Source organism: Paenibacillus sp. P4_A9 (assembly GCF_056402415.1).
Genome location: NZ_JBFUHL010000038.1, coordinates 1 through 57,671 on the forward strand (window position 1 = coordinate 1; position 57,671 = coordinate 57,671).

Annotated in this window: 39 protein-coding genes and 3 pseudogenes (1 of these 42 running past the window's edge); 38 read left to right on the forward strand and 4 right to left on the reverse strand. The window is 45.0% G+C overall.

Annotation, left to right across the window (positions count from 1 at the left end):
* From AC1DVJ_RS21135 to AC1DVJ_RS21265, 27 genes and pseudogenes are all read left to right on the forward strand, one after another.
* On the forward strand, window positions 1–1,267 hold a 1,267-nt coding region (locus AC1DVJ_RS21135; RefSeq protein ID WP_477593151.1), incomplete at its 5' end, for an ABC transporter substrate-binding protein.
* A gap of 208 nt (window positions 1,268–1,475) precedes the next feature.
* Window positions 1,476–7,274, forward strand: coding sequence for an immunoglobulin-like domain-containing protein (locus AC1DVJ_RS21140; protein ID WP_477593152.1), 5,799 nt, complete (start codon window positions 1,476–1,478; stop codon window positions 7,272–7,274).
* A 177-nt stretch (window positions 7,275–7,451) separates the two neighbouring features.
* Window positions 7,452–9,311: a heparinase II/III family protein gene (locus AC1DVJ_RS21145; RefSeq protein WP_477593153.1), complete on the forward strand. Its 1,860-nt coding sequence runs from the start codon at window positions 7,452–7,454 to the stop codon at window positions 9,309–9,311.
* A 202-nt stretch (window positions 9,312–9,513) separates the two neighbouring features.
* A complete protein-coding gene (locus tag AC1DVJ_RS21150) occupies window positions 9,514–12,372 on the forward strand; it encodes a right-handed parallel beta-helix repeat-containing protein (RefSeq protein WP_477593154.1) in 2,859 nt (952 codons plus the stop codon).
* 174 nt (window positions 12,373–12,546) lie between these two features.
* The gene (locus tag AC1DVJ_RS21155; protein WP_477593155.1) at window positions 12,547–14,016 is read left to right on the forward strand and encodes a hypothetical protein; all 1,470 of its coding nucleotides are present in this window, start codon (window positions 12,547–12,549) and stop codon (window positions 14,014–14,016) included.
* Window positions 14,017–14,088: 72 nt separating this feature from the next.
* On the forward strand, window positions 14,089–16,158 hold the full coding sequence (locus AC1DVJ_RS21160; RefSeq protein WP_477593156.1) for a hypothetical protein: 2,070 nt from the start codon (window positions 14,089–14,091) through the stop codon (window positions 16,156–16,158).
* Between the two features lie 169 nt (window positions 16,159–16,327).
* Window positions 16,328–18,082, forward strand: coding sequence for a sensor histidine kinase (locus tag AC1DVJ_RS21165; protein WP_477593157.1), 1,755 nt, complete (start codon window positions 16,328–16,330; stop codon window positions 18,080–18,082).
* A 70-nt stretch (window positions 18,083–18,152) separates the two neighbouring features.
* Window positions 18,153–18,362, forward strand: coding sequence for a small, acid-soluble spore protein, alpha/beta type (locus AC1DVJ_RS21170; RefSeq protein ID WP_477593158.1), 210 nt, complete (start codon window positions 18,153–18,155; stop codon window positions 18,360–18,362).
* Between the two features lie 195 nt (window positions 18,363–18,557).
* Window positions 18,558–19,004: a chemotaxis protein CheX gene (locus AC1DVJ_RS21175; RefSeq protein WP_477593159.1), complete on the forward strand. Its 447-nt coding sequence runs from the start codon at window positions 18,558–18,560 to the stop codon at window positions 19,002–19,004.
* 18 nt (window positions 19,005–19,022) lie between these two features.
* Window positions 19,023–19,234, forward strand: a pseudogene (locus tag AC1DVJ_RS21180) (response regulator).
* A 146-nt stretch (window positions 19,235–19,380) separates the two neighbouring features.
* A complete protein-coding gene (locus tag AC1DVJ_RS21185; RefSeq protein ID WP_477593160.1) occupies window positions 19,381–19,578 on the forward strand; it encodes a hypothetical protein in 198 nt (65 codons plus the stop codon).
* A 158-nt stretch (window positions 19,579–19,736) separates the two neighbouring features.
* Complete coding sequence (locus AC1DVJ_RS21190; RefSeq protein WP_477593161.1) at window positions 19,737–20,987, forward strand: CapA family protein; 1,251 nt, start codon at window positions 19,737–19,739, stop codon at window positions 20,985–20,987.
* A gap of 27 nt (window positions 20,988–21,014) precedes the next feature.
* Window positions 21,015–21,611, forward strand: coding sequence for a GNAT family N-acetyltransferase (locus AC1DVJ_RS21195; RefSeq protein ID WP_477593162.1), 597 nt, complete (start codon window positions 21,015–21,017; stop codon window positions 21,609–21,611).
* Entirely contained in the window at window positions 21,608–22,489 is an 882-nt protein-coding gene (locus AC1DVJ_RS21200) for a glycoside hydrolase family 43 protein (protein WP_477593163.1), read from the forward strand. Before AC1DVJ_RS21195 ends, AC1DVJ_RS21200 begins: the two co-directional genes overlap by 4 nt.
* A gap of 236 nt (window positions 22,490–22,725) precedes the next feature.
* The gene (locus AC1DVJ_RS21205; protein ID WP_477593164.1) at window positions 22,726–22,974 is read left to right on the forward strand and encodes a hypothetical protein; all 249 of its coding nucleotides are present in this window, start codon (window positions 22,726–22,728) and stop codon (window positions 22,972–22,974) included.
* Between the two features lie 354 nt (window positions 22,975–23,328).
* Window positions 23,329–23,856 (forward strand): annotated as a pseudogene (locus tag AC1DVJ_RS21210) (3-keto-alpha-glucoside-1,2-lyase-like domain-containing protein); the annotation flags it as partial.
* Between the two features lie 105 nt (window positions 23,857–23,961).
* Window positions 23,962–25,170: pseudogene (locus AC1DVJ_RS21215) on the forward strand (right-handed parallel beta-helix repeat-containing protein); the annotation flags it as partial.
* Window positions 25,171–25,390: 220 nt separating this feature from the next.
* A complete protein-coding gene (locus AC1DVJ_RS21220) occupies window positions 25,391–27,817 on the forward strand; it encodes a MerR family transcriptional regulator (RefSeq protein ID WP_477593165.1) in 2,427 nt (808 codons plus the stop codon).
* Between the two features lie 159 nt (window positions 27,818–27,976).
* Entirely contained in the window at window positions 27,977–28,732 is a 756-nt protein-coding gene (locus AC1DVJ_RS21225) for an IclR family transcriptional regulator (protein ID WP_477593166.1), read from the forward strand.
* 186 nt (window positions 28,733–28,918) lie between these two features.
* The gene (locus AC1DVJ_RS21230; RefSeq protein WP_477593167.1) at window positions 28,919–29,692 is read left to right on the forward strand and encodes an SDR family NAD(P)-dependent oxidoreductase; all 774 of its coding nucleotides are present in this window, start codon (window positions 28,919–28,921) and stop codon (window positions 29,690–29,692) included.
* A gap of 45 nt (window positions 29,693–29,737) precedes the next feature.
* On the forward strand, window positions 29,738–30,649 hold the full coding sequence (locus AC1DVJ_RS21235; protein ID WP_477593168.1) for a fumarylacetoacetate hydrolase family protein: 912 nt from the start codon (window positions 29,738–29,740) through the stop codon (window positions 30,647–30,649).
* 136 nt (window positions 30,650–30,785) lie between these two features.
* Window positions 30,786–32,138 carry a GGDEF domain-containing protein gene (locus tag AC1DVJ_RS21240; protein ID WP_477593169.1) on the forward strand — a complete coding sequence of 451 codons (1,353 nt, stop codon included), beginning with the start codon at window positions 30,786–30,788 and terminating at the stop codon, window positions 32,136–32,138.
* A 159-nt stretch (window positions 32,139–32,297) separates the two neighbouring features.
* A complete protein-coding gene (locus tag AC1DVJ_RS21245; protein ID WP_477593170.1) occupies window positions 32,298–33,314 on the forward strand; it encodes an NAD-dependent epimerase/dehydratase family protein in 1,017 nt (338 codons plus the stop codon).
* Between the two features lie 2 nt (window positions 33,315–33,316).
* Window positions 33,317–34,384: a dihydrodipicolinate synthase family protein gene (locus AC1DVJ_RS21250; RefSeq protein ID WP_477593171.1), complete on the forward strand. Its 1,068-nt coding sequence runs from the start codon at window positions 33,317–33,319 to the stop codon at window positions 34,382–34,384.
* 269 nt (window positions 34,385–34,653) lie between these two features.
* Window positions 34,654–34,824 (forward strand): Spo0E family sporulation regulatory protein-aspartic acid phosphatase, encoded by a 171-nt coding sequence (locus tag AC1DVJ_RS21255; RefSeq protein WP_477593172.1) that lies wholly within the window; start codon window positions 34,654–34,656, stop codon window positions 34,822–34,824.
* Window positions 34,825–34,999: 175 nt separating this feature from the next.
* Complete coding sequence (locus AC1DVJ_RS21260) at window positions 35,000–35,632, forward strand: SGNH/GDSL hydrolase family protein (RefSeq protein ID WP_477593173.1); 633 nt, start codon at window positions 35,000–35,002, stop codon at window positions 35,630–35,632.
* A 166-nt stretch (window positions 35,633–35,798) separates the two neighbouring features.
* Window positions 35,799–37,643: a heparinase II/III family protein gene (locus AC1DVJ_RS21265; protein WP_477593174.1), complete on the forward strand. Its 1,845-nt coding sequence runs from the start codon at window positions 35,799–35,801 to the stop codon at window positions 37,641–37,643.
* 555 nt (window positions 37,644–38,198) lie between these two features.
* Here the strand turns inward: AC1DVJ_RS21265 and AC1DVJ_RS21270 are convergent.
* From AC1DVJ_RS21270 to AC1DVJ_RS21280, 3 genes are all read right to left on the reverse strand, one after another.
* The gene (locus tag AC1DVJ_RS21270; protein WP_477593175.1) at window positions 38,199–38,882 is read right to left on the reverse strand and encodes a DUF559 domain-containing protein; all 684 of its coding nucleotides are present in this window, start codon (window positions 38,880–38,882) and stop codon (window positions 38,199–38,201) included.
* A gap of 185 nt (window positions 38,883–39,067) precedes the next feature.
* Window positions 39,068–39,898 carry an AraC family transcriptional regulator gene (locus AC1DVJ_RS21275; protein ID WP_477593176.1) on the reverse strand — a complete coding sequence of 277 codons (831 nt, stop codon included), beginning with the start codon at window positions 39,896–39,898 and terminating at the stop codon, window positions 39,068–39,070.
* Between the two features lie 121 nt (window positions 39,899–40,019).
* Window positions 40,020–40,784 carry a phytanoyl-CoA dioxygenase family protein gene (locus AC1DVJ_RS21280; RefSeq protein WP_477593177.1) on the reverse strand — a complete coding sequence of 255 codons (765 nt, stop codon included), beginning with the start codon at window positions 40,782–40,784 and terminating at the stop codon, window positions 40,020–40,022.
* 248 nt (window positions 40,785–41,032) lie between these two features.
* Here AC1DVJ_RS21280 and AC1DVJ_RS21285 point away from each other — a divergent pair, with 248 nt between their 5' ends.
* The 6 genes from AC1DVJ_RS21285 to AC1DVJ_RS21310 all read left to right on the forward strand — a co-directional run bounded on the left by AC1DVJ_RS21285 (window position 41,033) and on the right by AC1DVJ_RS21310 (window position 47,216).
* Complete coding sequence (locus AC1DVJ_RS21285; RefSeq protein ID WP_477593178.1) at window positions 41,033–42,679, forward strand: putative bifunctional diguanylate cyclase/phosphodiesterase; 1,647 nt, start codon at window positions 41,033–41,035, stop codon at window positions 42,677–42,679.
* Between the two features lie 120 nt (window positions 42,680–42,799).
* Window positions 42,800–43,768 carry a quinone oxidoreductase family protein gene (locus tag AC1DVJ_RS21290; RefSeq protein WP_477593179.1) on the forward strand — a complete coding sequence of 323 codons (969 nt, stop codon included), beginning with the start codon at window positions 42,800–42,802 and terminating at the stop codon, window positions 43,766–43,768.
* A gap of 163 nt (window positions 43,769–43,931) precedes the next feature.
* On the forward strand, window positions 43,932–44,996 hold the full coding sequence (locus AC1DVJ_RS21295) for a Gfo/Idh/MocA family protein (RefSeq protein ID WP_477593180.1): 1,065 nt from the start codon (window positions 43,932–43,934) through the stop codon (window positions 44,994–44,996).
* 32 nt (window positions 44,997–45,028) lie between these two features.
* Window positions 45,029–45,889 carry a sugar phosphate isomerase/epimerase family protein gene (locus AC1DVJ_RS21300; RefSeq protein ID WP_477593181.1) on the forward strand — a complete coding sequence of 287 codons (861 nt, stop codon included), beginning with the start codon at window positions 45,029–45,031 and terminating at the stop codon, window positions 45,887–45,889.
* 35 nt (window positions 45,890–45,924) lie between these two features.
* Window positions 45,925–46,794: a sugar phosphate isomerase/epimerase family protein gene (locus tag AC1DVJ_RS21305; protein ID WP_477593189.1), complete on the forward strand. Its 870-nt coding sequence runs from the start codon at window positions 45,925–45,927 to the stop codon at window positions 46,792–46,794.
* A 122-nt stretch (window positions 46,795–46,916) separates the two neighbouring features.
* Window positions 46,917–47,216 carry a hypothetical protein gene (locus tag AC1DVJ_RS21310; RefSeq protein WP_477593182.1) on the forward strand — a complete coding sequence of 100 codons (300 nt, stop codon included), beginning with the start codon at window positions 46,917–46,919 and terminating at the stop codon, window positions 47,214–47,216.
* Window positions 47,217–47,348: 132 nt separating this feature from the next.
* Here the strand turns inward: AC1DVJ_RS21310 and AC1DVJ_RS21315 are convergent, their stop codons facing one another.
* Window positions 47,349–48,185 (reverse strand): AraC family transcriptional regulator, encoded by an 837-nt coding sequence (locus AC1DVJ_RS21315; RefSeq protein ID WP_477593183.1) that lies wholly within the window; start codon window positions 48,183–48,185, stop codon window positions 47,349–47,351.
* Between the two features lie 133 nt (window positions 48,186–48,318).
* On the opposite strand from AC1DVJ_RS21315, the gene lacZ reads away from it, so the two are divergent.
* The 5 genes from lacZ to AC1DVJ_RS21340 form a co-directional block, all read left to right on the forward strand.
* Window positions 48,319–51,468 carry a beta-galactosidase, LacZ type gene (gene lacZ, locus AC1DVJ_RS21320; RefSeq protein ID WP_477593184.1) on the forward strand — a complete coding sequence of 1,050 codons (3,150 nt, stop codon included), beginning with the start codon at window positions 48,319–48,321 and terminating at the stop codon, window positions 51,466–51,468.
* A 126-nt stretch (window positions 51,469–51,594) separates the two neighbouring features.
* Window positions 51,595–52,476 carry an NAD(P)-dependent oxidoreductase gene (locus AC1DVJ_RS21325; RefSeq protein WP_477593185.1) on the forward strand — a complete coding sequence of 294 codons (882 nt, stop codon included), beginning with the start codon at window positions 51,595–51,597 and terminating at the stop codon, window positions 52,474–52,476.
* Between the two features lie 34 nt (window positions 52,477–52,510).
* On the forward strand, window positions 52,511–53,653 hold the full coding sequence (locus AC1DVJ_RS21330; RefSeq protein ID WP_477593186.1) for a glycerate kinase: 1,143 nt from the start codon (window positions 52,511–52,513) through the stop codon (window positions 53,651–53,653).
* Between the two features lie 62 nt (window positions 53,654–53,715).
* A complete protein-coding gene (locus tag AC1DVJ_RS21335) occupies window positions 53,716–55,809 on the forward strand; it encodes a right-handed parallel beta-helix repeat-containing protein (protein ID WP_477593187.1) in 2,094 nt (697 codons plus the stop codon).
* 19 nt (window positions 55,810–55,828) lie between these two features.
* A protein-coding gene (locus AC1DVJ_RS21340) for an AraC family transcriptional regulator (protein ID WP_477593188.1) crosses the window boundary here: on the forward strand, window positions 55,829–57,671 show its 5' portion. It continues 494 nt past the right edge of the window; 1,843 of the gene's 2,337 nt are visible here — the first part of the coding sequence; the start codon lies at window positions 55,829–55,831; its stop codon lies beyond the right edge, outside the window.

Sequence of the window (57,671 nt, forward strand, 5' to 3'; positions counted from 1 at the left end):
GATTGACATTGCATGGACAGGATATCTATTGGATTATCCAGGTGAAGTCAACAAAGGTTCTTATATCGAATTGGATTCATTAGTTGATAAATATGCACCAGAAATTAAGAAAGAAATTCCATCTTGGGTATTGGACCGCGCTCGTGTGAATGGCAAATTATATGCGATTCCAAACTATCAACAAGCGGTWGATAACCGTCCAACGATGCGTGTACCGAAAGAGTTTATTGATAAAGGATACATCGATCCGAAGGTAGCACAAGAAACTTTCTACAAAACGGGTCCTGCATCCAAGGAATCACTCGCTGTCATCGAAAGTTACCTAGAGAAATTGAAGCAGAACAATCTATTACGTAAAGGCTTTAGCCCGAATGTACTTACAGGAATGGTGCATCACAATATCATTACACCATCTTTCAAATTAGTAGGTGATTTGAAGGATCCGAAGAGCTTAAAGGTTATCAATTTGTATGACACACCTGATGAGCARCGTTATATCAAAACAATGACGGATTGGTATGCTAAAGGTTACATCCGTAAAGATATTTTGAGCTTGCAAAATCAACGTCAAGATGAAGGCAAGCCAGACGGAAACATTGCTTGGTTCCATACGATGGTAGGCAGTATCGAAGATGTTTCRAAAGCAGATTCTACAAGATATGGTTTCCCAATTCAGCTAATTCCAATGGAAGAGAAGTATGTTATCTCCAACTTGTCTGATTCCACGAACTTAGCTATTACAAGAACATCTAAAAACCCTGAGCGCGCTATGCAGCTTATTAACTTGTTAGATACGGCTAAGGGGAAAGATCTTTATAACCTTCTCGTATGGGGTATTGAAGGCAAGCACTATAAGAAAACTGCCGACAATAAAATTGAAACAATTGGTTACTCAGGTCAAGGAACAGCAGATGCTAAATATGGCGCATTTGTCTGGGGTCTTGGTAACGTAGCTAATAGCTTCGAAACACAAGCAAATCCAGCTAATTACACGAAAATTTGGCAAGACGCGAATGCCACTGCAACCGTTTCACCATTGCTAGGTTATAAACCAAATCTTGATCCAATTAAAACAGAACTTGCACAAATCGCGGCAGTTGTTAAAGAATATGCTGGTGCAGGTGGATCAGTTATCGAAACAGGAGCAGTTGCTGACTCTGACAAGAAATATGCTGAATTCATTGAGAAAATGAAAAAAGCAGGTTCAGACAAAGTTGTAGCTGAACTTCAAAAACAAGTTGACGAGTTCTTGAAAACTAAGAAATAAGTTGAAGTAAATGGATTGAATGAAAGGAGTCATTGCTTTGTATGAAGCAATGACTCCCTTTCACTTAGAGAAAATTTGGACTACTGGATCTTTTATTTCAAATCAGCATGAGAGCGTTTACATAAATTGAAAAAATGCTGAGATCATCTTCAAATACCCGCTGAGACTAGATGCAGGCTGACTTAAATACAAAATGGAGGTATAGTTTATGCATAAGGGAATAGCCMGGAAATCGAACAAAATGATTGCCTTATTGTTAGCGATTCTTATGATTTGCGCACCCATTCTGTCCATGCCGGATACAACATTAGCGGCAGGTGCGACAAGTTATTATGTTGATGGTACAAATGGTAGTGACGCTAACGTTGGTTCTTTAGTGGCACCTTTTAAGACCATCCAAAAAGCGGCAGATGTAGCAGCTAGCGGTGACATAGTCGAGATTAAGGCTGGTGTTTACCGTGAGACGGTTACTCCTGCAAATAACAATGTGACATTTAAGAACTACAATAGTGATAAAGTTATCATGTCCGGTGGCGACTTGGTGACAGGATGGACAGAAACCGTAGATGCTGGTATTTTTGAGGCTAATGTGCCTTGGAATTTTGATAGCGGTAACGGCAACATTGCATTTTTTACGGATTCGACTGGTAACCCTGTATCCATGAGCCCAGCAAGATTCCCATATATAAAAGACAGTGAACTCTTAGTCAAGTCAAAGTATGGAAAATTTGTAAATGCTTCAAATGCAGATACTGACCCAACGGGTACTGTGAATGCAGATGGACAATTTTTAACGTATGACAACGAGTATCTACGTGGATTTACTGGCATGACAGCGAATGCTTGGACAGGTGCACTCGTGTATGCATCGTCAAACAATGGATTCTCTGCACAGACTGGTGAAGTTGTTAGCAATACGGCCAATCAAATCAACTTTAAGTGGCCGCTATCTGGATACACACCAAAATCATTTAATCCAGGAAGTGGTATGTACCTTTCTAACAGCTATCAAGCGCTTAAGCTTATTGCTGGCGCAGCTACAAAACCATCGAACGCAGCAGTGTGGTATAAAGATGTTGCTGCCGGTAAGTTGTATGCGTACTTAACAGATGCTTCTGCTACAGTTATTAACCCAAGTAGCGGTCAAGTTGAGTTCAAAAACAGAGAGAATGTGTTTAACTTAGATGGGCGTTCAAATATTACCATTCAAGGTATTAACATTCGTTCTGCGGGAGTGAACTTTAAAAACTCTCATGACAACACATTCAAAGGTGCTGTTATCGAAAAAGTAGATTCCTATAACAAACTTTTTACAATGAGTGTGCTTACAGATGGCCTTACAAAATCGTTTGAGTTAGATGGTTATAACAACACGGTACGTGATTGTGAAATCAAAGACATGTATGGTTATGGCATCAAAATGTTGGGGCATGACAACAAGGTAATCAACAACAACATTCACGATGTTGACCTTTTTGGTTATTATCAAGATGGTGTAGGTATCTTTGGCTACAATCAGCTGGTTAGCCACAACGAAATCTATAACGTGGGTCGTGCAGCTATTGGCGGTAAGTTCCAAACCTCCGTCATTCAGTACAACAAAATGCATGATACGATGAAGATTTCCTTCGATGGCGGTATCATCTACCTTGTAAACCATGACTTTGACGGTTCAGAAATTCACCACAATATTCTTTATGATGTGCCTAACTCGGCAAACGTAGAGGGTATCTATCCTGATAACGTGTCTGGAAACTTAAAAATCTATGACAACATTATTTACAACACTAAAGTTGCTATGCTTATCAATTTGCCTAACGAGCGTATGACTATTGTAAACAATACAATTCACAACTCAAAAGACAATAGTTTTGGCAATTGGGGCGACCCTAATGACCAACTTGAATCTTTTGGAACGGTACTCATGGGCAACATCTTGGGTGGCGCATTTGCCAGCCAAACGGCAGGTGGAGCAGTTGAGCAGTATAATACTACGGGTACGAATGCTGTTATTGGTGCAATTTTTGTAGACCCAGCCAATGGCGATTTCAGACTGAAAACACCAGAGCAGTATCGAAGCATAGAAATTCCAGGTGTAACAGATGGACACACGACTGGTTTTGCTGTACAAGGCGCAGTTCAGCCGGGATCAGTTTGGACTGCTGGCTATGATATTGCGAATGCTTCAAACATTAACCCAACGTTCCAGTTGAAGGATTTACCTTATCAACAGTTGCTAAAGAACGGCGGTTTTGTGGACGGATTGGATAATTGGACTACCGTAGGTTCTCCATCTATAATTACACATAACGCATGGGATTTTAGAAACGGTGGACAAAAAGCACAAGGTATGCTTATAAAAGATGGCTACAAAGGTGCAGTCCTAAAAAATAACGAACAGATTTCCCAAACAGTTACTGTAAAGCCAAACACCAAGTACACTGCCTCGCTTTGGGGTAAGGTAATGGGTGAACGTAGATACTATTCAGATGCAATTCCAATCACACCAGCAACCGCTCCTGATTCTTTTTCTTTCCGTAATTCAGAAGGCGCATTTATTGCAGGTTCATCTGTTACACTTAAATTCCCAGGTGTTGAGTTTGCAACTGGTGTAGACAAAGTAATGTTTGGTACTGCTTCTGAAAACTCTACTGGTAAGATAGAGATGTATAAGGGTGACCCAGCGGCAGGCGGCGTGTTGATGGCTTCGCAGACACTGGGTAGTAATGTGGGTTGGGGTTATAGGGCCATAAATACTCTGGCAAACGTACCTGCAGGCGGTGCATCAGTGGATATTTACTTGAAGTTTACAAACACAAACCCAGCGGCTTTGGCACGTACTTGTATGTTTATGGATTTCATCGTATTTAAACAAACGCCAGTAGCAGCCTCAGACTATCTTGAATTGGGCATTACTGGGCTTGCAACGAATCCTCCTGTAAAGCAAGCAACGGCTTCAACCTTTGGTGGCGCTGGTGCGACAGCCCGCCCTACACATAGTATTACTTTTACAACTGGACCGAATGATACCAGTTTGACTTACTATGTGAAAAAAAGTGGTACCAACACTTTAAGAGGCTACATTGACGAGTTGGGATTATCAGAGGATTCAGCTTACACCCCTGTCTATCCAGCGGGCAGCACATACTTTAATGGCTTTGAAGATTCATGGCATCCTGCTAACTGGACTTGGGGCTTGGGTACACCTCTTCTCGATTCAACGATTAAGTCAGAGGGTAACTATAGCTATAAACTAGATGGCTCTGTAGACAAAAATGCAGTCTATAGAGTATTAAGCTCATCCTATGCAAAGGTTGCAACAGTAGATTTCTATGACGACATGGCGGCAGGCAATAAGAGCCTTATCGCACATGTTGACAACAGTGGTGCAACAAACTTTGATAAGATTGCTTATATGTATGGCGCAGGTATCCACACTGCGAATTCTGCAACGAATTACTCGATTACACTTGGCACAGGTGTGTGGCAAACGTCAACCGTTCCTCGTACGCCAGGTTGGCATAAGCTTACATTTGATTATTCATCTGGTACTGGTGTGGATATGTATATTGATCAAGTTTGGGTAGGGTATTCCAACAAAGCTTTTTCTTTTAACACCATTGCGTTGGGAGACTTTTTCACAGGGGAAAACAGTACAGGTAACTTTGATAATGTGAATGTTGTGGATACAACCACTCTCAAAGGACCGTTGGACTTCACTGTACCTAAGAACTTGACAGTGGGAACAGCTACCACGACAGATACCAGTGCCGTAGTGAGCTTTGTACCTAAAATCAGAGGCGGAAATAATCCGCAAGTATCCATGACTGTGACAAATGCTCTTGGTACAAATCAGCCCTTTACAACTGGTGGTTCGCTTCCTGTTGGTTTGTCCACAATGACCGTTACGGTAACGGATGGTGCTACAGTCATCACGAAGACATTTTTTGTGAATGTTATCCAGACATACTACTTTGACAACTTCGAGAATGATCCAGTAGATATCTCTGGCGGAAAGGCTAACACAACTAACAGTGCAAATCCTACTTTGATGGGACCTTGGAAGGCGAATACTTCCGGAACTGCTGGAATTGTAGCAGCAACACCTGCTACGACTTCCGAATTTAGTTATGATGGCTTTAGTAGTTATCGCTCTGCTGGTGCTTCCACAAGTACCAATGGCGGCAACTTAAATGCTATTAATCAAACCAAAGCTGGTTGGGATTTCCGCAACAAGGTTGTTACCGCTTGGTTTTATGAGAGCGATCCTACAGCCGCTGGTATTAATCAGGTGTTTCAGATAAAAAGTAGTACTGCTCCTACGAACTCTTGGTTCCTTGGGCAGTATTTAAATGGAGCGCAAGGCTCAACATCAAATTATAGTATGCGTACACCGAATACGAAGATTGGTACTACGTTTAACCAGTTTATTCCGACTACTTCTGTAAGAAAAGCAGGATGGCATCAATACAAGTTCGACTTTACCACATCAGGTAAAGTAACACTTTATATCGATGGTAAGTCGGAACTCACAGAAACACTCACTACAGAAGTTCCCAATTACATTGCCATAGGTGATTTTTGGGAAAATGCAGTGACAAAAGTTGTAACCTCCTACTGGGATAATGTAGCGGTAACCACCTCTTTAGACACCATGGGTCCTACGATCACACCATCAACCAACACGACCACATACTATGCGGATACAAATGGTGTAGCTGTTGACAGTGGTATTACCTTTAAAGATTTGGATTCCGCCACTATACTCAATACTGCAAAAGTAATGGTAAGTATCGTGGATGGCTTCAAGAGTGCAGAAGATGTATTGCAGCTTACCAATGCTCCTAGCACGATGGGAGATATTGCAGGCAGCTACGATGCAACCGCAGGTATTCTTACACTTTCTTCTGCAAGTGGTGCAACTGCTGCTCAATGGCAGGCTGCTTTGCAAACTGTGCAGTACAGTAACAACTCAGCAACTCCAACCGTTGCACCTCGCGGCTTGAGCTTTGTAGGCTTTGATGGTATCAATCTGGGGAACTCGGTTACCAAAACCGTTGTGGTTTCATTGAATAAGCTGCCAGTAGTTGCTAACACAACGCTTACAACTACTGTAAACTCAGCCGTTTATCTTGCGGCTACAAATTTTGGCTTTAGTGATCCAGATAGTGACGCCTTGGTTAATGTCAAGATTCTGACGTTGCCAGCCCACGGTACACTGAAGTTAAGCGGTGCAAATGTAGCGGTAGATCAAGTGATTCTTGCAAATGATCTTGCCAACTTGTCCTTTACGCCTGCTACTGATTATGTAGGAGCAGATGTATTTACATGGAATGGTTTCGATGGAAACCGCTATTCGACATCAGGTGCAGAGATTCAAGTCAATGTTATAGATGCGACTGTGCCGACCATTACGGTTTCAGGTTCTAATTTTACAACAGTTTACTTGGGTTCGACATACACAGACGCTGGGGCGACAGCTACTGACAATGTGGATGGCGATGTAACGAGCTCGATTGTAACAACCGGAACAGTTGATACATCCAAAGAGGGTACTTATTCAATTACGTACAGTGTCCAAGATCATGCTGGAAACACAGCAATCGCTACGAGAACGGTTCAAGTAATAAACGTCTATAAGTTTAGTGGAATTTTAAATCCGATAAATTCGGATGGTTCAAGTGTTTTCAAAAAAGGAAGCACAGTCCCAGTGAAATTCCAACTAACGGACGCTTTAAATCAATATGTTTCCGATTTAAGTGCAACAATAAAAGTCACTTACTTGTCAGCTAATGTAGATGGAACAGATATTGAAGATGTGATTTCGACTGACGCTTCGACAGGAACGCTWTTCCGTTATGATAGTACAGCTAAKCAATATATCTTTAATTTGAGCACCAAAAATCTGGCAGCWGGGAAATATCAAGTTGAAGTTGTATTACCTTCAACSYATACMCTTGTTTCAACAACGCCTCTTAMAATTACWTTCAGTTTGAGATCTAAATAGGATGTTGTAACGAAAGGGCACTCTCTCAGGGAGTGCCCTTCGTTTGTTCATGAGATGTTTATTTTGTGCAAAAAAACAACAATTCAGTGCAAATTAGCGAAACTTTACCGAGGCTATGTAAATTAAAATTACAGTATGCACTCTATCTTTAATATGTCTTGATAGGAAGAAGGGATGATGAAATTGCTCCAGCAATTAACCTTTCGTCAACTAAAGAATGCTTTAGAGGAAACGCAACAGTTACCGTGTACACTTTATTCAGAAGCAACCGATGCTGAGAATTGGAATCGCATCCGGGAAGATGTAAACTATTCCGAATTCTGGCGTTCATTAGAGAAGCAAGCAGCAGATCTCATTCAAAGTCCCGCTCGAGCTCCACTTTTTACGGAGTTCACTTTATTTGGTGATACGGGAGATAGAGCGACCTATCAGAAAGCGTTCGAACAGCTCTACTCAGGTATCTATACTTTCAGCATGCTTGCGATGACAGAAGATAAGCCGGAATGGAAGTCCGGACTTGAAAATGCGATTTGGAACGTATGTAACGAATATACCTGGGTGTTACCTGCACATTTTGGCCTTTATGTGAACGAGTATCCGAACGGCATTTGGGATCAACTTGTACCGCCGCGTGAAACGGTAGATCTGCTAGCAGGGATGACTGCATTCACATTAGCGGAAACGGTTCATTTGCTTAAAGATCGCTTGCATCCTTGGGTTGTACATCGTGTGAAAGAGGAAATTGAAAAGCGAATATTCAACGTCTATTTCAATGACCCCACACCTCAAAACTGGGAATTGAAAACAAACAATTGGCCGGCAGTTTGCTCCTCAAGTATTGGGGCAACGGCCATTTACATGATTGAAGATAGTGAGAAGCTAGCAGGCATGCTTTGGCGTGTGATCGGGGTGCTGCGTAATTATTTCTCAGGATTTGATGAGCAGGGTGCGACTCCAGAAGGGCCCGCGTATTGGCAATACGGGTTTTCACATTTTGTTTATTTTGCAGAATTGTTAAAAGAACGGACCCATGGACGAATTTCTCTCCTTGCCGATGAGAAGGTCGCAGCGATTTCGCGGTTCCCGCAATTTTGTATGCTGACGGGAGGGAAAGTCGTCAACTTCTCCGATTCAGCCGAGGAAGTCACCTTGAACCCAGGACTGATACAGCGGTTACAGCACTATGTACCAGAACTTCAGCTTCCAACGATTGAGTATCGATTGAAACCAGTTCCAGGTAATTGGCTAGATGTAACGAGAGGGATGCTGTGGTCGCTGGATTCGGAAACTGTACACGCTACAGAAGATGGCGAGAGGCTTCAAGAACAGATTTTCACGGGTAATCAATGGGTCATCTCGAAAGTAAGGAGTTCACAAGGTGGAATTACTGCTTTCGCAGCCAAAGGTGGATTTAATGAAGAGCCGCACAATCATAATGATCTCGGGCACTTTATTTTGCATGTTAATGGACAAAATGTTCTCGCGGATTTAGGCCTGGGGCGTTATACCAAACAATATTTTCAACCTAAATTTAGGTATGAGATGATCAACGCGGGTTCTCATGGCCATTCTGTTCCGATTATAGATGGCTGTCGACAAGGATTTGGGAAATCATACAGGTCCGAGATCCTGCACCAACAAATCTCAGAAGATAGCCTCCAAGTCAGTCTTGATTTGACGAAAGCTTACGACTGCGATTCATTAGTAAGTCTCACTCGCGAGTTTGTGTGGAAGCGTTCAAGCCATGAGTTGCCCCAATTGGTCATTATGGATAGGGTCGCTTTGAATAAAGCGCCGGCAACATTTCAGGAGGTTTTCATTAGTTCCGTACTGCCTCGTGAAATAGGTTCTGGACAATTACAAATGAATTCGGTGATATTTATCTACGATCCGCACCTATGGAAACTTGAAATCGAGCACCTATTGGTAGACTCTCACTATAAATCTGGCATGCCATTCTACCGGATTGTGTTGCATCACACGCAAGTAAAACAAGAAATGACTGCTGAGTTTCGGTTTGAAATCAGTGAGGGTTAATTAAGGCGGTTCAGGTTAGCCCGTGACTATTGTCATGGGCTTCCTCTCGCATATAAATAGGATTTTAAATAGGAGGGGAGGGAATCAGGAAATCAGTGAAGTAAGGCAATCAATGAATGAAGGCAATGCAGCTCTGTGTTAGCGGGATTATATTGTGTTTGTACCATGAAACAAACCAATGATCAACGAGGAGCGTGTGCGAATGATTAGGAACAACAGTGGATGGAAGAGTCGTTTGTCGAAATTCATATTGAGCGCTTTACTAATCGCACCTTTAGCTGTAGCTGTCCCTAACACAGAAGTAAAAGCCGCAGGAACCACTTTTTATGTAGCCACTAATGGAAGCGATTCCAATAATGGAACATCGGTTAGTACACCCTTCCTAACCATTCAGAAAGCTGCGCTCACGGCGCAAGCTGGTGATACGGTTACCATAAGAGGCGGGACATATCGCGAAACTGTTACCCCATCCAATTCAGGCACCGCGGGGAACAAGATTACATATCAGAATTACACAGGTGAAACAGTTATTGTTAGTGGTAGTGATGTCGTTTCGGGGTGGACGCTGGACAGCGGTAATGTCTATAAAGCGCCAATGAATTGGACTTTAGGGGCAGGCAACCAAGTGTTTGTGAATGGTGCGATGATGGATGAAGCGCGTTGGCCAAATCAAACGGGTACATTGATACAGCCGACCCGAGCCACTATGCAGTCTGGGTCAGATTTGACGCATATTGTCGATACGAATCTTCCAGGAGCGACTGGATTTTGGAATGGGGCTACACTTTGGACCACAAGTGGAAGCAGTTGGATTGCAATGACTTCCACCATTACTGCCTACGATGCTACAACGAAGAAACTGACTTTCGGTGCTTTAAAGGTTACAGGAGCCTCGTATGTTCCAGCATCAGGCAATAAATATTATTTATCAGGGATCAAAGGCGCCTTAGATGTAGAGAAGGAGTGGTGGTATGATTCTGCCAATTCCATGCTGTACTTATGGGCACCGGGCGGCGGAAGCCCATCAAGCGTGACAGTTGAAGCCAAAAAGAGAAATACGGCCTTCGATCTATCCGGCAAAGGTTATGTGGATCTCAAAGGCATTCAAACGGTAGCGTCGACGATTCAAATGAATAGTTCGACCAATAACTGTTTGCTGCAAGGCCTCGTTAGCAAATATATTTCTCATAATAAGCTCAATACCATTGCGAATGAGCAAACGAATCTTGGCATTATTTTAGACGGAACCAATAATGTGATCAAAGACAGTGAGCTTGCCTATAGCTCAGGTAGTCTAGTTACGGTAAAGGGTACCTCAAACAACGTGATTAACAGCTATATTCATGAAGGCGGTTATGTACCGGATTGGGAAGGACTAGTGAACCTGAAAGGGTTAAATAGCCTGATTAGTCATAATACCGTTAGCGATTCAGGCAGGGTTACCATCTACTTCTACGCGGGGATGAGTGCCAATGACATTCAATATAACAATGTCTATAACGCAGGGTGGCTAACCAATGACCTTGGCATGCTCTATGGACCGAATACAGATGGTGGAAACACAGAAATTCATCACAATTGGGTGCACGATGCCAAATCTGCCAGTCTAGGTATGGGCATTTATTTGGATAACTACACCAACAATTTTATTATTCATCATAACGTGACTTGGAATAACGCTGGGTTGCAGTTGAATATCCCATCGGAATATAACCTCGTCTACAACAATACTTCATGGACGAATGCGGGTACGGTTCAAGCTTGGGGGAATATTTTTACAACGGATATGTACGGCGATCGTATCTTTAACAACATTGTGAAGGGCTATGATGCGGAAGTAACGGCCTATACAACCATTGGAAGTAATCTAACGACTACTCCTGGATTTGTAAATGAAGCAGCGCGTGACTATCAGTTGCTTTCGACATCAGCCGCCAGAGATACAGGAATCATCATACCTGGTATTACAGATGGCTATGTAGGCAGTGCGCCAGATATTGGTGCCTATGAGTATGGCGGCACGAATTGGACGGCTGGTCATAATTTCACGACTCCGCCTAGTCCGACATATGCGAGCCCAAGTACACCTACAATGAATAGGGTGATCAACGCAGGATTTGAGTTAGGGAATTTATCKGGTTGGTCCACTACGGATGCCGGCAATGCTGTTGCTTACAATGAGAACCACTGGGGGCTGGCTGCCAATGCCGGACATTCTCGTTCTCAACTCTATGGTGTCAAGCTCAGCGGCGGTGTTGACGGTGTTGCTCAAACGATTACAGGTCTGCAACCGAATACGAGCTATGTTGCTGGCGGCTGGCTAAGAACACCAGCTGGTGAAACTGCCGCGTTAGGCGTTAAAAACTACGGCGGATCCGATGTATCGACGCCATCCAGTAGCGCTACATGGACATTTGTAAAGGTCAATTTTACTACAGGGGCAGCGAATACGAGTGCCACGATTTACTTCAAGAAAACGTCTGGCACGGGAGAAGCTTACGCGGATGATGCAGGATTAGTACTAGATCCAACCACTTACCAATCCATGTATTCGTTTGATGGTTTCGAGAGCGGACTAGGGAATTGGGTTGTCGTTCCAGGTAAAGGGACGCCTTCGACGAGTACTGCAGTTAAACATTCTGGAAGTAACAGCTATATCGTCAATGAAGATATGGATGCCATACAACAAACATTTAACACTAGCTACAATAAAGTGGTAACCATGTGGTTTTATGACAATGCCAGTGCAACGAATATGCAGGTGGCTGGTTTTGTAGACGATGGCGTCACGGTTCGTGGCATTGAAGTCAATACGCCGACTTCCTCAACGAAGTATTCGATTCGCTTAGGGGGGACGCATTCTGCTACCACGGTAACACGGACGACAGGCTGGCATGAATTCAAGTGGGATTATACGTCAGGTACGAAAGTTGATATGTACATTGACGGTACACTAGTTTCATCACCGACAGGTTTGACTAGCTTTAAAAAGATACAAATTGGGGATCTATGGTCGGGTAATACGAATACATCTTATTTTGATGATATAAGTATTCAGTAAAAGATGAGGACCAGACTTGGAGCGAGTATGCTCTAAGTCCGGTTTTTTTCTATATATATGATTTGTGCAAAATATCAACAATATTGTGAGAACCAGCTAAACTTTACAGTCGTTGCGTGAAGTACAATAAAGGTATTATTAGGTTCATGGACATCCATGTCAGGGGGCATTTCAATGAAAGAACATCAAATCGAAGAGCGGCCAAATGCGGGCAAACTTGCCAATTGGCTGCTTTCTTGGGTACAACCAAGTGGAGAGATTCATGGGTTTCATAATCACTCAGTTTGGGGCTCGAATCCGTACCGTTGGTCGGATTTCACGAGCGGTCACAGCACATGGGGCAGCCCATTAATGCCAACGCTAGCGCTGCTGTTGAAGGAAAGACGGGATACTAATCTTGAAAGTCAACTACTTCAAATGATTCGCTTTCAAACGACTTCTTTTCAAGAAGATGGTCAATATGACCATATCGGTTTTCAGATTGGAGATAGTGCTAAATTTGGGCTTATTCATAACGGGATTACGAATGTTTCACTTGGTCTAACTTTGCAATATGGGGAAGACTTTTTATCTCTAGAGGTGAAAGGCCAAATTCTTGCTGCCATGGAGCGGAACTTTGAAGCGATCGATCGCATATATTCGTTTGGCATTATGAATGCCAAAGGTAGAGCAATTAGTAACCAAGAATATTCGCGAATTTGGGGTAAGCTGCTTCATCATCGTGCTATCGACTCGGATGTGGAGCGAAAAGAGGAGCTGCGACAACAACTGGACTTCATGATTGAACAGTTCCACTTCCGTGGACTGCCGGATATGGATTGCGAAGCCTCATACCGATATGGTAGTGATAAGACGAGTACCGAGCCAGGCGAATATTATGGTTTACTGATTGGACCGCTTGTGCTGGCTTATAAATTGTTCGGGGATGAGGGATATTTGGAGCATGCAGGAGCGCTTTGCCGCCACGTTGCAAGGAGCTCATGGTATGACAGCCGTAACCAAGTAAGGATGCACCGTGTCTGGTACCACTCAGGCAGTCAATGGGTGAAGCTTGACAAACCGATGTTAATTGCGGGCATGGGGATGACGCTATATGCGATGGAGGAATACTTAAAGCATGTTCCTGATGCTGAACTTAGCGTGTTTTTGGAAGGATGCGACCAGACGTATGCCGCTTATCAGAATCCGAGAGGCTACTTTGCTTCCGCAACCGACTGGAACAATGAGGCAGATGTAGCCCCTTCGACCGCATGGCATTCGCATGATCTTCTCTATCTTGTTACTCGTAATGGAACGGATGATAAATTTTGGGAAGAGTTACAAGATAAAGAGGCAGGGAAAAGGATCTCCGTCCTGCTCGGGAATGGTTGCATGTGGGTAGAAAGGGATCAGCATTGGACGATTACGGATTACTTCGCACGCGATCAGTACCAGCTTATTGGCCGCAAAGACGAAAAGCTGTTTGGAAGAGATATGAGTTGGGTAGGCGGGGATCGTACATTACCGGAACATTTCATATTTGGAACGAAGCCTATCTTCATGAAGACGAACGATGGCATCTACTTGATGTCAGGTGAGTGGGAGGAATCCGAGCTGCAGATATCCAGTGTAGCAGATGCTCCTTACCTAGGCAGTTGGCGATAAGGAACCCAACAATATTTTTGCTAGTGACTATTAAGATAAGTTAGATGTCAGACAAACTTTTGGAGGTGCATCATGTTTTCAGCAGATGAAATGGCTTATTTAGAAAGTTTAAAAGGACCAAACCCAATTCAACCTCACATTGATAGGTTTCAACAAGAAAGTAAGCACGATAATTTTGAAGTTACGGGGTTATCTCGTGACATTTATCTGGATTTCGCGGAAGCTCGGATTCGTCAATTTTTTCCTTATCAAAGTGAAAATGGAGCGATCTTGGATCCTAGCGATGGGAAAGAGCATGAGTATGCGACCGCTTCTTTTGCCAAAACTGGAGCGGTTCTGCTCGCGAATGGACGCTGCGAAGATTTGCAAGATCTGATTTTGCTCGCGATGGATTGGGCGTGCACTTGTTTAGGCGAGAATAGAGTCCCGGATGACCACGCTGATTTCACGACCTACATGCTGGTTCGGGCTTATCAACTACTGACGCCGATGGTGGAGTCGAAGAGAAGCGATGCTTGGGAAGTGAATTTGTCCAAGGTTGAGCCAGAGTCCTTCTATTGTCAAACTGTGCGTAACTTCCCTGATATTCGGACCATCCGTAACTGGGCTACCTATGCCATGCATGGTGAAATGATGAGATATAGAGAAGGGTTCACGGACTCTAGAGCTTTCATCGATAAGTATTTGACACCGCAAATGACACGATTCACGCGCGAAGGGCTCTATCGCGACCCGAATCTTCCTACGGCTTATGATTTGGCAGCGCGTCAACAGCTTAGCGGATTAATCGATGCGGGATATAACGGGGAATGGAAGGAATTCCTGGAATTACAGCTGCGCAAAGGCGCCCAAACGATGCTGTTTATGCAATCTACGACTGGTGGGACGAGCTCAGGAGGGAGGAGTAACCAAATCATTTGGAATGATTTGACCTTTGCTTATCTCTGTGAACGTGAAGCCGCGCGCTATGCGAAGGAAGGAGATCAAGCATGGGCTGGCATCTTCAAGCGCGCTGCACGCAAAGCGCTGCAATCGATTATGCGCTGGATCGAAGATCCCGTAGAATTTCGATTATTGAAGAATCGGTTCGATAGCGAGCTTCGAAATGGTTGGGAATTTTACGCTTATTATTCCACGTACAGTTTATATGCGGCTCAAATAGCAGCTTCGTGCTTTGAAAGCGCAGATGAGCGTATTCCCGAAAAGGCTGCGCCTTCGGATACGGGCGGATATGTGGTACCTATCGAGTCCTTTTATCGGATCTATGCAACAACAGGACCGCAGCAAGGCGGTTATCATGTAGTGATGGATACCGCAGCGCAGATGGGACATGATGCAACCGGTTGGGTTCGACTGCATAAAGCGGATTGTCCCGAGGAAACAGCTCTTTCGATGGGGATTCCAGGGCTGAACGGCAATGTTCATTTGAATTATTTTGTGGCGAAACAAATCATTCCACGTCCCCATACACCAGCAGCGATCGGTCTGTCCTGGAGGGATGGGGGGGGTGTCTGGCACAGGTTAGCTGGCTTTGGCCGAAGAAAGCACGAAGCGTTTGCAGCGTTGAATGAGGAAGGTGTACCCGTCAAGCCTGAGAAGCTGCATTGGCAAGCATACCTTGACGAAGTGGCTATTGGTGAAGAGGCACTTTCCTTCCAAGTGCGTTATCGCTCAACGGGGCTGCAGCTCTTAAACGATATGGATTTACGTACACCAGATGACGATCTTCATCCAGCCTATAAACGTGGCCTAGCCGATATGCTGCCAAGGCCAGGTACAGAGGGTGTTACCGGTATTACAGAAGCATATCGAATTGCTTGCGAAGGTGTCACAACCGAATGGTCCGTGGAAGCGGCAGAAGACATGCCATTATCCGCAATTGGTGTCACGGTTCCAGTACTCGTATCCAATGGAACAGATGAGAGTGTTATTCGGATGGAAGGGAATAAGCTTGTTGTCTCCTATGGTCATGCTAGTTATGTGATTCAGCCTGAAGGTGATAATAACGAGCTAAAACTGGAGCTTCTTCCTGGATTGATGCCGAATCGCAATGGCAATTATCGTCTCGCTCAATGGATAAGTAAGGATGCGAAGCGAACGATTGCTCTTCATTTCGCATTAGAGACAGGCGAGACCCGCTAAGGTAAAACCGAGCGATTGCAAAGTAAAAAGACAACACCAACAGGAGGTTGTTGGTGTTGTCTTTTGTATATTAGCCATTGTTCAATACTTTCCCATAAAAATAACATACAAAATTCGACAGAATTACCTTATAATAAAGAAATTAAATGCCTTGAGGGAGATCATAAGCATGTTTGCATCTTTAGAAAAATTCCCGCTAAAAACAATATTGATTTTTTTGATCGCCGTTTTAAGTATGAATATTACTTATTTCCAACATTCGAAGGTTCTTTTAAATAATCATCAACAAGAGAAAATAAACCTTGTGGCTGCTACGATTTCATCTGAGCTTAATAAGCTGAGTGAAGTAGAGGCAACATATGATGAAATGCTGGCTCATAGGCTAAGGACGGCATCCATTGCTATCCAAAAGTCTTTACAACCTGACTTTCATCAGGTTTCAAACGATCAGTTAGTCGAATTGGCCAAGCAACTGAATCTAGATGGTATTACGTTATTTGAGAGACGAGATGATGACTTTATTGGGGTTAGATCCTCGGATCCCAAAGAAATCAATGTAAGCTCGAAAACGTGGGGCATTGTGTATGCAGCCCAATTGCAGTTAACTGATTTGAAAAGTGTAGATGTAGGCGCGGGCGTATCCCTCGACCACTATTGGAGCGGCYCCATTGATACGGCATCAACCGATGTCGCGAACATACGGAAATGGGGGCAATATTATGATGCTACAACCAATTACATCATTAATCCTTATATGAACGTAACAAGTAGTCTTGAGCATTATCAAGAAAAAGTAGGCGTGGATATTAGCATCCAGGAGATGCTTGCAAATAACAAAGGAAATTTGATGGAAATAGGGGTCTTAAATCCGGAGAAGATATTCGATAAGGAACCTGCTCGCCTTAATAGAGACAACTATTATTCAGAGCGACTCGTTTTAAACGGTTCTTATGTGTATAGAGATAACGAAGAAGAAATTAAAATTAAGGAAGCGTTAGAAAAAAATAAAACGGTTTTTTACAATGTCGAGATAGATGGAAAAAACATTTTAAAAAGCTTTACACCTATTGAAACTTCCAATCTGAAGTACAAGCGGGATGATTTKCCGAAAGTGGTCATGGTTGCAACTGATTACAGCCAAATTGAAAACATATTAAAACAGCAGTTTCGTGAAGTGTTCATTTTCATGAGTATTGTCACGTTGTTGGCCGGAGTTGTTATCATCATTCTTTATTCCATCACGCGGAAGAAGAATGAAGGAGCTGTTAAGACCGTTCAAGATGTCTACTTAGAGAACATTAATTCCATTGTTCAGTCGATCAAAGAACAGCGTCATGATATCATCAACCATATTACGACCATCTCGTGGATGATGAAATTGCAGAAATATGAAAGCTTGCAAGAATATATCGAACCCTTAATCCAGGATGCTAAATTGATTGACAACAAAATTAAAGCAGTTGAAATTAATATTCCAGCATTAAGCGGAATTATTCAAGCGAAGCTTGCCCAATCCGAAATGCATAACATTGACATGCAGGTTGATTTTAAAAATATGGAGAACTTGCGACTGACGACGATTAAGACGACGGATTTAGTTCGCATATTGAGCAATTTAATTGATAATGCTTTTGACGCGACCAATGAACTTCCAATTTATGAGAGAAACGTGATCGTAGTTGGGAAAGTTCAAGCGAATCAACTCATTATCAAAGTATATAATTCTTGTCTTTCTATCGATCCTGAGCGTAGTACAAGAATATTTGAATCTGGGTTTTCCACAAAAGCAGGAAAGCACAATAAAGGCTTAGGACTGCATATCATCAAACAGGTAATTGAACGATATAAAGGCACGATTGATTTTTCATCGCAAAAAGATGGGGTTACGTTCTCGGTTGTCATTCCACTAAAACATGAAAATTAAAATTTGAATGTATAAGATTTCCTTACACTCCACATCCTAAGTGTACACCACGAGAAGGAGTGATTTACGAATGGCTAACAACAACACATTGCTAGTTCCACAAGCTAAGGCCGCTTTAAATCAATTGAAGTTTGAAGTTGCTCAAGAGTTAGGAATTGCACTGCAACCGAATGGTTACAATGGCAATCTCCTAACACGCGACGCGGGTTCAATCGGTGGTACGATCACTAAGAGATTGGTACAAATCGCTGAACAACAGCTGCAAGGCTTCAAGCGCTAAACCTTTGGATTTAGGCGCAAGGACCAAAAGACTACAATCACTCTTCCTACTCGGGTGAATGCAGTCTTTTTTTTGTTCTAATTTCACATACATCTTTAACATTTAGGAACGTAGATACCTAACAATTATAGACTAAAGTGAATATATGGATAAGAAGTCAAAACGGTTTCAATAGGCCGAATAGGGGCGAGAAGAATGACACAGAACTTGCAAAATTTATTAATGGACAGTGTAAGGGTTTCGATCGGCAACATGATGCCACAATCGTTAGATCAAGCAGAAGTAAGTACAAGCAATGAACCGATCAGCAAGGATGAAATTGGTGTCTCTATTAATTTTACGAACAGCGAGTATTGTATGATACTTGACGGGCAGCGGGTTGTGTTTAGCCGAATGAGCGAAGCGATTTTTGGGATGTATATGGAAGGTGAAATGCTCGATAGCTGTGTTAGTGAAATTGCCAACATTATTGCTGGCGGAACCACGACGATCTTAGGTGAGCAAGGTGTTTCTCTGGATATCACAACGCCGTCCTTGCTGCAGGATAATTTTCATTTTAATGAACAGTCAAGCAAGCTGATGTTGCCTATTTCGATTGAGACAGTTGGAGATATCCGAGTGGTCTTACTGAAAGATCATTGATTAGAGGAGAGATATATAATGGCAAAAATTTTAATCGTAGATGACGCAGCTTTCATGCGAATGATGCTGAAGGATATTTTGACAAGGATGCAAATGCCAAGATTGTGATGTGTTCCGCCATGGGTCAGCAGGGTATGGTTGTTCAAGCGATTCAGGCTGGGGCCAAAGATTTTGTTGTGAAGCCATTTCAAGGTGATCGTGTTTTGGATGCCATTCGTAGAGCCATATAATACATAAGAAAACGCTCATTACCTTGCTTCTAACGCAAGAGGATGAGCGTTTTTAATTCGAGCCTAATTGGGAGGAGGATCCATTTTATGAATTTGGTTTTTGCTGGAATGCTTATACGACTAACCTGTATAAGGAATCCTTTCAGATGACTCAAATTCAAGATGAATCATTGTACTTAATGTATGCGATCGAACTTCCTGAGAAATACAAAAATACGAATATAAATGAAGTCGTTAAGAATGTGTCCTCTTCCTATGAGCTTTCGATGTATGATTTCTCGGATAAGATTCTCATAACTTTGCGAGATTCGGTTAAAGTTGTAGCCATGAAGATCGCAGCATAATCGTACAATGAAAAGGCATGCTACTCTCACGTAGCGTGCCTTTTCATTGTGCCATTCGACACGAGGAATCGACATATATATTTTCCAATAACTGATACAATCTTCATGATTCGACTGTTTAGGTTGAATACATCACTGTAAGTTGTTGGAGGATTAAAGTGGCACACATAAAGCGCGCAATGGCGTTACTCGTTTTCTTGTTGGTTAGTGGTTTAGTTGTGGTTGGCTGTAGTGTCCATGAAGGCAACAATTTGCAGACTTCCCCAGCACAGCTACCAACCTTTCTTCTAACTGCAGACCCAACTCCAGATCCAGCCCTAACTCCAGTTCCAGATCCAACTCCAGTTCAAGTTTCAGTCCCAGTTCCAGTTCCAGATCCAACTCCGTCGCCTAAACCAGTTGTCTCGAAAGCTGGACTATCGGCAATTGGCGATATTCTGATACATAACACCGTGTATCAGGATGCGGCAGGGCCAAATGGAACTTACAATTTTAAACCCATGTTCACAAAAGTAAAGCCTATCATTCAAGGGGCGGATGTAGCGATAGCTAATCAAGAAACGGTCATCGGTGGCAGCAAGTTAGGCTTATCCTCTTATCCGTTATTTAATAGCCCGTATGAAGTCGGTGATGYGTTACTCGATACCGGCATTTCAATGGTGACGAACGCGAACAATCATGCGATGGATATGGGGGAGAAAGGGATCTTAAGCGCTTCGGAGTATTGGAACCAAATCGGCATGCTGTACACCGGTTCTTTTGTTTCACAAGCAGATAGGGACCGGATTAGGACGATAACGAAGAATAACATTACATTCTCTTTTCTAGCCTATACGTATGGTACTAACGGGATTACTGTTCCGACGAATAAGCCCTATTTAGTCAATGTATTTGAAGAAGAAATGATGAAAAAGGATATCGAGAAGGCTAAGCTGATCGCCGACGTAGTCGTCGTGTCTGCCCATTGGGGGATCGAAAATGACACCACGCCAAGTGATGACCAATTAGATCTTGCTCAAAAATTAGCAGATTGGGGAGCAGATATCATTATTGGCACACACCCCCATGTGCTACAGCCGATGAATTGGATTACGCGTAAAGACGGCAAACGCACCTTTGTGATGTACTCCTTAGGGAACTTTTTGTCAGCCCAAGATCGTATAATACAATTAATAGGCGGGATCGGACAGATTACTGTTGTGAAAACGCAATGGTTAAATAAGACTTCCATCGAACTCATTGAACCTGTCTTTATCCCGACATATAATAAGTATGAAAGTTTCCGTCATTTTGAAGTTATTCCGTTAAGCGAAGTAAGCGAACAAGAAAGGGCTCAACTTGAATCAATATGGAAACCACTCAAGCAAACGATGAAGGCCGAAATGCCCGAATTAACCATTCGGGAATAAAGTTCGAAATAAAGGAAGATGACAACGATGAATGACAGAAGAGAAAGAGTCTACCTCCGTGAGCTTGGGTTAGAAGACACTGGGACTTTACTGGATCTTATGGAACGTAACCGTCAATTATTTGAGGGTGTCTCCCCATTGCGAAATGAATCTTTTTATACAGTAGATGCGCAAGCGAAATCCATTGAAAACTCGATTCAACTGAGAGAAGAAGATAAGAGATATTCCTTCGGGATTTTTCTGAATGAAACACATGAACTGATTGGCGACGTGTCACTTTCTGATGTGAAGCGCGGGCCGCTACAGAAATGCATTCTTGGCTACTGTATGGATCAGACACACAATGGCAAGGGGCTCATGACTGAAGCGATTCATCTGATTTTGCGTTTTGCTTTTATCGAAGCAGGGCTCCAGCGGGTAGAGGCGGGCGTCATGCCGCGTAACTTGGGGTCGATGCGGGTTTTGGAAAAGGCTGGCTTCCAGCAGGAAGGAATTGCACGCAAGTTGTTGGAGATCAATGGTGTGCGTGAGGATCACGTACAGTTTGCGATTTTGGCTGAGGATTATCTGAGTGTTCAGGGTGAATGTAAACCTATGATTCCCCTGGAGGATTCCTTACGATGAGCCTATTACGATTATCAGATATTCATTTTCGCGATCCGTATATCTTAGTTGATCAGACGAATGGCAAATATTACTTGTACGGTTCTACTGGGCAAAATGTGTGGGAAGGTCCAGCACTCGGATTTGATGTCTATGTGAGTGATGATTTAGCTGGATGGGAAGGGCCTTTCCCGGCTTTCCGACCTTCGCCTGAGTTTTGGTCCAATAAGCACTACTGGGCTCCAGAGGTTTATGCGCGTGAGGGGCGCTATTATATGTTGGCCAGCTTTAAAGCTGAAAACCGTTGCAGGGCTACATGCTTGCTTATCGCCGATACACCGCTTGGGCCGTTTGAACCGGCAGGTGATACGCTCACTCCTCGGGATTGGGAATGCTTGGATGGGACGCTATACGAAGATGAATCAGGTACGCCTTGGATGATCTTCTGTCGGGAGTGGCTGGAGGTACAAGATGGTGAAATGTATGCTGTTCAGCTTCAGGCTGATCTTCTGAGAGCTGTTTCCGAGCCGATCCTCTTGTTCCGAGCTTCTGAGGCTCCATGGTCGGTTGGGTTTGGAGATGATAAGAACAACTACGTCACGGATGGCCCTTTCCTTCACCGAATGCCGAATGGTGAGCTTGTCATGCTGTGGTCTACGACGGGGGTAAATGGTTATACGATGGGCTTAGCACGTTCAGCCTCGGGTAAAGTGACAGGACCATGGATACAAGATGCGGACCCTCTGAATATTCGTGATGGCGGGCATGGCATGTTATTACATAAACTTGACGGAACGCTGCAATTGACCATTCATCAACCGAACAAGCATCCGCTAGAGCGCCCAGTGATACTGCCGGTGCTTGAAAGCAATGGTGGACTTCKAATTTTCGAGATCTGAATAATGAATCAAGGCGATACACCAAACGCTCCATCCAACTGCCRCAGATCCCTGATCTGCGGTAGTTTCCCTTTTCGGATGTCACAATCGTTGCTTGTAGATAGAGGTAAAAAAGAGGGGGATTGAGCAGTTGCTGTTTAGAAATGTAACACTTGTGGAAACGGATTAGCTTCTCTAATACTATTAGTTAGCTAAAGATTTAGACGGAGTGAAACACACGCTCTGGTATTCGGCAATTGGAAACTTTAACCCTCTATCCGGAGTGGGAGGTGCGTGATTCGAATAACGGATATCGATATCTGGATCTAGCGTATATGCCTGAAGGAGGCAAGGGTGTTGTCGAAATCCAAGGATGCTTTGTCCGAAAACAAGGGACTCATAGTAAGCACCTCTTTGCAGGTTCTGCTACTTCCAAAGGTGGTGATTTTCTAAGTGAAACCCAGCTAAATGGCACTTTCACAGCAGCCAGCCAACCCAAAACCTAATCAAATGATTATCATCTGAGATAGTGATTATGACTGGTTAAAGAGACCTATTTTTACCTCAGAAAGTTAATTTATGTAAAAATGATTATTGCCGCACCTGGTAATCACTGGATATAGTCGGGGGGTGACATATACAGGCTAGTTCCTCTTTGAAGCCGGGAGAAATAGGAGTGAGGGGGTGTCAGACTGTTAACGGCTTAGCATCACTTATCGATTTGACATGGTAGTATGGAGCAAATGTTAACGTGTTCATAGCATATGACATCACTTGAAGGAGGAAATACAATAATGAAAAAGCTTAAACCTGCGCACACCCTTACTGCGCTTATATCATCTACACTGATCGCTGGCATGATGGTTATACCTTCCGTTTTCGCAGCAAATTTATTCAGCGACAATTTCGATGATGGGGATGCAAGCGGCTGGTCGACGCAGAATGGTACATGGACGGTGGTTCAAGACAATGGCTCCTATGTGTATCGCCAAACCAGTTCAAGTGAAGGACGTGCATCAGCGGGCAATGCGTCTTGGACGAATTATGCCGTTGAGTCCAAAGTGAAAATAGATAATTGGAATGGGACGAATCGAGCATATGTGGCGGGGCGTTATCAAGATGGTAACAACTTCTATGCGGCATCTTTGTATAACAGCGGCGGGGGGAAGCTTGAAATCCGCAAAAAAGTAAGTGGTTCCACTACGACGCTGGCAACCTTGGATTACCCGCTTACGACTGGGACTTGGTATACCGTCAAGCTAGAGCTATCTGGATCGACGATCCGCATGTATGTAAATGGGGCGTTGCAGCTTACTGCAACGGATACGAGCCTAACCTCAGGTGGTATCGGTTTAGTCGGCTATAAAGCGGCTGCTAGCTTTGATGATATTCTTGTTTCCGACAGCTCGGGTTCGACTTCGACACCGGCGCCAACGCAATCTCCATCACCGTCACCATCAGCCTCACCATCGCCGTCTCCATCGGTTCCACCTAGTGCTTCACCATCACCTACACCTCCTCCAACTGCAGGTGCGGTCTATGTGGATCCGAATGGCTCCGATAGTAATCCAGGAACATTGGCGAGCCCAACGACATTGAGTTCGGCACTAACGAAGGTAGCTGCAGGCGGCGTCATTTATTTGCGAGGTGGAACATATAGCTACAACAGTCAAATTACGATTGATCGTACGAATAACGGTACGGCAAGTTCGGTCAAACAGATTATGCCATATGGATCAGAGAAGCCTGTTCTAGACTTCTCCTCACAAAGCTACAATTTGTCAGACGTATCTCTTAATGCTAGAGGTTTACAGGTGAATGGCAGCTATTGGACCATCAAGGGACTGGAAATTAAAGGAGCCGCCGATAATGGCGTATACGTAGCAGGCAATAACAATCGTTTGGAGAACTTGGATGTCCACGACAATCGAGATACAGGCGTTCAGCTTGGTCGATATGCCTCAACAGCAACTCGCAGTGAGTGGCCTGCAAACAATAACATTGTGAACGTATACTCGCATGACAATTTCGATCCCGATAACGGGGAAGACGCGGATGGATTCGCAGCTAAGCTGACCACGGGTCCTGGGAATGTGTTTGATGGTTGTATCTCGTCTTACAACACAGACGATGGTTGGGATTTGTATACCAAATCAGAAACTGGAGCGATTGATCCCATCACGATTAAGAACAGCGTAGCGCATCATAACGGTGCAACGTCATCGGGGAACTCCACAAGCAGCAGCGATGGGAATGGATATAAATTAGGTGGGGAATCCATATCAGTTAACCATATTGTGATCAACTCCGTCGCCTATCTCAATAAAAAACACGGATTTACGTTTAACAGCAATCCTGGTTCCATCAGCTTGACCAATAATACATCCTTTAGCAATGGACAAAGCAATTTCGCATTTGATTCCGGCACGCACATGTTCAAAAATAACTTGTCATACAAAGGAACTTCGAGTGATAAAACCAGCGGAACCGATGTTGCTAGCTCGAATGTTTGGTGGAAAAGCGGTCAGAGTACTAATGCAGCAGGTCTCCTAGCGAGTGATGCAGATTTCGTCAGTCTAACGCCAACGCTCACGCGGAATGCGGATGGTTCTCCGAATTTAGGCAACTTCTTGAAGCTTGCGACAGGCAGCGATTTAATCGGTGCGGGTACACCAAGCGGAACTAATATTGGCCGGAACTGACATTGGTAGAAAAGGGATCTGATTTTTGGTCACGAACGTGGCTAGGATAAATCGGCATACGTTCATAACCGTACAAACACGAGGCTGTCCTTCTTAGGGCAGCCTCTTTGCGTTGCTAACTATTTCACTCATTCATTGTCAATTGTTTATGACCMTGAATAACATGTTATAGATGCCTACGCCCTCGGGACATAAGAAGAAAGGATATGATCGCTAACCAATGAAAAAGACATATAAGGTCAGTGAAATTGCACGTGCAATTAGAAAAACACAAGGAACTGTGGTGGAATGGTCCAAACAATTTGCTGATTTTCTTCCAACCACTGCTGTGGGAGGATCATACAGATATACAGAAGAAGCTGTCGAGGTATTTCGATTGATTTCCAAAATGAAAGATGCCAATAAATCTGTTAGGATGATCAACGAGCATTTGCAGGAAGTGTACCAGAAAGGAATTCGTACTCCGAATGGTGAAGAAAACCTGATAACGCCTTCGCCCACGGATGTTTCAGAATTGAGCTTACCTCTGACAGAAAATAAATCCACCCCCCATTTAAGCAATGAAACCTTGGAATTACGTAACTTAGTACTGCTTTTCACGCAAAAAATGGAAGCCAATAAATCTTCGAGGCGAATAAACGAACAAGTGGACGATAGTCAAATGGTTAGTATATCTTCCATCTCAAGTAGTAGACAAGAAGCACCAACTAAAATTTACGTCAACGGACTGTTCGATCAGCTCACGAATGAAGTTACGGAAATTCGAAGTATTGTTCTTACATTTATGGAAAAGATGATAGAAGTCGCGAAGAATGCTAATCAAGATGACCGGATTAACACCATGGCTGAATCATTAAATCTTCAATTTAATGGTATTTCCGAAGAAGTTGCAGAGCTTCGTAATATCATCAAGATTTTTACTTGCAAGGTAGCTGAGGTGATTGAACAAGATGACAGCAGCGAAATTGCCGCCAATGTTGAAGTGCTAGATAGACAATATCAAAGTGTTTCTGATCAGGTGAAAGAACTGCAGCATGAGCTCTATACCGTTCAACCCAAGCTGACAAAAGCGCTGGAGCAAACCCTTCGAGCTGAAATGCTAGCATCGAAAACTGAAATACAAGCATCGACAAAAGAACTACAGGAGCAACAACAGGAAGGATTCACAAAGTTAGAAGCTGAGCTCGAAGAGTTTCGTACCGTTCATTCCGAGCTGACAGAGACTCTAGAGCAAACCCTTCGAAGTGAAATTCTAGCATCGACAAAAGAACTACAGGAGCAACAACAGGAAGGATTCACGAAGTTAGAAGCTGAGCTCGAAGAGTTTCATGCTGTTCAGTCTGTTCATTCCGAGCTGACAGAGACTCTAGAGCAAACCCTTAGAAGTGAAATGCTAGCATCGACAAAAGAACTACAGGAGCAACAACAGGAAGGATTCACGAAGTTAGAAGCTGAGCTCGAGGAGTTTCATGCTGTTCAGTCTGTTCAATCCGAGTTGACAGCGGTACTTGAGCAAACCCTTAGAAGTGAAATGCTAGCATCGACAAAAGAACTACAGGAGCAACAACTGGAAGGATTCACGAAGTTAGAAGCTGAGCTCGAAGAGTTTCATGCTGTTCAGTCTGTTCAATCCGAGTTGACAGAGACGCTGGAGCAAACCCTTCGAGGTGAAATGCTAACATCGATAAAGGAACTGCAGGAGCAACAACAGGAAGGATTCACGAAGTTAGAAGCTGAGCTCGAAGAGTTTCATGCTGTTCAGTCTGTTCAATCCGAGCTGACAGAGGCACTTGAGCAAACCCTTCGAAGTGAAATACTAGCATCGACAAAAGAACTACAGGAGCAACAACAGGAAGGATTCACGAAGTTAGAAGCTGAGCTCGAGGAGTTTCATGCTGTTCAGTCTGTTCAATCCGAGCTGACAGAAGCACTAGAGCAAACCCTTCGAGGTGAAATCGTAGCATCKACAAAGGAACTGCAGGAGCAACAAAATGAAAAATTCACGAAGTTGGAAGCTGTGCTCCACGAGACTCATACTGTTCAGTCTGTTCAGTCTAAGCTGACAGAAGCTCTAGTGCAAACCCTTCGAAGTGAAATACTAGCATCGACAAAAGAAATGCAGGAGCAACAACAGGAAAGTTTCACGAAGTTAGAAGCTGAACTCCACGAGACTCATACTGTTCAGTCTGTTCAGTCTAAGCTGATAGAGGCCCTGGAGCAAACCCTTCGAGGTGAGATGCTGGCGTCGACAAGTGAACTGCAGGAGCATTTCCATGAAATTGTCGGGAGGATGGAACAAGAGCTTCTTACCATTCAGCCTAAGCTGACAGAAGCTCTAGAGCAACAGATCCAAACCATTCAACCCAAGATCACTGAAGCTCTGGAGCAAAATCTCAGGGAGGAAATGCATGCAGCGACATATGAATTACGAAAGCAACATAAGGAAAGTATCAATGATTTAGAGCAAAACATGCGTGAAAATTACAATATCAACACGCAGAAGTTAAATGATCTAATAGATCAAGTAGTCACCGCTCAAGTTGTTTCAAATGAAGAATCCCTAAACAATCGATTTGACAGCATATCGATACAATTGGCATCCCAGCAACGGTTGCTTGATAAGCTTGCTAAATTTTTAGGTATTTAGAATTTGAAGGCATAAGATAACGCCACATCATCTGCGTGGCGTATTTTTCTTTTGTACATCTTAGTCGCAAGATCTAAGTGATACACTTACTTACACAAGCTCGTACTTTGTGTTATCATCTAATGAAAAAGCCTGCTCGATGGTCTGTGAGGGATAAGAATGGAACGAAAGTATTGGGTCCCAGCACTGGAGCGAGCACAAGACGTGCTTCAGTTAGTAGCAGGACAGCCCTCAAAGCTGAAATTGATGGATTTGAGCGCAGCAACGGGGATTAATAAAAGCACGATGTTTTCCCTTTTACATACAATGGAGACCCTGAATTGGGTGATCAAAGAAAAGGGTGACACGTATGCGCTTGGCTCCTTTTTCGGAGTGATGGGCAACGCTTATTTCGCTGGCATGTCACTGGTGAAACTATTTGAAGAAAAGGCTGCTCGTTCTGTGGAACGACTTGGTGAAACCATTCAACTAGCCCGATTGGAGAAAGGTGAGCTCGTGTATTTGGCCAAAAAAGAGGCAGCAACGCAAGTCCGCTTAATCTCTGAGCCTGGTATGCGTTTACCCGCTTACGCAACGGCCATGGGGAAGGTGTTGCTATCCGCGATGGCAGATAAACAGGTGCTCTCCTTGTATGAGGAGGGCAGCTACCAAGCATTTACTCCACATACAGTTCGGAACGGAGTAGAACTGCTGGAACAGCTTCGAATCACACGAGAGAATGGATATGGGGTTGATCAAGAAGAAATTGTGCTTGGCTTTTACTGCTTTGCAATGCCGATTCTTGATCGTAACGGTGATCGGATTGCGGCAGTTAGCTGCTCCATGCCTGTTCATCAATGGACGTTGAAGCAAGCACTGGTTAAGGAAGAGATTCAACTTCTGGCCCAGGCTTTGTCGGCTGTTTTACCACTTTAGCCTAAGATGTGACTACGTATTAAGTATGATAGTTATCAGTATGCTTCTCAAAACCAGTTACCATCCAAAAATTGGACCGTAACTGGTTTTTTTTTGGATTGACTCAATAAAAAGAGGATGATAAACTATATTTATACTTTTAAATATAAAACTAAGTTTATTATAATAAACCAAGAGGTGAACCAAATGAGATTGCTTAATAAGGTAATCATGATTACAGGTGCAGGATCAGGCATTGGGAAGAGCACAGCACTGCTTTTTGGTCAACATGGAGCTCATGTCATTGTTAATGATTTGGACGTGATTAAAGGAGAGGAGACCGCTTCCGAAATTCAAGCTAACGGTGGCAAAGCTCTCTTCTTACAAGCGGATGTGACAGATCCTGAGTCGGTCAAAACGATGGTGGACAAAGCAATCGAAGCTTGTGGACGTATTGATGTGCTTTTTAATAATGCGGGAATTAGCGGTGTTGGCGCCCTTCATGAACTTGAGCCTGAGCAGTGGGATCGCGTTATTCGCGTGAACATTCGCGGCGTATTTCTACCTTCCAAGTATGTTATCCCTCATATGATGGAGAAGCGCAGCGGCTCTATTATTAACATGTCCTCCTGCATTGCGGAGATTGGGCTAGCTAGACGCGCTTCCTATGCAGCTACCAAAGGAGCCGTATTGGCGCTGACGAAATCGATGCAAGTCGATTATGCACCGTATAACATTCGTGTGAATGCGCTGTTGCCGGGCACGATTCTGACACCTTTTGTTGAGAATTATTTAAAAACATCTTATGATGATCCTGAAGCTGCAATTAAATCTCTGAAAAGTAGACAGCTTAGCGATGAGCTTGGAACGCCAGAAGATGTTGCGCAAGCCGCGTTGTTCCTAGCTTCGGACGAATCCAAATTCATGATGGGCTCGCCATTGTATATCGATGGTGGCGCTGTGTTCGGTAAGAATGCGTAATAAAGGCCTAATTCAATAAACCTATTAGAGAGAGGATGTATACTTTTGAAACTAGTCACGATTGATCATTCCGGTGTAAGTCATCTTGGTGTGAAGTTGGAGAACAACGTATTTGATATTACGGAGGCTTTGAAAGCATTTCCTGAAGCGAGTATTCCGACTGACATCATGTCCGTTATTGGTAACTCAGAAACAGTTTTGCCTCAAATTGAACGCTATATGGCAAGCGTGTTAGAGGGGGCAACAGAAGGAAGTACATTCCTACTAGATGAATCCCAAGTCAAATATGGTCCATGTGTGACGCATCCAGGCAAAATCATCTGTGTTGGCTTAAACTATCGCAAACACGCTGAAGAAACAAATGCGCCAATCCCACAGTATCCGATCTTGTTCAATAAATTCAGTAATACGATTGCTGCGCAAGGGGATGATATTCCGCTTCCGAATCGGGTTACAGATMAGGTTGATTATGAAGCTGAGCTGGTTATAGTTATTGGGAAGAAGGCCAAATATGTAGCCAAGGAGCAGGCATTGAGCCATGTTTTTGGCTATTGCAATGTGAATGATTTGTCTGCACGTGATTTGCAAATGCGAACTCAACAATGGTTGCTTGGGAAATCCCTTGATAAGTTCAGTCCGCTTGGCCCTTATTTGGTCACGGCAGATGAAGTTGGCGATCCGAACCAGCTGACAATCACTTGCACGGTGAATGGCGAGAAGAGACAGAATTCAAATACGTCCGATATGATTTTCCACTGCGATGAAATCGTTAGTTATATCTCCCAGCATATGACGCTGTCGCCTGGCGATATTATTTTGACGGGAACCCCTGAGGGTGTGGTCTTAGGTAAGCCGGTGGATCAGCGCGTGTACTTGAAAAATGGGGACGTTGTGACAATCGAGATTGAGAAACTCGGTGCTTTGACGAATCGCATGGTGGATGAGCCAATCAATTAGTTAATTAAGGAGACAACCTGCGGGTTGTCTTTTTTTTACGCTACTCGACCATATTAAAGACAACAAAACGATTTGTCTTTTAGTCGAGAACAGGCGTATACTTGATCTTATTGATCAAGTAAAGGAGCCGCCATACATGGATATTCCGAATCGAATTGCCATTGGAATTTTGGGGCCGGAGGCTCTTGTGAATAAAGTATTAAGCGTCATCGCGACGTCCTTTCCATCCTTCCAGCCCATTGCTCATGCATGTTCAGCAGAAACAGCTTCTGAAATTGCCGAGCAATTGCTTGATGAGGTCGAAGTGCTTCTCATAACAGGGCCAACACTCTATCGACGAGTGAAAGAGCATGTTGTTACTCATCTGCCTGTACATATGATTCCATTAACAGACACAGGACTGTTTAGCGCCTTATATCGTTTGCGCAGCAAACCGCAGCTTCATGCCGCGGAAACGGTTTTTAGTATTGATTCCTTCACCTCCTCAGCCCTAAAACGACACGTCAAGGAAATTGGTGAAACGCCAACTAGCTTCCACATCTATGATGGCGCTCCTTACCCGCAAGTGGAGACGATTATGCAATTTCATAAGGAGTCTTTCCTCAAGGGAACTACCCAAGCGGCGATGACAACTGAAAGTGAGGTCGCCGATGCGCTTAACCAAGAGGGGATTCCCTGTGAGTGGATTGCACCAACCGATCAGAATATTACCGTAGCTTTGGAGCGAGCACTGTTGTCAACCGAAACTCGGCGCAGTAAAGAAGCGCAAATCCTAGTGGGCATGATTAATGTGGATGATTTCGGTAAAAAGCTTCAGCAACAGAGTACAGAGCATGATATTCAGCGATTCAAGCTTGAAGTGCACAGAAAATTGATCGACTATGTGGAGTCGCTCGATGGGTATTTAACGCATCTAGGTGCAGATGAGTATTTGTTTTTTACGACACGGGGGATATTCGAACGCGAGACGGTTGGCTATAAGTCAGTTCCACTCGCACGTGAAGTCTGGAAATCGCTTGGCCTGTCTCTAAGTATGGGAATTGGCTTCGGACGCAGTGCGAATGAAGCGGGTACCCATGCGCGACTTGCGCTGCGTAGATGCAAAGAAGCAGGCGGAAATACTTGCTTCATAGTTCGTGAGGACAAAACACTCATAGGCCCGCTGGAAATGGCAGACCCACTCAGTCGAGACTTGTCGGTGACAGACCCTGAGCTGCTGAAGAGCGCTGAGGATGCAGGGATGACTTCGACCTATCTGAGTCGTCTCATGGCTACTGTGGCGCGAACGAGCAAGCTAGACTACGAAGTGCATGAGTTAGCGAGTATTCTGGGGGTTACGGTTAGAAGCACACATCGTCTGCTCCTGCAATGGATGGATCATGACTTGATTTCGATTGTTGGCTATGTGAAAGTGCCAAAAGGAAGACCGAAGCAAACATTCCGACTCCGATTTCTGGAGAAGCTCGCCGCCGATCCCAGCGTAGTATAAGTGTGAGAAGAGAACCGCTCTAGCGATGGCTTCGGCCAAAGGGGCGGTTTTTTCTATGTAATTAAAAGACGATTTAAAGATTTGTCTTTTATGTTCGGGAGTCCGTATACTACAGTCAGGAAGCTTATATAACGATCATGAAGTGAGGAGATTGCGTAAATGAAAACACTAGAAGATTTGGATAAGGTCATGTCTGCCCCATCCCCGGCGTTAATAGCGTTTATGCAGGTATTAGAAGGGGATATTATGCTGCTTGGCGTTGGAGGAAAGATGGGACCGAGTCTCGCCAAGCTAGCGATGAATACAATTCGAGCAGCAGGTGTGGATAAAAAGGTGTACGGGGTCTCCCGATTCTCAGAAAGTGGTTTGCAGGAAGAGCTGCAATCCTATGGCATAGAAACGATTGCGTGTGACCTCTTGAATGATGATGCTTTGCAGGCATTGCCAGACGTTCCTAACATTATTTATATGGCAGGCACCAAGTTTGGAACAACAGGGAAAGAGCATTTCACATGGGCGATGAACGCCTACCTGCCAGGGCGTGTAGCTGAGAAATTCAGCAAGTCCCGAATCGTCGTGTTCTCAACAGGCAATGTGTATCCTTTCACACCGGTGACGTATGGTGGGGCCCACGAGGCCATGAGTCCAGCACCGATCGGTGAGTACGGTCAGTCCTGTCTGGGCCGCGAGCGGATGTTCGAGCATTACAGTTACAAGAATGGAACACCGGTGTTGATCTATCGTTTGAATTACGCCATTGACTTGCGTTACGGTGTGCTTTTGGAAATTGCCAAGTCGTTGAAGGAAGGACGCGCTATCGATCTATCCATGGGGCACTTCAACTGTATTTGGCAAGGTGATGCGAATGAAATTGCGATCCGATCGCTGTTGGCCACACAAAGTCCAGCTAATTTCCTGAACGTGACGGGACCGGAGACGGTATCCGTGAAATATGCGGCACAGCAGCTTGCGCAAAGGCTTGGCGTCGAGCCAACCTTCAAAGGTCAAGAGTCGGAGACGGCGTTACTTAGTAACGCTGCGAAGAGTATGCAGCTATTTGGTTACCCGCGGGTGTCACTGCTCCAGATGTTTGATTGGGTGGCGGAGTGGATCGAGCATGGGGGCAGTATGATCAATAAACCTACTCATTTCCAAGAGCGAGAGGGGAAATTCTAACGATGACGACACGTCGGGAATTAAGTAATGAGCAACGAGTTGCGCTGCATGATGGACTCGTCATTCCAGCTCATCCTCTCGCATTAACAGCTGATCGTTTGCTGGATGAGCAAAGTCAACGGGCATTGACACGCTATTATATGGCCGCAGGTTCGGGAGGAATTGCTGTCGGTGTGCATTCGACACAGTTTGAAATCCGTGATCCGAAGTTCAACTTGTTCGAGAAAGTGCTTCGTATGGCTTCGGAGGAAGTGGACCGCGCCGGGCTCACTAGACCGTTTATCAAGGTTGCAGGAATTTGCGGACCTACGGACCAAGCGATTCATGAAACAGATATAGCAATCTCTCTTGGCTATGATGCTGCTTTATTATCGATGGGCGGCTTGAGTGGCTGGACAGAGGCACAAATCTTGGAGCGGACCGCACGAATTGCGGAAAAAATGCCGGTGATCGGCTTTTATCTTCAGCCATCCGTTGGAGGCAAGGTCTACAGCTTCGATTTTTGGAAGCAATTTGCGAATATTCCGGGCATTGTCGCAATCAAAATGGCCCCGTTTAATCGTTATCAAACGATCGATGTGGTGCGTGCCGTCTGTTATTCAGAACGTCGAGATGAGATTGCCATCTATACGGGAAATGATGATAACATTGTGAATGATCTCCTGACGGTTTACAGATTTCAAGTCGAGGGTAAGCGCATTGAGAAAAGAATTGTTGGCGGCTTGCTTGGCCATTGGGCAGTATGGACACAGAAAGCGGTGGAACTGTTAGAAGAAGTTAAAGGGGTAAGAATGAACCCTGAGCTCGCTTCGGAATGGCTTACACGCAATATTGAAGTGACAGAAACGAACGCGGCATTCTTCGATCCCGCACACGGCTTCGCTGGTTGTATTCCAGGTATTCATGAAGTACTCCGTCGGCAAGGACTCATGAAAGGAACATGGTGCTTGAATCCGCATGAACAATTGTCTCCAGGACAATTCGAAGAAATCGACCGCATGTACAGCGACTATCCACACTTGAATGATGATGCCTTTGTGAAGGCGAATCTCTCGAATTGGTTATCCTGATTAGTAAAAAATGGTAGCCCCTCAATGAAGTTTCTTTCCACAAGGTGTTACCAAAGCTTTAACGCTAAGTTATGATGAGATGACGGGAAAGTACATGATCGCAGGCACGTGCATATCTGGTGATTTAGTAAGAATCTAGCATTTTTTTGTGAAATTTCGTAAAATAGAGTAGTTTGCTAATAGTTTCTTAACAATCATCAATTATGATGTAGGTAACAGAGCGTTGAGTTATCCACAAGAAGAATAATTTCAAAATCGGAGGGATCAATATGGAGCAACGATATGAGTTGGAAAAGAAGATTGAAGCGTTAAGAAATGAGCTGAATCTTGCTAGTCAAACATATGGCCTATTGTCTGAAACGGTATTGAAACTTTCTATTGCATTGGATGATCTGCTTAATACCTATTATGAATCACTTTTTATACGAACCATCGCATAATATAGGAAGACCGAGTTCACACTTGCGAGTGTGAATCTCGGTTTTTTTTGTTTTTTAGCCTAAATTGAGGATATTTCTTGTTCACTCATTCAACTTGACATGGTATAATTTGTTAGGAAATTTAAACGTTTAACTTAGAAGAAAGCTTGGGCTAATCAAAGGAGGGTTCGTCGCAATGACAGCATGGTTGGAGCAAGGGGATATCGTTCTATTTCAAGGGGATAGTATTACGGATGCAGGACGTATTCGTGAGAATGGCAATGATCTAGGCAGAGGCTACGCACTTATGGCGGCTGCACAGTTTTCAGCGAAATATCCAGAGAAACAGATTACCTTCCTGAACCGCGGGAATTCTGGTAATCGTGTACCTGACCTGCAAGAACGATGGCAACAAGACTGTTTGGATTTGAAGCCAAATCTAGTTTCGATTTATATTGGCATTAATGATACATGGCGAAGATTTGATCGTAATGATGGGACCTCGACGGAGAAATTTAAAGAGGGATATCGGCAATTACTTGACCAAACAGCTAGTACGGGAGCGAAGCTGCTTCTTATTGAGCCGTTTGTTTTGCCTGTGCCCGAGGATCGTAAGCTGTGGAGAGAAGATTTGGATCCGAAAATTACCGCTGTTCGTGAATTAGCGAGAGAATTTGGCGCGCGTATTCTATGTTTAGATGGTTTATTTGCACAAGCTTCAACGCTAGCTAACAGCGCATTCTGGGCGCCGGATGGTGTACATCCATCTCCTGCTGGACATGCGTTAATTGCGAATGCGTGGCTGAAGGTTGTCGGGGCTGCTGAGTAATTTAAATAGGTTGGGAAAGAAGGCTTCCGCATCTTGCGAGAAGCTTTTCTTCTATTAGTACGAAATGGTCAAAATTAGACTTGAAATAGTAAAAATAAGTACTAGTTTGCCGTTGTTACTAGAAGTTATAGTTAAGGATAAACGTGTGGTTTAGGGAGGATCAACTATGAATAGTAGATTATTATTAGAAGCTTTGCTAGAAGCTGAGTCCGATCACGGAAGCTTGATTCACGAAGCCTTACAGGTGGCTCGATCACCCATTTTACATACGGAAAGTCCCTTACTCACTTCTGTCTATAACGAGATTGCGCCGCTGGTAAAGGAATTTGAGAGCAAGCCAATCGCGGCACTGCCATTTAAAGAGTGGGATTTATATCGATCGCAGGGTTCACGAATCGAATTTGAAGCGCTTTATTTTGATCGTCGTCGGCGGTTAGCCGCTTTGGTAGTGGCGGCGTTGAAGGATGGAGTCGAGGCTTATCTTCCTGCGATAGAAGATACCATTTGGGCTATTTGCGATGAATATACGTGGTGTTTGCCTGCACATTTGATGAATCATGATCCTGCGGTTGAAGGCGAAGAATTCAAACATATTGATTTATTTGCTTCAGAAACGGCACATGCGCTAAGCGAGACTTGCCATATTTTCCGAGATCAGCTTAATGCGCTTGTGGTGAGAAGAGTGCAACGTGAGATTATGGCGCGGGTTCTGGGGCCCTATATGGCACTCAAGAGAGCCTATTGGTGGGAAACGTGCGAGATTAATTGGTCAGCCGTATGTGCGGGAAATATTGGTATGGCCGCGATTTACTTGCTGCCCGATTCGAAAGCGCTGATGCCTATTATTGTGCGGGTTCTCGGATCGATGGATTGCTTTCTAGAAGGTTTTTCAGAGGAAGGCGCCTGTTTGGAAGGCTTGGGGTACTGGTATTATGGCTTTGGCTATTACGTATATTTCAGCGAACTGCTGAAGCAGCGTACGGGTGGTAAAGTGGATATCCTCCAAACGGATGCCAAAGCGCGCAAAGTCGCGAAATTCCCACAGAACTGTTTCTTGCAAGGCAACCATATTGCCAATTTCTCCGACTGCTCTCGGACAAATGGTATTCAAATCGGGATTTTCAGCCGATTGTGCGAGCAGTTTGATGATATTCGAATTCCGACGCTGGAACATCAGCCTGTAACCGTCGATCATTGCGGCCGCTTCGCAAGCGCTGTGCGTAATGTGGTGTGGTTGAATGAAACGCTGCTTCGCGAACGTGTAGACATGCCGCTTCAAACCGAATTTCTGCCAGAAGCACAATGGATGATAAGTCGAGCTAAGGTTGAGGAGAAGCTCGTTAGTTTTGCAGCCAAAGGCGGCCATAATGATGAGCCCCATAACCATAATGACCTCGGACATTTCATCTGGATCGTAGATGGCATCAGATGGTTCGAAGATCTCGGAGCGGGACTGTATACGAAGGGATATTTTGGTGAGGAGCGGTACGACATTCTCTGTAACAGCTCATCTGGGCACAGCGTTCCAATTATTAACGGCAGCCACCAGCAAGAGGGTATCGAGCGATGTGCGCAAGTATTAACTGCTGATAGCACGGATGCTGGTGACAGGTTTAAGCTTGATTTGACTCGAGCGTATGCAGTTCCATCACTTGAGAAGCTTGAGCGAAGCTACGAGTTTGATAAGCTGCAAGGCAAGCTGACCATTTCGGATTACTTTGGATTCCATGAATCTGGCGCAGCCGTGACGGAACGCTTCGTTACGCAGCATAAGCCAGTCATCGTGCAGGCTGGTGAGATTCGGCTTGTGAAAGATGATGCGCAGACGTCTGCTGCGAAAGGCAAACGTCAGCAGTTGATGCTATATGACGCGAAACAGTTGACAGCGTCCATTCAAGTCGTGGAGCATCAGAATCACGAGGGCGGGACGGAGACTGTTTACTTGATTGATCTAGCAGCTGCAGAGGTGGGCGCACAGGTGAGTATTGTTGTTACGTTGGAGTTGGGGTGAGTCGGAAACCGAGCCTAAAGTGCTCGCCTGCGTCGAATAGTCTCGGAAACCGAGCCTAAAGTGCTCGCCGATGGCGAATAGGCTCCGAATCCGAGCCTAAAGCGCTCGCCTGCGTCGAATAGGCTCCAAAACCGAGCCTAAAGTGCTCGCCTGCGTCGAATAGTCTCGGAAACCGAGCCTAAAGTGCTCGCCGATGGCGAATAGGCTCCAAAACCGAGCCTAAAGCGATCGCCTGCGTCGAATTGGCTCCGAATTCGAGCCTAAAGCGCTCGCCGATGGCGAATAGTCTCGGAAACCGAGCCTAAAGTGCTCGCCTGCGTCGAATTGGCTCCGAATCCGAGCCTAAAGTGCTCGCCTGCGTCGAATAGGCTCCAAAACCGATCCTAAAGTGCTCGCCGATGGCGAATAGGCTCCAAACCGAGCCTAAAGCGCTCGCCGCCGGTAAATAGGCTCCAAAACCGAGCCTAAAGTGCTCGCCTGCGGCGAATAGGCTCCAAAACCGAGCCTAAAGTTATCTCCGTAGTCGAATAAGCTTTCTTTACTTCCTACTTAAACCTACGGATTACTCCCTCTTGCATTCACATTAGCATGGTTAAGTGAATAGCTACGGATGCGGGAAGTTCCATGTCCAGCTGGCACAAGAATTGCTTTTGCAAGCATTTCTTTCAAAATACGTTGTGCTTTTCCTTGCCCAAACTGGAATAGTTTTTGGACATCAATAGGTTTGATGGGTCTATTAGTTGAATTTGCGAAAAGAAGGATTTCTTTCTCGATATAAGTGAGGGAGGTATCTTGCGCGAAAGATCCGCAGAAATACTTCCCTAAGCATTGTTGCAGGATTTGCTCACACATACGTGGTCGATTTTTAATATCATCTAAGGAAAATCGAAGAACCAACCATCCGTCAAGGATGAGATGATTTTGACGAATTAACTGATCGGAGAACTGAGTTCGGCTGAGCTCCATATAATGTGGACCATATCCATCGATTTCGATAGCAAGTTTAAGCGAATGACGAATAAAAGCGAAATCTATGAATCGTATTCCATCACGAAAATCTTTGACCTCATATTCGGGGTGTAAATCATCAAAGTTACCAAAGGCCTTCCACCAAAGATAGCGGAGAAAACTGGTTTCTGCATATCCATGGCCTTCCTTTAATCTCCTCAAGCGTTGACCTTTTCTGAGTGACATATGCTTGGATATGTAGGCTTCGTGTGCGATTTGAAAATTATCCATATTACATTTACACCTCGCTTCAAAATAAATAAACCGCTCCTCAAAGTCAGGAGATGCTGACTTGAGAAAGCGGTGTGTGCTTCACAACCGATATTGAATATACTTGAAATAATAACACATTTTCACATATATTTACAATAAAAATATAAAATTGTAATCATTGTATCCCCAGCTATCCAACCCCGCTAATCATTCAACCACAACCCAAACTGCTGCCGATACTGGATCGGGGTGAGTCCGGTTTTGGATTTGAACAGCCGTGAGAAATAGTTCGCATTATCGACACCAAGCTCATAAGAAATTTGAGAGACGGGCTTCACGCTGGTAGCGAGGAGCTTTTTGGCTTGTTCGATTTTGATGCTATGCACGAAATGGAGTGGTGCCTGTCCGGTTTGTTTGATAAACATTTTGCGTAAATGGGAGTCACTCAGTTGAACAAGCTCAGCTAGTTCTCGAATTTCAGGCATCCGTTGTGGATGCGCGTGTATAAAGTGGATGATGGTATGGATCCGCTTGTCCAAGTGTGAATAACGGGAGCTTGGCTCGTTCGCGCCCCCTTTATGCAGCAGCTCATATAAGATACGGAGCAGCGAAGACTGCTGCAGCAGATGAGCATAAGGTGTCGCATCACGCTCATGAGTTAGCATCTCTTGAACAACACGCTCAACTGTGGTCGTACTATCCTCAAATAGTATCGGAATATTCAAAAGCTGCACCCAGCTTCGATTGCTGACTAAGGAGATTTCGGCATCGAAGTTAATGCTGGTTAACGACAGCTCATCGGAGATGGCGTGAAAGCTAATCAAACTATGGGCAGGCAGAATGATGATTTGGCCTTCTTTACAACGAAAGGCAGTTTGGTCGATCTCGAGCTGGAAGCTGCCCTTATGCACGAACCACATCACGCAATGTCGTAGGGTGCGACCTTTTGCCTGCCAGGAATAATCGAGCTGATACTGTGTAATATGCAGAAATCGAATCTCTAACGATTCAATCATCATCTGAAAAGAATTCAATGCGCACGCCTCCTCACCCTACGACTCGTCGGTCCTCTTATTCTACCATGTTCGTGTCAGCTAGACGAGGTAATGCAAGGAGGAGGACTGTCGGACCAGTCATTGTGTTCAAGGTTTTGATCTATGCCTGAGGCACAACGCCCTTAATATCTTCATTCCGCTTTAACGTATCTTCACCGTTCACGAGGAAGGTTCGAATGCGCGTGGTGTCGCCGCCCCACTCGTCAATCTTGAATTTGACCTCAGGCGTTGTGTATCGTACCGAGAAGGCTACGCGTGGAATGTTCGATTTATTATTTTCAGATCCATGGAAGGTAGCTTCATTAAAAAAAGCAATTTGACCAGGCGACATCTCTAAGTCGATGGCTAGGGATTCGTCGATCGACTCCGCAGGGAGGCCCTGCTCGAAAGCACTTTGATCGGTTCCCGTAGAAACATGCGTAACGATCGATTTATGTGTTCCTGGGATAACACGCAGGCAGCCATTTTCGCGAATGGACCAGCCCAAGCTCACCCATGCCGTTGCATTAATTGCGGGCTCCATTGGCCAATAATTTATATCCTGATGCCAAGGAATGAATTTATCATTATTAGGCTCTTTGTACCAGAAATGCATGGCCCACAACACCAAGTCATCACCCAGAATCTGCTTCATCGCGTTAACGATACTAGGGTGCGTAGCAAGTGTATATGCCCATTGATGATGTTGATGCCATGCGGATAGGTTCTTTTTTGTAGGACCAGGTTCAAATTTATTCTGTTCAATCACCTCGAAAAAACGGTTATAGTACATATCGGATTCTTCCAGTGACAGTCCTTGCATAGGTCCGCTATAGCCTTCATTGACGTACTGGGTGAGCGAGAATGGATTTCCCTTCGTAATCATTTGTGTAACCTCCCATGATAGATAGCCTTTTTCTTTGCATAATGTAATTGTAAACCTCGAAGCATCTAAGAATAAGGAAGTAAAACGATTATGAATAGCACAAAACGATTATTTTTAACAGCCGATGGTGGGAGGTGACGTTATAGGACATTCTTTGAAGGGGAAATATAGAGTCATGTCGAACTGATAGTACATACGGCCCAACGCGGGCGTAAAGCTTAAGTTATTCGGATAAAGGAGTCATACGAATGGCAATTCCTGCAACGACAACATTGGATTTGAATTTACTGCAAATGATGCTGGATGATATTGAAGACTCTATTTACATAATGAAGGTTACGGGTGCGGAGATCACGTATTTTTACGTAAATAACGCAGCAACGCGATTTAGTAGGATCACGATGGATCAAATGGGGAAATCTTTTTTTGAAACCAATTCGAGCGGGATGGCGGACTATTTATATGCAAAATATGCCAGAGTTGTCGACGAACGTCGGACGATTCGGTATGAGGATGGCGTAATGTTACCCAATGGGATGCTAAGTGGGGAAAGCATTTTAACGCCTATTTTGGATGAAAACGGGAATGTCAACTTTATTTTTTCAGTTACACGGGATATTACCGAGCGTAAACAGCATGAGAATACCCTGTACAGCTATGCGTATCAAGATGATCTCTCAAATCTGTTTAATCGCAGATATTTACTAGAGCATGTGTCAGAGCCTTCAACGATCTATTTATTGGATTTGGACAATTTCAAAAATATTAACGATACCTTCGGTCATCAGGCTGGAGATTCGGTGCTTGTAGAAGTGGCATGCCGCCTCATTGAGGTGTTTGGTGATAATCGTTATTCGCTTGTTCGCCTTGGCGGAGACGAATTCGTTGTTGTCGATTCCGTGCCTTCGGGACGTGTCAAGGAAATGGCGGAGCAGCTGAGTCACCTATTTCATGATCCTTTCCGTGTAGATGAACATGCTTTGAAAGTGAATGTGAGTATTGGCATCGCGGAGCGAAAGCATGATGAAACGATTCAAGATTTGCTAAAGCAAGCGGATATCGCTCTTTACACGGCCAAAGGGGCTGGTCGGAAGCGCTATCATTTGTTCGAAGCTTCTTCTCGATACGATCATGTGGAAAATTTCATCCATGAGCTAGCCCTGTCGCAAGCTATTGAAAAGGAAGAACTGCATTTGCATTATCAGCTTATTTATAATCCGGCTTCAGGAATGGCTGTTGGTGCGGAAGCTCTTCTGAGATGGCATAGCGAGAATGGCGGACACATGCAGCCGAGCGATTTCATTCCGATTGCGGAGGAAACAGGTCTCATCGTGCCCATCGGCTATTGGGTTATTCGTCAAGCCTGCAAGGATTGGCATCAACTGAAAGAAATTTACGGCCCCCTATTCAAAATATCAGTCAACATTTCGCGCATACAGCTCAATGAGGCGTGCTTTGCCAACCAGGTATTGCAAATTTTGAAAGAGGAGGGTGTGGAACCACCCGCCATGGAACTAGAAATTACAGAAAGCACGACGCTGCACTCGCTGCAGGAAGTGCAACTCATCTTAAGTAAGCTGCGCGCGGCTGGGTTTACGATTTCGTTGGATGATTTCGGAACAGGATATTCCTCGTTGAGCATGTTAACGCTTCTGCCGATTGATAAGCTGAAGATTGATCGTATTTTCATCGCGGACGGGAATGTCCCCTTGATTGCAGCTATTTTAGCTATGGCCAAAGCGTTGAATTTAGAGGTTGTCGCAGAAGGCATCGAAACAAGCGAACATTTCCACATGCTCGCAGATATGCAGATTTGGGGAATCCAAGGCTACTATATCAATAAACCGGTAGCCTATACGGAGTTACCTTTACTCCATGATCTGACGGGTGCTTAACCATAAGCTGTCACTATTTCTCGTGCTTTCATTCGCTGCATAGCGAGTGGAGGCATTTTTTTGTTTCTTCAATCGTGTATGTTAAAATGACTACGGTTAATTAAGCGCGGGAGGTTGCATATGAAAGCATTAATCTTCGACCAATTTGGTGGTCCCGAAGTTCTCACATATAAGGAAATACCAGACGCTATGGTGGACAGCGATCAATTACTAATAAGGACGAAAGCGATCGGTCTAAATTTCGCCGACGTGTATCGTCGCAAAGGTCATTATCATTTGGCAGGGAAGCCGCCGTTTATACTGGGGTACGAAGGGGCAGGGATCGTCGAGTGGGTGCCTGCTCATATCAAGCATATTCAAATTGGCGATCGGATTGCCTTTGCCGACGTTCCTTTTGCTAATGCGGAGCTGGTCGCTGTTCCAATTGATCGCGCGATTCCGATGCCTGCGGACATCTCGTACGAACATGCGGCTGGCCTTCTACTGCAAGGGATGACAGCGCATTATTTGGTGAACGACAGCTATCGTGTTCAGGCTGGAGATGAAGTTCTCATCCATGCCGCAGCAGGCGGAGTGGGTCAGCTTTTGATCCAATTGTGCAAAAGTAAAGGTGCAAGGGTGATCGGGCTCACCTCATCCGAAGCTAAAAAGCAAGTCGCGCTTGACGCTGGAGCAGACGAGGTCGTACTCTATTCGACGGACTGGGTCCAAGAAATTCGGCAATGGTCTTATGCAAAAGAAGGTGTCCAAGTTGCCTATGATTCCGTAGGCTCCACCTTAATGGACAGCTTCGCAGCGGTCCGAACGAAGGGAATTGTCGTTTTCTATGGTATGGCAGGCGGAGACCCAGCCCCCGTGGATCCCAGAATGTTGATGGATACCTCCAAAACCTTAACGGGCGGCGACCTCTGGAATCACGTGACTAGCTTGGACAATCGTATCGGGCGAGCCACCGACCTGTTCGAAGCGCTTCGCGAGGGGAGCCTGAAGATGGATACCATGACGACGTTCGCCTTGAAGGACGGCGCTGAGGCCCACCGGTTGCTCGAGAGTAGACAGAGTACAGGCAAAATTTTGCTAATACCATGAGATAGAAGCGGTAAATCTTAGATAAGATCTAGGATTGCTGCTTTTTTACATTTGAAGCATTTTGAACATATAGTCCATGGAGTTGCTTATCCTAGGTATTCTCGCTATGTCCAAATCATGTTAACTTTAAGGAGTAGTTATTCAAAGGAGGCTTGAATGTGCAATGAGCATAAACAAATTGAGAATTGGTGTTATCGGTGCAGGTTCCATTTCAGATTTGCACTTTGCGTCATATATGAAATCAGATGATGCTGTCATTGTGGCTGTCTGTGACCTTAATCGTGAACGAGCAGCCGCGAAAGCGGAGAAATATGACATTGCTCATATTTATACGGACTACAATGAACTATTGGCTAATCCGGAGATCGATGCGGTCAGTATTTGTACATGGAACAATACGCATGCCGAGATCAGTATTGCTGCTCTTCATGCTGGCAAGCATGTTTTGGTAGAGAAGCCGCTATGCAAAACCGTAGAAGAAGCACAGCGCATTCAAGATGCGGTTCGTGAAACCGGGAAAATTCTACAAGTTGGATTTGTAAGAAGATATGATACGAATGCTCAGCTTGTGAAGCATTTTATAGATAATGGTCAATTGGGTGAAATTTATTATGCCAAAGCGTCGTGTCTCCGTCGTTTAGGTAATCCTGGCGGTTGGTTCTCGGATGTTGAACGCTCCGGTGGCGGTCCGCTGATTGATATTGGCGTACATGTGATTGATGTATGTTGGTACTTAATGGGCAAACCGAAGCCGGTTGCGGTAAGCGGGCATACGTATAACAAGCTTGGCAATCGGAAGAATGTAAAGAACTTATCCTTTTATCAAGCAGCCGATTATGATGCGGAGCGCAATACCGTTGAGGATTTGGCGAATGTGTTGATACGATTTGAAAATGGGGCATCCCTCATGGTAGACGTTAGTTTCACGCTGCATGCTAAGAAGGATGTAAACGCTGTCAAACTCTATGGTGACAAAGGCGGCGTTGAGCTTGAGCCTGAAATTGTGTTTGTAACCGAGATACTAGACACGATTACGAATGTGACTCCACAAATCAATAACAAATCGATTGATGTCAGCAGCGCTTTTCAAAATGAAATCAATCATTTCGTTTCCTGTTGTCAAACAGGTCAAACACCGATTAGCCCGGTGGAAGATGGACTTGAAATGATGAAAATCTTATGCGGCATTTATGAATCAGCAGCCAAAGGTCAAGAAATCAGAATATAGCCCGATCGAATCGGAGCATAGGAGGATCGCGTATGAAGTTAGGGGTTAGCACATATAGCTTGTACCAGGCGCTAAAGTCTGGCGAAATGTCGATCATGGACGTTATCGATTGGATTGCGGATCAGGGCGGTGAACATGTCGAGATTGTGCCATTGGGGTTTGATTTACCGGGTAACTTTGCGCTTGCGGATGCGATTCGTGAGAAAGCTCAGTCTCGAGGTATAGCGATTTCCAATTACGCCATCGGCGCCAATTTCTTAACAGAGACTGAGGAACAGTATTTGCAGGAAATTGAGCGTGTGAAGGGCGAGGTCGATCTTGCTGCCAGACTGGGTGTTTCGAAAATGCGGCATGATGTTGCGCGAAGTGAGGATCTCTCAATTCGAAATTTCAACGCTAACTTGGAGCGTCTAGCTGAGGCTTGTCGTCAAATAGCTGATTACGCGAACCAATTTGGGATTGTTACAAGCGTTGAGAATCACGGTTTCTTCGTGCAGCATAGTGAACGTGTTCAAGCCCTGATTCATGCCGTTGATCGTGCGAATTTCCGGACAACCTTAGATGTTGGTAATTTTGTTTGCGTAGACGAGGATTCCGTTGCCGCCGTGACGAATAACCTTCCGTATGCTTCTATTGTCCATGTGAAGGATTTCTACATTCGTCCATCCAATCAGAATCCAGGAGAAGGCTGGTTCAAGTCCTCTTATGGTACCTATTTGCGCGGAGCGATTGTAGGACAAGGGGATTTGAATTTGCGTGAAATCCTACGTGTGGTCAAAAGCTCAGGCTACGACGGCTACATTTCCTTGGAATTTGAAGGGATGGAAGAGTGTAAGAAAGGCACGTTGATTGGCTTACAAAATATTCAAAGAATTTGGTATGAAATTAACTAACGCTATGCTCATGATAAGGAGTGTTTGAAGACATGATGATCAATCCAATTGGAATTATGGTAGATAGCTTGCGTCTTGGTTTACGAGATGGATTAAAGAAATCGAAAGAGCTCGGAGCGGACGGCGTCCAAATTTACGCAGTTTCCGGTGAGATGGACCCAGCTAATTTAACGCCGGGGGCACGTAAAGAGTTACGTGACTACATCGCGTCGTTGGATCTTCAAATTTCAGCTCTTTGCGGCGATTTGGGTGGACATGGCTTTCAGGATCAGACGGTGAATGCAGCGAAAATTGAGAAATCCAAACGCATTCTTGATCTTGCTGTTGAGCTAGGCTCCTCCGTTGTAACCACACACATCGGTGTTGTACCAGAGGATCGGAACGATCCTATTTATCAAACGATGCTGCAAGCTTGTGAAGAGCTTGGGGTGTATGCGAGCAGCTTGGGCGCATATTTTGCAGTGGAAACAGGGCCGGAAACGTCGACACATTTGAAAAGCTTTCTAGATAACCTATCCACCAAAGGTGTCTCTGTTAACTTTGACCCGGCGAATATGGTGATGGTGACAGGCGATGATCCTGTTCAGGGGGTATATACGCTGAAGGATTACATCGTCCACACGCATGTGAAGGACGGCATTCGCCTGCGTCAAGCAGACCCGCGTGAAGTGTATGGCTCTCTAGGCTATAAGCCAATGACGCATGAGAATATTGCGGAGGCAGCAACATCGGGAGATTCGTATCGCGAGTTAGCTTTAGGTGAAGGTCATGTTGATTTCGGCCGCTACTTCCAGGCGCTGCAAGAGATTGGATACAAAGGCTACCTAACGATCGAACGTGAAGTTGGGGATCAGCCAGAGAAAGATATTGCTAGTGCAATAGCTTTTATTCAAAAGTATAAATAGGTGCTGGGACCTCGCCATTGGCGAGGTTTTTTGCATTAATGCATTAACAATATTTACAAATTGGGCTTCTTAATCCTCCAAAATGAGAGTAAAATAGAGGACAAGAGGAGGATTGATTTATGATGAGTACACTGAAGAGTTTCACGGATTCGGAACAGCAGATTTCGTTGGAGTTAAGAGATGATCATTTAACAGTGCTTCGTTTCTACGGTGAAACATCCATCTACCCTTTCAAAAATATTTCACTTGCCTCTGACCCCATTCCCGAATACCCCCATAATCGCGTGGCTTTAACCGTTATTGATTTCCACACTGGTGTAACCGATTTCAAATTTTCGTCGAATTTACGAGACTTTGAGATTTTCGTCCAGAAGCTGCTGGAAGTGCATAGCGAATTCATACCCAATCATAAAATCTCATAAATTGATGTTTTAAAAACCGCCGCGGCGGTTTTTTTGTGTGTCCCGACCAGCTATTCTGGAAGTCTAGCGAGTATCTAAGATAGAATAACTGGATTTTATGACGCTAAATTTGCTCGAATGATGTAGGGGCGCCTATTTAATATAAGGATGCCGAAACACATCTGGCGTCTGGCCAACGGCTTTACGGAATGTAGAGATGAAATGCGAAGCATCGAGAAAACCCGTTGCCTCGGCGATTTGCTTAACCGTTAGCTCAGGCTGAGCGATCAGCATTTCTTTGGATTTCTGCAGGCGCAGCTGAAGCAGGTATTGGTAGGGTGAGAGCCCAAAAGCGCGACGAAATAACGTGTTCACATGCTGCGGAGACACAGCGAGCTGGGTGGCCATCCAGCTAAGTCCAACGTGTGGCGCGGCGAAGCCATGCTCCAGCTCGAGCAGCAATGGCAGAAGCCGCTCGTGGCTTTGCGAGAATGAGGCGCTTTTGTTAATGATGCCATGCTTTTTAAGCAACGTAAGGAATTGATATATTTCCAAGGAACCGTTGGTTCCGGTGAAGTCGTGGCTATCGCGATATTTTTCATAATAGTAGTCATGAATGCTAGCAAGAGGCGTGTCAGCTCCCCAACTGATGGGGGTAGACAGCGGGATTTCTAAAGCATGTACAATGGACGCGGCTAACGCGCCATCAAATGTTAAATACCAAGTCGACCACGGGGTCTCTGGTACTTGATAAGAGTGAGGGACGCCGCCCGCGAGCAACATGCCTTGCCGTTCACCAAGCTTAACAGGGCCGCTGTCCAGAATGATTTCACCGCTGCCGGCAATCGTTTGCAGCCAGTGGAAGCATGGATAACCTTCCTCGCGCTCATAGTATTGCTGTTCACGCTCATATCCGATCGTTTCCAGGATAAGGGGGAGCTTGCGGTCGGTTTCCGTAATGACGAAAAACTTTCGATAATCAGTTGCCAAGGAAAGATCATCTCTTTCATTTTTTAATATAGGAGGCGTTGTATCTTATATTTTAAAAGAAATAGTTGTCTTGTACAATAAGGGGAAGCAGGTCGATTCATCATCCAATAACCTAAAGTGAGGAAAAACATCCATGGCGAACAAATTTGTATACACAGCACCTGAAAACGGTTACCCTGAATGGAATAATAATCCGCAAATATACCAATTGAATCGGTTAGAGGCTCATGCCACCTTAATGCCTTATCATACAGAAGCAGAAGCGTTGGCAGGCGTTCGTGAAGCTTCACAATTTTACCAAAACTTAAATGGCACGTGGAAATTTCATTTTGCAGAGAACGCTGATGGACGTCCACAGGATTTCTACAAGAATGAATATGACACAAACGAGTGGGCGGAAATTGCCGTGCCTTCCCATTGGCAGCTGCAGGGCTTCGATTTCCCGCAGTATACGAACATCATTTATCCGTGGGTAGGTCATGAGGATCTTAAGCCTCCTTTTGCCCCGGTGAAGTATAACCCAGTCGGTTCTTATGTGCGCAGCTTTTCGATCCCAGAGGGTTGGAACGGGCAACCGGTGTATATCAGCTTTCAAGGTGTGGAATCGGCCTTTTACGTGTGGGTGAACGGTGATTTGGTTGGCTTTAGCCAGGATTCGTTTACACCTGCGGATTTTGATATTACGCCTTATCTGATCGAGGGCGAGAATAAGCTCGCTGTTGAAGTCTATCGTTGGAGCGATGCAAGTTGGTTAGAAGATCAAGATTTCTGGCGTTTGAGCGGGATTTTCCGCGATGTTTATTTGTATACAACGCCTACGGCGCATATCGCTGATTTCAAAGTAAACACGTATCTAGATAACGCATGCCAGGATGCGGAGCTGCACATTCAAGCTACGATCACCAATTATGATCTGAAAAGTCAAGGCGTGCATCAGGTGGAAGCGATGTTATACGATGGTGAGCAGCAAGCACAATGGGAAGAGCCTCTTCGCGTTGGGATTCAAACAAGCGGCACAGCTACGCAAGCGGTTGAATTCTCCGCTCACATGGATCTGCCAGCCAAATGGAGTGCAGAAAGTCCGTATCTGTATACGTTAGTTCTTCGTTTATGGAATGAAGAAGGTACACTCCTAGAGACGGAAAGCTGTAAAGTAGGCTTCCGCAAGTTTGAGATCGAAGATGGCTTGATGAAAATTAACGGCGAAGTGATTGTATTCAAAGGCGTGAATCGCCATGAATTTGACCGGGATCGCGGACGTTCCGTCGAAGCGGAAAGTATGCTTGCCGATATTTTGCTCATGAAACAATATAATATCAACGCTGTGCGGACTTCCCATTATCCGAACAATCCGATGTGGTATGAGCTTTGTGATCAATACGGCTTGTATGTCATTGATGRAACGAATCTCGAAACCCATGGTTCCTGGAGCTATGGGCAAGAGGAACTAGGAGAATCGGTGCCAGGAAGCCGACCTGAATGGACGGGAGCCGTACTTGATCGAGCAAATTCAATGCTGCAAAGGGATAAGAACCATCCCTCCATTGTGATCTGGTCGCTTGGCAATGAGTCCTCGGGCGGCGACAATTTCTTGAAGATGCATGATTTCTTACGTGAAACAGATCCTTCCAGAGTCGTTCATTACGAAGGTGTGTTCAATTGGCGCGCATCAGATGATGCTTCAGATATCGAAAGCCATATGTATTCCAAAATTGAAAAAATCGAAGAATACGCGAAAAACAAACCGAAAAAACCTTTTATTCTTTGTGAATACAGCCATGCAATGGGGAACTCTTGCGGCAATCTGTTTAAATACTGGGAGCTATTTGATAAATACCCGATTCTACAAGGTGGATTCATCTGGGATTGGATCGATCAATCCATTCGCACGACGACACCAGATGGCATCACGTATCAAGCTTATGGCGGCGATTTCGGTGACACGCCGAATGATGGCAACTTCTGTGGCAATGGCTTGATTTTCGCGGATCGCTCAGTTTCACCGAAGCTGCATGAAGTGAAGAAATGCTACCAGAATGTGAAGTTTGAAGCTGTTGATGCGGCGAAAGGTCAAATCAAGGTAACGAATCAATTCTTATTCACGAATCTGAATGAATTTGATTGGACTTGGACCATTGCTCGTTATGGTGTCGCGGCGGCTAGCCGTACGATTAGCGCTCCTTACTCGGTTGCACCTGGTGAAACAACGATCATTGAGCTTGCACTGGACGCTGTAGAAAGTCAATTCCCGAACGATGAATTCATCCTAACGCTGAGTTTGGTCTTGAAGGATGACACGCAATGGTCCGTTAGAGGGCATGAAATTGCTTGGGAGCAATTTATCCTGCCTGCGGTTAATCGAGCTGCACACTCACGCAATTGGGAAGCAGAGAAAGAATCAGCTGCAACGATCTCTACGGACGCAGCTGTGCAAATTGTTACTTCAACAGAAGCGATTGCGCTAAACGGAGAGCATTTCTCACTTCAGATCAACACAGCAACGGGCGATATTACCTCCTATCAGTTCGACGGAGTTGAGCTATTCCAAACAGGACCGGTACCGAACTTCTGGCGCGCTTATACCGATAATGACCGCGGGAACCAGCACCACATTCGTTGTGCGCCATGGCAGGAAGCTGGAAGTGGACGTAAGCTGCTTTCCTTGAACGCAAAGTCGCTAGATGCTGGACGCGCTGAGGTTCGTGTACGCTTTGAACTGGCGACACAGCCTGCTTCCGAGGCACAGCTCGTTTACACGGTGTCTTCTTCAGGAGAAGTTGAGGTTAGTATGCAATTAACGCCTGGCGACAAGCTGCCAGAAATCCCTGAAGTAGGCGTCATGTTCGAAGTGGATGCTGCCTTCGAGAACTTAACCTGGTATGGCCGCGGGCCGCACGAAAACCACTGGGATCGCAATGTAGGCGCGAAGCTTGCGCTTCATAGCGGGACTGTAGAAGAACAATTCGTTCCATACTTGCGCCCGCAAGAATGTGGCAATAAGACTGATGTTCGTTGGGCGACCTTAACGAATGCGGCAGGCCGCGGGCTCCGTATTGCTGGCTTACCAACGGTCGAGCTCAATGCGCTGCCTTACTCACCATCCGAGCTGGAAGCGCACGATCATCCGTATAAGCTTCCGGTTAGTGACAAAGTTGTCGTGCGTGTGAACTACAAGCAAATGGGTGTTGGCGGAGACGATAGCTGGGGCGCAAGAACACATCCCGAGTTTACGCTATTCGCGAACCGTACGTATGCGTATGCGTTCACTTTCAAAGGGATTTAATTAATAACAAGGTGCCGTTTGGATGGTAGATTTACCATTGAACGGCTCCTTTTTTAGTTCCCAGTTTGACCAGAATGGGCGAGGGTGATAAGTTTAAAAGGTAACGAGAGAAAGGTGGACACACACATGACAGAACATATAGCGAAACCAATCATAGGACTCATTGGAACAGGTGTTATGGGTAAGAGCATGGCAGGACATTTTATGCAAGCAGGGTATGAAGTTCATGTTTATACACGTACGAAAGCCAAGGCGCAGGAGCTCTTGGATAAGGGAGCGACTTGGCAGGATTCACCTGGGGAATTAGCGCAGAATTGCCAGGTTATTATGACCATGGTCGGTTTCCCGAGCGATGTCGAAGCTATTTATTTTGGGCAAAATGGGATTCTGACCATGGCACAGCCAGGCAGTTATCTGATCGATTTGACCACCTCGAGTCCTTCCTTGGCGAAACGGATTTATGAAGAGGCGCTGACTCGTCAGCTATTCTCCTTGGATGCACCTGTATCTGGTGGGGATATCGGGGCTAGAGAAGCCCGATTGTCCATTATGGTCGGCGGGGCTCGCGAAGTGTTCGAGCAGATGCTGCTTATTTTCCAAAAGATCGGCACGAATATCGTCCATCAAGGTGCAGCGGGTGCGGGCCAACACACGAAGATGTGCAATCAAATTGCGATTGCAAGCAACATGATGGGTGTGGTTGAAGCGCTTGTATATGCGAAGAAAGCAGGACTCAATCCTACGACGGTGCTGCAAAGCATTGAAACTGGTGCCGCTGGCAGTTGGTCCTTAAGTAATTTGGGGCCGCGGATGATTGCAGATAATTTTGCACCAGGCTTTTACGTCAAGCATTTCATTAAGGATATGACGATTGCCCTGCAATCGGCAGAAGAAATGAAAGTAGAGCTCCCAGGCCTGACTCTGGCCAAATCACTCTATGAACAATTAGCGGCCATGGGCGAAGAGGATAGTGGTACCCAAGCGTTGTATAAATTAATTAATAAATAAGCTTGTACAGTGCGTATGACCAGGAGGCTGACTTATGAAAATCGTAATTGCACCGGATTCGTTTAAAGGCAGCCTTAGCTCAGAAGCGGCAGCCATGGCGATAAGAGACGGGATTCTGCGGGCTAAGCCAGAGGCAGAAACCGTCCTCATTCCTATGGCAGATGGGGGAGAAGGCACGGTGGATAGCCTTGTACAGGCAACACACGGTGTTAAGATCTCTATCCCTGTGCAAGGACCGCTGCAAGATGAGGTGACCGGCGTGTACGGTGTCCTTGGAGACGGCGTCACGTGCGTGATTGAAATGGCGACGGCTTCCGGATTAATCCTAATCCCAACGGAGCACCGAAATCCGATGGTGACGACAACGTACGGCACAGGTCAGTTAATTCGGCATGCGCTGGATCACGGCTATCGTTCGTTTCTTCTTGCGCTTGGCGGCAGCGCGACGAACGATGGTGGATGCGGTATGCTGCAAGCTTTGGGCTTACAGCTTTTGGATGAGGATGGGCGCGAGGTAGCCGTTGGAGGACAAGCGCTGTCTGACATTAAGCGGATCGATGACTCAAGGTGGGATGAGCGCATTGCCCAATCTCGATTTATCATTGCATCCGATGTCACGAATCCATTCATTGGCCCGCAAGGGGCATCGCTAGTCTTCGGACCGCAGAAAGGTGCGACGCCGGAGATGGTCGAAGCGCTCGATGGAGCGCTCACTCATTGGGCAGATATCATAGAAGTGCATACGGGGAAAGCGGTACATCAGTTGCCTGGGGCTGGCGCGGCGGGAGGGCTTGGCGGTGCGTTTCAAGCATTCTTCCCTTCGAGCACGAAACGCGGTATCGATGTGGTGATTGAGATGACCAAGCTAAATGAGCATCTGCAAGAAGCAAGCCTCGTCTTCACCGGCGAAGGGCAGACAGATGCGCAGACTGCTTCCGGCAAAGCGCCGATGGGCATTGCGCAGGCTGCACAAAAGCACGGCGTTCCCGTTATCGTCCTATCAGGCTCAATCGGGCAAGGGATTGAGAAGCTGTATGAACATGGCCTGACCAGTATTCACAGTATCGTGAACGGTCCGATGACGCTTCAAGAGGCGATGAGTCGAACGCCTGAGCTTTTGGCGCAGAAGGCGGAGCAAGTGATGCGTACCTTTTTGGCAGGGCAATTAGGCAAATGAAAGGTATACATACAAGTCACTAGTCATAAATAAGGTTATCATGATGATAAAGGAGCAATCACATGACATTGGCCAACCAATTCTATGTAGCGACTTCTGGGAATGATGATCACGATGGCAGTAAGGAAGCGCCGTTCTTAACGATAACGAAAGCACAGATGACAGTTAGGAAGTTCATCCAAAACGGGATGAATCACGATGTCATCGTGTTTTTGTACGGCGGCACCTATTATTTAGCGGATACCTGGCAATTCGATGAGCGCGATTCAGGCAGAAATGGCTGCCGTGTTACCTACCGAAATGTACCTGGTGAAGAAGTGAACATCGTAGGCGGCAGGGCAGTTACGAACTGGGAGCCATATCGCGCAGACATGTGGCGAGCATTCGTGGGGGCTGGAAGCAGCTTCCATACGATCTATGCGGATGGGGAGCGCATCGCCAAAGCAAGATTGCCAGCTGTGGGGTATTTTCAAGTGGATGGCGAGCCAGAATCCGCTTACCAAGAAGGAATCCACTACCGTGAGGGGGATATTTCTAAAGGGAGCGACCTGTCTCAAGCGCAGATATTCATTTGGCCTGGCAAAGGAGAGTGGAACTGGTTTTCAGAGCTGCGAGCATTGAGGTCGCATGATGCAGAGGCAAGATTTGTGCAATTCCAGCATCCCTCGATCTGGGGTATAGGCGCAGGCTCACGTTATTTTATCCAGGGCTCACTCGATTTTCTTCAAGCACCAGGTCAATTTTACTTGGATGAAAAGGAAGGCTGGCTCTACTATAAACCGAAGAATGGCTCACCGTTACAGCAAGAGATTATCGTACCAACGGTCACAAGGCTGATTGAAATGAGAGGCAACGGTCATGATGAGCCTATTCAGCATCTCCATTTCCATGGACTCCATTTCTCCATCACAGACTTCTGGTCAGAGTATCGGATGATTCAGGAAGATGAAGGCTTGAGCAACGTGGAGCGGGATGAGCATCGGGAAGGATTACTCTATCTCAATTATGCAGCGGATATCGAAATATCGCATTGCCAGATCATAAACGCAGGCAGCTGCGGCATATTCTTGGATCAGCATACGCGAAACATCCATATTCAAAGTAATCGAATCGAGCATATGGGATATATGGGGATATGTGCTTCCGGATTTTCACCACTTCAAGGCTCATTTACCTCTGCGGCAGCATCCTACACGAATAAAGAACATACAATTACGAATAACACCATTCGGTATGGCGGCGAGTTAATTGGTCATGGTTGCGGGATTCTGCTCTATCAAAGTGGTCATAACCACATCACACATAATCTGATTTCGCATATGCCGCGATACGGCATATCGCTGAAAGGCTTACGTCACAAAGTTATGCCAGATACCATTTATGGGATAACGGTTACATGGGACAATCATTGGGATTTCCTACATACGCGCAATAATTATATGGCTTATAATGATATTTCGAATGTCATGATCGACAGCCAGGACGGCGGTTTGATTGAATCATGGGGTGTTGGGACACATAACACGATACACCGTAACCGCTTACATCATAGTGGGATTCATTTTTCTTTTGGCTTCGGCATTTATTTGGATGATGCATCGGATTACTTTACCGTTACTCAAAATGTCCTAACGCAGCTATATAGCACAGGGGAAGGGAAGCTCTGGATGCTGATTTTCTCCAAAGGCATAGGCAACCTCATACAGGGGAATTTGCTCGTTGCGAATCCCGATGCCATAGCCGCGATTGGTACCCAAGAGATGGCTGGCGAGKACAATAAGGATGTTAGGGTGCTTGGGAACGTGGTGTATAACTCCGGCTACTTATACTATTTCGTTAATTGGCGCGATGATAAATTCGCTGAAGCAGATCGTAATCTATATTGGCAGGATCAGGCGAAGGGTGTCTGTCAGGTTGCAGGTGTCCTACCTTTATCCTCATCACAGGTAGATGTACTTGGTCGGCACATCTATGACTGGCAGGTGTGGCGTTCCTTACTCGGAGGGAAGTTCGATGCCCAATCGCTCATTGCCGATCCGCAGATCATGCACACAGAGGACGGTTACTCCCGACTTCATCCGAATTCACCTGCTTATTCCTTAGGCTGGAAGGACATCGACGATCATCAGATAGGGCCAGCCGTACAATCGACATAGTGAGAGGGGCTTGGTACATTTGAAAGGATTTGGCTTCTATAAATCCAAGAAATATTTGCAGCGCGTACTAAGCTCGATCATGTTGTCGATGGTTATTGTCCTATTAGCCTCTACCTTTGCTAATACGTACCTTCTAGAGAAATCGGTGAAAAGAATGCAGGAGGATTCGAATCTCAAAATTCTCACGCAGATGCAATATAACTTCTCGTACATGAATGAAATCATCACGCACTTATCGAGCTTTGTTCTGAAGGATAACTTATTGATTCCGCTTATGTTTGATGAAAATTTGCCCAAAATGGATTTAATCCGCGGTTACCAGCGCATGTCGAATATTTTGGAAAGCTCTTCCTTTTTACATTCCATGGTTGTCTACAATCATACTCAAAATGAGATCTACGGCACGACCAGCAATTTCTTATTGGATGGTGGAGTAACGAAGAAGAAAATTCAAGATTGGCTGCACGATCCTACTCAAAAGCATGAAACCTCCAGGCTAATCCCTGTAAGCCTTGAACGTGAGGATGATCAGATTGATACGTTTGCTTTCGTCGTAACCGATTCCTTAAAGCCGTTCTCGTCCAAAGAGTCCGCTATTATTTTCTATATCAAGTCGGATTGGGTATTCGATAGCTTGAAGAAAATGAATGATACAGGCAGTCGTTCGCAAGGTGATATTCTCATGGCTGATCAGGATGGACGGCTCTACTCCTCGCAGCTTAATCTCACCTATGCCAATGTTCAGACGCAGGAGGCCCTTCACACCTTCATTGCCAATCATAAACGAGAAACGAACCAACCTTCAGGATTCGTCATTGGCGATGTGGATGGTAACAAAAGCATGATCACGTATATGGCGAATCCGATTCCGAATTGGACGATACTCTACGTGCAGTCGTACGACAAATTAATGGCGGAAGTCACCCAGACGCGAACGAAGTCGCTGCTTGTTTCTGGTGTATTGCTTCTTATTGCGATAGGGATTTCAGTTTGGCTGTCTTATAAATTGTATCATCCCATTGAAGATATGCTGCATCGGATTCGGTTTCAGCATCCGCGTGATCGGCCATCCGCGCAGTCAGAAGGCGATGAGCTTCACGCCATGAGTGAACACTATCTGAAGCTATCAGATACGTTACATGAGATCAGCTCCGAGCATATCGTAAATAAATACTACATCCGGAAATTTATTTCGGATGGTCAATTATTTTCACATCAAGATATCAGTAGTCTTATTGAGAAGTATGGGCTGAACATCGCCTATCCGTCTGAAATCGTTGTTTGTGTGCTCCGTTTGGATCATTTCGAGGCCTATAGTCGGAACACAGCGATATCCTTGAAGAAAATGCATAGCTTTGCCATTACAAATATTGCACAGGAAATGATGTCAACCTTGTATCCCTGTGAGGCCGTTGAGGTTTGGGGAGATCATGTAGTGCTGATTGTTTCTCTTACCGACACTGCTGACAATACGCTTGATGACCATTTCTTACCTCTCTTAAAAGATATTCAACTCACAATTGAGACTTATTACGGACTAAGTCTTTCATGCGGCATAAGTGATCGGGTCACTCAGCTTACTCAGCTATCTTCTGGTTATACGCAAGCCATGCAAAACAGCTTGTACAAATTAATTTTCGGTTACAAGTCCATTATTACAAGTGAAAGGGTCCAAGAAAACAATGCCAACAAGCGAGTTTCGATACCAGATACGATCGAGCGGAAATTATCCGAGAGCTTGAAGAAGGGTTTAATGACAGAAGCGGGGATCGAGCTGGAGAAAGCATTCTCCCTTTTTGCCACCTTTCATTATCATGATATCCATCGTGCCGTAACGAATTTAGCTTGGGTAATCAAGTATA

What these genes read in the sequence shown, in the direction of transcription:
- AC1DVJ_RS21330 (WP_477593186.1), top strand. Translation starts at nt 52,511, where the DNA reads ATGAAAATCGTAATTGCACCGGATTCGTTTAAAGGCAGCCTTAGCTCA.
- AC1DVJ_RS21280 (WP_477593177.1), bottom strand. Translation starts at nt 40,784, where the DNA reads ATGATTACGAAGGGAAATCCATTCTCGCTCACCCAGTACGTCAATGAA.
- AC1DVJ_RS21305 (WP_477593189.1), top strand. Translation starts at nt 45,925, where the DNA reads ATGATCAATCCAATTGGAATTATGGTAGATAGCTTGCGTCTTGGTTTA.
- AC1DVJ_RS21250 (WP_477593171.1), top strand. Translation starts at nt 33,317, where the DNA reads ATGACGACACGTCGGGAATTAAGTAATGAGCAACGAGTTGCGCTGCAT.
- AC1DVJ_RS21185 (WP_477593160.1), top strand. Translation starts at nt 19,381, where the DNA reads ATGACTCAAATTCAAGATGAATCATTGTACTTAATGTATGCGATCGAA.
- AC1DVJ_RS21170 (WP_477593158.1), top strand. Translation starts at nt 18,153, where the DNA reads ATGGCTAACAACAACACATTGCTAGTTCCACAAGCTAAGGCCGCTTTA.
- AC1DVJ_RS21285 (WP_477593178.1), top strand. Translation starts at nt 41,033, where the DNA reads ATGGCAATTCCTGCAACGACAACATTGGATTTGAATTTACTGCAAATG.
- AC1DVJ_RS21255 (WP_477593172.1), top strand. Translation starts at nt 34,654, where the DNA reads ATGGAGCAACGATATGAGTTGGAAAAGAAGATTGAAGCGTTAAGAAAT.
- AC1DVJ_RS21240 (WP_477593169.1), top strand. Translation starts at nt 30,786, where the DNA reads ATGGATATTCCGAATCGAATTGCCATTGGAATTTTGGGGCCGGAGGCT.
- AC1DVJ_RS21265 (WP_477593174.1), top strand. Translation starts at nt 35,799, where the DNA reads ATGAATAGTAGATTATTATTAGAAGCTTTGCTAGAAGCTGAGTCCGAT.
- AC1DVJ_RS21295 (WP_477593180.1), top strand. Translation starts at nt 43,932, where the DNA reads ATGAGCATAAACAAATTGAGAATTGGTGTTATCGGTGCAGGTTCCATT.
- AC1DVJ_RS21245 (WP_477593170.1), top strand. Translation starts at nt 32,298, where the DNA reads ATGAAAACACTAGAAGATTTGGATAAGGTCATGTCTGCCCCATCCCCG.
- AC1DVJ_RS21145 (WP_477593153.1), top strand. Translation starts at nt 7,452, where the DNA reads ATGAAATTGCTCCAGCAATTAACCTTTCGTCAACTAAAGAATGCTTTA.
- AC1DVJ_RS21155 (WP_477593155.1), top strand. Translation starts at nt 12,547, where the DNA reads ATGAAAGAACATCAAATCGAAGAGCGGCCAAATGCGGGCAAACTTGCC.
- AC1DVJ_RS21160 (WP_477593156.1), top strand. Translation starts at nt 14,089, where the DNA reads ATGTTTTCAGCAGATGAAATGGCTTATTTAGAAAGTTTAAAAGGACCA.
- AC1DVJ_RS21270 (WP_477593175.1), bottom strand. Translation starts at nt 38,882, where the DNA reads ATGGATAATTTTCAAATCGCACACGAAGCCTACATATCCAAGCATATG.
- AC1DVJ_RS21290 (WP_477593179.1), top strand. Translation starts at nt 42,800, where the DNA reads ATGAAAGCATTAATCTTCGACCAATTTGGTGGTCCCGAAGTTCTCACA.
- AC1DVJ_RS21195 (WP_477593162.1), top strand. Translation starts at nt 21,015, where the DNA reads ATGAATGACAGAAGAGAAAGAGTCTACCTCCGTGAGCTTGGGTTAGAA.
- AC1DVJ_RS21310 (WP_477593182.1), top strand. Translation starts at nt 46,917, where the DNA reads ATGAGTACACTGAAGAGTTTCACGGATTCGGAACAGCAGATTTCGTTG.
- AC1DVJ_RS21175 (WP_477593159.1), top strand. Translation starts at nt 18,558, where the DNA reads ATGACACAGAACTTGCAAAATTTATTAATGGACAGTGTAAGGGTTTCG.
- AC1DVJ_RS21300 (WP_477593181.1), top strand. Translation starts at nt 45,029, where the DNA reads ATGAAGTTAGGGGTTAGCACATATAGCTTGTACCAGGCGCTAAAGTCT.
- AC1DVJ_RS21260 (WP_477593173.1), top strand. Translation starts at nt 35,000, where the DNA reads ATGACAGCATGGTTGGAGCAAGGGGATATCGTTCTATTTCAAGGGGAT.
- AC1DVJ_RS21225 (WP_477593166.1), top strand. Translation starts at nt 27,977, where the DNA reads ATGGAACGAAAGTATTGGGTCCCAGCACTGGAGCGAGCACAAGACGTG.
- AC1DVJ_RS21325 (WP_477593185.1), top strand. Translation starts at nt 51,595, where the DNA reads ATGACAGAACATATAGCGAAACCAATCATAGGACTCATTGGAACAGGT.
- AC1DVJ_RS21230 (WP_477593167.1), top strand. Translation starts at nt 28,919, where the DNA reads ATGAGATTGCTTAATAAGGTAATCATGATTACAGGTGCAGGATCAGGC.